General features: G+C 72.6%; 51 protein-coding genes (1 of these 51 running past the window's edge). 26 read left to right on the top strand and 25 right to left on the bottom strand.

Annotated features, from left to right (window positions below; all coding sequences use genetic code 11):
- Positions 1-113: 113 nt before the first annotated feature.
- Complete coding sequence (locus tag ACFVWY_RS22235; protein WP_376687403.1) at positions 114-554, bottom strand: MarR family winged helix-turn-helix transcriptional regulator; 441 nt, start codon at positions 552-554, stop codon at positions 114-116.
- Between the two features lie 145 nt (positions 555-699).
- Between ACFVWY_RS22235 and ACFVWY_RS22240 the strand changes: the two genes are divergently transcribed.
- A complete protein-coding gene (locus tag ACFVWY_RS22240; protein WP_389875085.1) occupies positions 700-909 on the top strand; it encodes a ribbon-helix-helix protein, CopG family in 210 nt (69 codons plus the stop codon).
- Here ACFVWY_RS22240 and ACFVWY_RS22245 read toward each other — a convergent pair.
- Positions 902-2,356, bottom strand: coding sequence for an NCS2 family permease (locus tag ACFVWY_RS22245; protein ID WP_389875088.1), 1,455 nt, complete (start codon positions 2,354-2,356; stop codon positions 902-904). The two genes, ACFVWY_RS22240 and ACFVWY_RS22245, sit on opposite strands and share 8 nt — an antisense overlap.
- Positions 2,357-2,638: 282 nt before the next feature.
- Here ACFVWY_RS22245 and ACFVWY_RS22250 point away from each other — a divergent pair, with 282 nt between their 5' ends.
- A complete protein-coding gene (locus ACFVWY_RS22250) occupies positions 2,639-2,914 on the top strand; it encodes a DUF2530 domain-containing protein (protein WP_389875091.1) in 276 nt (91 codons plus the stop codon).
- Positions 2,915-3,258: 344 nt separating this feature from the next.
- Positions 3,259-5,751: an HAD-IC family P-type ATPase gene (locus tag ACFVWY_RS22255; RefSeq protein ID WP_389875094.1), complete on the top strand. Its 2,493-nt coding sequence runs from the start codon at positions 3,259-3,261 to the stop codon at positions 5,749-5,751.
- Between the two features lie 58 nt (positions 5,752-5,809).
- Here the strand turns inward: ACFVWY_RS22255 and ACFVWY_RS22260 are convergent, their stop codons facing one another.
- The 4 genes from ACFVWY_RS22260 to ACFVWY_RS22275 form a co-directional block, all read right to left on the bottom strand.
- Positions 5,810-6,589, bottom strand: coding sequence for a DUF5707 domain-containing protein (locus ACFVWY_RS22260; RefSeq protein ID WP_389875096.1), 780 nt, complete (start codon positions 6,587-6,589; stop codon positions 5,810-5,812).
- A 150-nt stretch (positions 6,590-6,739) separates the two neighbouring features.
- A complete protein-coding gene (locus ACFVWY_RS22265) occupies positions 6,740-7,666 on the bottom strand; it encodes a hypothetical protein (RefSeq protein WP_389875099.1) in 927 nt (308 codons plus the stop codon).
- Positions 7,667-7,947: 281 nt separating this feature from the next.
- Complete coding sequence (locus ACFVWY_RS22270; RefSeq protein WP_389875102.1) at positions 7,948-11,193, bottom strand: sacsin N-terminal ATP-binding-like domain-containing protein; 3,246 nt, start codon at positions 11,191-11,193, stop codon at positions 7,948-7,950.
- Between the two features lie 294 nt (positions 11,194-11,487).
- On the bottom strand, positions 11,488-12,423 hold the full coding sequence (locus ACFVWY_RS22275; RefSeq protein ID WP_389875105.1) for a DUF3027 domain-containing protein: 936 nt from the start codon (positions 12,421-12,423) through the stop codon (positions 11,488-11,490).
- A 470-nt stretch (positions 12,424-12,893) separates the two neighbouring features.
- Here ACFVWY_RS22275 and ACFVWY_RS22280 point away from each other — a divergent pair, with 470 nt between their 5' ends.
- From ACFVWY_RS22280 to ACFVWY_RS22295, 4 genes are all read left to right on the top strand, one after another.
- Entirely contained in the window at positions 12,894-14,297 is a 1,404-nt protein-coding gene (locus tag ACFVWY_RS22280) for an MFS transporter (RefSeq protein WP_389875108.1), read from the top strand.
- Between the two features lie 27 nt (positions 14,298-14,324).
- On the top strand, positions 14,325-14,804 hold the full coding sequence (locus ACFVWY_RS22285) for a DUF2771 domain-containing protein (RefSeq protein ID WP_389875110.1): 480 nt from the start codon (positions 14,325-14,327) through the stop codon (positions 14,802-14,804).
- Between the two features lie 61 nt (positions 14,805-14,865).
- Positions 14,866-15,585, top strand: coding sequence for a futalosine hydrolase (locus ACFVWY_RS22290; protein WP_389875113.1), 720 nt, complete (start codon positions 14,866-14,868; stop codon positions 15,583-15,585).
- A complete protein-coding gene (locus tag ACFVWY_RS22295; RefSeq protein ID WP_389875115.1) occupies positions 15,566-16,444 on the top strand; it encodes a 1,4-dihydroxy-6-naphthoate synthase in 879 nt (292 codons plus the stop codon). Before ACFVWY_RS22290 ends, ACFVWY_RS22295 begins: the two co-directional genes overlap by 20 nt.
- A 48-nt stretch (positions 16,445-16,492) precedes the next feature.
- On the opposite strand, the gene ACFVWY_RS22300 is transcribed toward ACFVWY_RS22295, so the two are convergent.
- Positions 16,493-16,876: a cold-shock protein gene (locus ACFVWY_RS22300; protein WP_389875117.1), complete on the bottom strand. Its 384-nt coding sequence runs from the start codon at positions 16,874-16,876 to the stop codon at positions 16,493-16,495.
- A 211-nt stretch (positions 16,877-17,087) separates the two neighbouring features.
- Between ACFVWY_RS22300 and ACFVWY_RS22305 the strand changes: the two genes are divergently transcribed.
- Positions 17,088-17,324, top strand: coding sequence for a hypothetical protein (locus tag ACFVWY_RS22305; protein WP_389875120.1), 237 nt, complete (start codon positions 17,088-17,090; stop codon positions 17,322-17,324).
- Positions 17,325-17,386: 62 nt separating this feature from the next.
- Here ACFVWY_RS22305 and ACFVWY_RS22310 read toward each other — a convergent pair whose 3' ends face one another.
- Positions 17,387-17,722, bottom strand: a complete 336-nt coding sequence (locus ACFVWY_RS22310) for a hypothetical protein (protein WP_389875122.1) — start codon at positions 17,720-17,722, stop codon at positions 17,387-17,389.
- Positions 17,723-17,745: 23 nt separating this feature from the next.
- A complete protein-coding gene (locus ACFVWY_RS22315) occupies positions 17,746-18,369 on the bottom strand; it encodes a histidine phosphatase family protein (RefSeq protein WP_389875125.1) in 624 nt (207 codons plus the stop codon).
- Positions 18,370-18,666: 297 nt separating this feature from the next.
- Here ACFVWY_RS22315 and ACFVWY_RS22320 point away from each other — a divergent pair, with 297 nt between their 5' ends.
- The gene (locus ACFVWY_RS22320; protein ID WP_389875127.1) at positions 18,667-19,179 is read left to right on the top strand and encodes a hypothetical protein; all 513 of its coding nucleotides are present in this window, start codon (positions 18,667-18,669) and stop codon (positions 19,177-19,179) included.
- A gap of 543 nt (positions 19,180-19,722) precedes the next feature.
- On the opposite strand, the gene ACFVWY_RS22325 is transcribed toward ACFVWY_RS22320, so the two are convergent.
- Positions 19,723-20,046: a hypothetical protein gene (locus ACFVWY_RS22325; protein WP_389875130.1), complete on the bottom strand. Its 324-nt coding sequence runs from the start codon at positions 20,044-20,046 to the stop codon at positions 19,723-19,725.
- Between the two features lie 187 nt (positions 20,047-20,233).
- Here ACFVWY_RS22325 and sigJ point away from each other — a divergent pair, with 187 nt between their 5' ends.
- The 3 genes from sigJ to ACFVWY_RS22340 all read left to right on the top strand — a co-directional run bounded on the left by sigJ (position 20,234) and on the right by ACFVWY_RS22340 (position 23,152).
- A complete protein-coding gene (gene sigJ, locus ACFVWY_RS22330; protein ID WP_389875401.1) occupies positions 20,234-21,091 on the top strand; it encodes an RNA polymerase sigma factor SigJ in 858 nt (285 codons plus the stop codon).
- Positions 21,092-21,157: 66 nt separating this feature from the next.
- Entirely contained in the window at positions 21,158-22,312 is a 1,155-nt protein-coding gene (locus tag ACFVWY_RS22335; RefSeq protein WP_389875133.1) for an NAD(P)/FAD-dependent oxidoreductase, read from the top strand.
- Positions 22,313-22,582: 270 nt separating this feature from the next.
- Positions 22,583-23,152, top strand: coding sequence for a suppressor of fused domain protein (locus ACFVWY_RS22340; protein WP_389875135.1), 570 nt, complete (start codon positions 22,583-22,585; stop codon positions 23,150-23,152).
- Between the two features lie 208 nt (positions 23,153-23,360).
- Here the strand turns inward: ACFVWY_RS22340 and ACFVWY_RS22345 are convergent, their stop codons facing one another.
- The gene (locus ACFVWY_RS22345) at positions 23,361-24,092 is read right to left on the bottom strand and encodes a DUF4097 domain-containing protein (RefSeq protein ID WP_389875138.1); all 732 of its coding nucleotides are present in this window, start codon (positions 24,090-24,092) and stop codon (positions 23,361-23,363) included.
- A gap of 260 nt (positions 24,093-24,352) precedes the next feature.
- Here ACFVWY_RS22345 and ACFVWY_RS22350 point away from each other — a divergent pair, with 260 nt between their 5' ends.
- Positions 24,353-25,018, top strand: a complete 666-nt coding sequence (locus tag ACFVWY_RS22350; protein WP_389875140.1) for a DUF4232 domain-containing protein — start codon at positions 24,353-24,355, stop codon at positions 25,016-25,018.
- 127 nt (positions 25,019-25,145) lie between these two features.
- Positions 25,146-26,015, top strand: coding sequence for a S1 family peptidase (locus ACFVWY_RS22355; RefSeq protein WP_389875142.1), 870 nt, complete (start codon positions 25,146-25,148; stop codon positions 26,013-26,015).
- Between the two features lie 154 nt (positions 26,016-26,169).
- Here the strand turns inward: ACFVWY_RS22355 and ACFVWY_RS22360 are convergent, their stop codons facing one another.
- The 6 genes from ACFVWY_RS22360 to ACFVWY_RS22385 form a co-directional block, all read right to left on the bottom strand.
- Entirely contained in the window at positions 26,170-27,474 is a 1,305-nt protein-coding gene (locus tag ACFVWY_RS22360; RefSeq protein WP_389875144.1) for an MFS transporter, read from the bottom strand.
- Positions 27,471-28,700, bottom strand: a complete 1,230-nt coding sequence (locus tag ACFVWY_RS22365) for an acetyl-CoA carboxylase biotin carboxylase subunit family protein (protein ID WP_389875147.1) — start codon at positions 28,698-28,700, stop codon at positions 27,471-27,473. Before ACFVWY_RS22365 ends, ACFVWY_RS22360 begins: the two co-directional genes overlap by 4 nt.
- 61 nt (positions 28,701-28,761) lie before the next feature.
- Positions 28,762-29,844, bottom strand: a complete 1,083-nt coding sequence (locus ACFVWY_RS22370) for a peptidogalycan biosysnthesis protein (protein ID WP_389875150.1) — start codon at positions 29,842-29,844, stop codon at positions 28,762-28,764.
- A complete protein-coding gene (locus ACFVWY_RS22375; RefSeq protein ID WP_389875153.1) occupies positions 29,841-31,700 on the bottom strand; it encodes a B12-binding domain-containing radical SAM protein in 1,860 nt (619 codons plus the stop codon). Before ACFVWY_RS22375 ends, ACFVWY_RS22370 begins: the two co-directional genes overlap by 4 nt.
- Positions 31,697-32,593, bottom strand: coding sequence for a homocysteine S-methyltransferase family protein (locus ACFVWY_RS22380; protein ID WP_389875158.1), 897 nt, complete (start codon positions 32,591-32,593; stop codon positions 31,697-31,699). The genes ACFVWY_RS22375 and ACFVWY_RS22380 overlap by 4 nt, the downstream gene beginning before the upstream one ends.
- Positions 32,590-33,357 carry a hypothetical protein gene (locus tag ACFVWY_RS22385; protein WP_389875161.1) on the bottom strand — a complete coding sequence of 256 codons (768 nt, stop codon included), beginning with the start codon at positions 33,355-33,357 and terminating at the stop codon, positions 32,590-32,592. Before ACFVWY_RS22385 ends, ACFVWY_RS22380 begins: the two co-directional genes overlap by 4 nt.
- A 1,367-nt stretch (positions 33,358-34,724) precedes the next feature.
- Between ACFVWY_RS22385 and ACFVWY_RS22390 the strand changes: the two genes are divergently transcribed.
- Complete coding sequence (locus ACFVWY_RS22390; RefSeq protein WP_389875163.1) at positions 34,725-35,042, top strand: peptidase inhibitor family I36 protein; 318 nt, start codon at positions 34,725-34,727, stop codon at positions 35,040-35,042.
- A gap of 317 nt (positions 35,043-35,359) precedes the next feature.
- On the opposite strand, the gene ACFVWY_RS22395 is transcribed toward ACFVWY_RS22390, so the two are convergent.
- The gene (locus ACFVWY_RS22395) at positions 35,360-36,166 is read right to left on the bottom strand and encodes an alpha/beta fold hydrolase (RefSeq protein WP_389875165.1); all 807 of its coding nucleotides are present in this window, start codon (positions 36,164-36,166) and stop codon (positions 35,360-35,362) included.
- A gap of 139 nt (positions 36,167-36,305) precedes the next feature.
- Between ACFVWY_RS22395 and ACFVWY_RS22400 the strand changes: the two genes are divergently transcribed.
- Positions 36,306-36,914: a TetR/AcrR family transcriptional regulator gene (locus ACFVWY_RS22400; RefSeq protein WP_389875168.1), complete on the top strand. Its 609-nt coding sequence runs from the start codon at positions 36,306-36,308 to the stop codon at positions 36,912-36,914.
- Positions 36,915-37,019: 105 nt separating this feature from the next.
- Here the strand turns inward: ACFVWY_RS22400 and ACFVWY_RS22405 are convergent, their stop codons facing one another.
- Positions 37,020-37,652 (bottom strand): HAD family hydrolase, encoded by a 633-nt coding sequence (locus ACFVWY_RS22405; RefSeq protein WP_389875170.1) that lies wholly within the window; start codon positions 37,650-37,652, stop codon positions 37,020-37,022.
- A gap of 231 nt (positions 37,653-37,883) precedes the next feature.
- On the opposite strand from ACFVWY_RS22405, the gene ACFVWY_RS22410 reads away from it, so the two are divergent.
- The 4 genes from ACFVWY_RS22410 to ACFVWY_RS22425 are packed head-to-tail and all read left to right on the top strand — an operon-like array spanning position 37,884 to position 41,878.
- On the top strand, positions 37,884-38,894 hold the full coding sequence (locus ACFVWY_RS22410) for a FecCD family ABC transporter permease (RefSeq protein ID WP_389875172.1): 1,011 nt from the start codon (positions 37,884-37,886) through the stop codon (positions 38,892-38,894).
- On the top strand, positions 38,891-39,979 hold the full coding sequence (locus ACFVWY_RS22415) for a FecCD family ABC transporter permease (RefSeq protein WP_389875174.1): 1,089 nt from the start codon (positions 38,891-38,893) through the stop codon (positions 39,977-39,979). The genes ACFVWY_RS22410 and ACFVWY_RS22415 overlap by 4 nt, the downstream gene beginning before the upstream one ends.
- Entirely contained in the window at positions 39,976-40,842 is an 867-nt protein-coding gene (locus ACFVWY_RS22420; RefSeq protein ID WP_389875177.1) for an ABC transporter ATP-binding protein, read from the top strand. The genes ACFVWY_RS22415 and ACFVWY_RS22420 overlap by 4 nt, the downstream gene beginning before the upstream one ends.
- 40 nt (positions 40,843-40,882) lie before the next feature.
- Complete coding sequence (locus ACFVWY_RS22425) at positions 40,883-41,878, top strand: ABC transporter substrate-binding protein (protein ID WP_389875179.1); 996 nt, start codon at positions 40,883-40,885, stop codon at positions 41,876-41,878.
- 108 nt (positions 41,879-41,986) lie between these two features.
- Here the strand turns inward: ACFVWY_RS22425 and ACFVWY_RS22430 are convergent, their stop codons facing one another.
- Positions 41,987-43,033: a hypothetical protein gene (locus ACFVWY_RS22430; protein ID WP_389875181.1), complete on the bottom strand. Its 1,047-nt coding sequence runs from the start codon at positions 43,031-43,033 to the stop codon at positions 41,987-41,989.
- 75 nt (positions 43,034-43,108) lie between these two features.
- Between ACFVWY_RS22430 and ACFVWY_RS22435 the strand changes: the two genes are divergently transcribed.
- The gene (locus tag ACFVWY_RS22435; protein WP_389875184.1) at positions 43,109-45,565 is read left to right on the top strand and encodes a helicase-associated domain-containing protein; all 2,457 of its coding nucleotides are present in this window, start codon (positions 43,109-43,111) and stop codon (positions 45,563-45,565) included.
- Between the two features lie 125 nt (positions 45,566-45,690).
- Here ACFVWY_RS22435 and ACFVWY_RS22440 read toward each other — a convergent pair whose 3' ends face one another.
- Together ACFVWY_RS22440 and ACFVWY_RS22445 are read right to left on the bottom strand one after the other, a co-directional pair.
- Positions 45,691-46,836, bottom strand: a complete 1,146-nt coding sequence (locus tag ACFVWY_RS22440; protein ID WP_389875403.1) for an RNA polymerase sigma factor — start codon at positions 46,834-46,836, stop codon at positions 45,691-45,693.
- 8 nt (positions 46,837-46,844) lie between these two features.
- Positions 46,845-47,252 carry a YciI family protein gene (locus ACFVWY_RS22445; protein ID WP_389875186.1) on the bottom strand — a complete coding sequence of 136 codons (408 nt, stop codon included), beginning with the start codon at positions 47,250-47,252 and terminating at the stop codon, positions 46,845-46,847.
- 256 nt (positions 47,253-47,508) lie between these two features.
- On the opposite strand from ACFVWY_RS22445, the gene ACFVWY_RS22450 reads away from it, so the two are divergent.
- A complete protein-coding gene (locus ACFVWY_RS22450; protein ID WP_389875189.1) occupies positions 47,509-49,152 on the top strand; it encodes a DNA repair helicase XPB in 1,644 nt (547 codons plus the stop codon).
- Positions 49,153-49,165: 13 nt separating this feature from the next.
- On the opposite strand, the gene ACFVWY_RS22455 is transcribed toward ACFVWY_RS22450, so the two are convergent.
- Together ACFVWY_RS22455 and ACFVWY_RS22460 are read right to left on the bottom strand one after the other, a co-directional pair.
- Complete coding sequence (locus tag ACFVWY_RS22455; protein WP_389875192.1) at positions 49,166-49,387, bottom strand: hypothetical protein; 222 nt, start codon at positions 49,385-49,387, stop codon at positions 49,166-49,168.
- A 285-nt stretch (positions 49,388-49,672) separates the two neighbouring features.
- A complete protein-coding gene (locus tag ACFVWY_RS22460) occupies positions 49,673-50,632 on the bottom strand; it encodes a pyridoxal-phosphate dependent enzyme (RefSeq protein WP_389875406.1) in 960 nt (319 codons plus the stop codon).
- 96 nt (positions 50,633-50,728) lie between these two features.
- Here ACFVWY_RS22460 and ACFVWY_RS22465 point away from each other — a divergent pair, with 96 nt between their 5' ends.
- The 3 genes from ACFVWY_RS22465 to ACFVWY_RS22475 all read left to right on the top strand — a co-directional run bounded on the left by ACFVWY_RS22465 (position 50,729) and on the right by ACFVWY_RS22475 (position 54,025).
- Complete coding sequence (locus tag ACFVWY_RS22465; protein ID WP_389875194.1) at positions 50,729-51,337, top strand: DUF5753 domain-containing protein; 609 nt, start codon at positions 50,729-50,731, stop codon at positions 51,335-51,337.
- 5 nt (positions 51,338-51,342) lie between these two features.
- Positions 51,343-51,561: a DUF397 domain-containing protein gene (locus tag ACFVWY_RS22470; RefSeq protein ID WP_389875197.1), complete on the top strand. Its 219-nt coding sequence runs from the start codon at positions 51,343-51,345 to the stop codon at positions 51,559-51,561.
- Between the two features lie 373 nt (positions 51,562-51,934).
- Entirely contained in the window at positions 51,935-54,025 is a 2,091-nt protein-coding gene (locus ACFVWY_RS22475) for a HelD family protein (RefSeq protein ID WP_389875199.1), read from the top strand.
- 90 nt (positions 54,026-54,115) lie between these two features.
- On the opposite strand, the gene ACFVWY_RS22480 is transcribed toward ACFVWY_RS22475, so the two are convergent.
- A complete protein-coding gene (locus ACFVWY_RS22480; protein ID WP_389875202.1) occupies positions 54,116-54,805 on the bottom strand; it encodes a copper homeostasis protein CutC in 690 nt (229 codons plus the stop codon).
- A gap of 248 nt (positions 54,806-55,053) precedes the next feature.
- Here ACFVWY_RS22480 and ACFVWY_RS22485 point away from each other — a divergent pair, with 248 nt between their 5' ends.
- On the top strand, positions 55,054-55,973 hold the 5' portion of the coding sequence (locus ACFVWY_RS22485; RefSeq protein ID WP_389875204.1) for a heavy metal translocating P-type ATPase. Its footprint extends 1,366 nt past the window's final position; only the first 920 of its 2,286 coding nucleotides appear in the window; its start codon is at positions 55,054-55,056; its stop codon lies off the right edge, out of view.

Below are 55,973 nucleotides of genomic sequence, written 5' to 3' on the forward strand. Positions count from 1 at the left end.
TCGTGACCCGTTACCCATGGGGGTGCGCCGCCGGGGGGGGGGGGGCTTGTCGTACGGCGGGGGGGGGGGGGGGGGGGGGCGCGCGGGGGGGGGCCCGGCGCGCCGCCTCCCCGTCACAGGTGGGCGAGCTTCTCCAGCACGGGTGCGGCCTTGCGAAGCGTCTCCCACTCCTCCTCGTCCAGGCCTTCGGCGAGGGCGGTCAGCCAGGCGTTCCGCTTGGAGCGGCTCTCCTCGAGCATGGCCTCGGCCTGCTCGGTCTGGCTGACCACCTTCTGGCGACGGTCATCGGGGTGCGGTTCCAGTCTGACGAGGCCCTTCGCTTCCAGCAGCGCGACGATGCGGGTCATCGACGGAGGCTGTACGTGCTCCTTGCGGGCCAGCTCGCCCGGGGTGGCCGAGCCGCACCTGGCGAGCGTGCCGAGCACCGACATCTCGGTGGGGCTCAGCGACTCGTCGACGCGCTGGTGCTTGAGGCGCCGGCTGAGCAGCATCACGGCGGAGCGGAGGGAGCTCACGGCGGCGGCACTGTCGCCGTCGTGGATCAGGTCAGGCATGTTCATTAGCGTAACTCATTACTCAATCTAAAGACCATTCGTGGTACACGCGCGGTGGGCACTTCGCCCAATCCCTCACTCGAACGAGTGAGTCACCTCCGGAAAGTGACACGGGACGGCGCAGCGGAACGTAACTCTGCTGGCCATGGGATCGACTGTGCTCAGTCTGCGGGTGGACGGCGAGCTGCTCGACCGGCTCCGGCAGCATGCCGCAAAACGCGGAATGAGCGTCCAGGACTACGTGGTCCGGACGCTCATTCGCGATGACTTCGACGAGCGCTTCAAGGCGGCCGTCGACGAGACGGAGAAGTTCTACGGCCCCGAGGGCCGCAAGGGCTCCGGGGGGCTTACGTGAGGCCGAGGGCCGGCATCGCGTAGTAGAAGACGAAGACCGCGGAGACCACGTACATCGGGATCGGCACCTCGCGCCAGCGGCCCGCGACCACGCGCAGCACGGAGAAGGAGATGAAGCCGATGCCGATGCCGTTGGTGATCGAGTAGGTGAACGGCATCATGAGCATGGCGAGGAAGGCCGGGATGGAGAGCGTGTAGTCGCTCCAGTCGATGTCCCGCACCGAGCCCGAGATGATCAGGAAGCCCACCGCCAGCAGCGCGGGGGTGGCCGCCTGCGAGGGGACCATGGTCGCGAGCGGGGTGAAGAACAGCGCCGCGGTGAACAGCAGCCCCGTCACGATGCTGGCGAAGCCGGTACGGGCTCCCTCGCCGACGCCCGCCGTGGACTCCACGAAGCAGGTGGTGGCCGAGGAGGAGCTGCCGCCGCCCGCGGCGACCGCGATGCCGTCCACGAACAGCACCTTGTTGATGCCGGGGAAGTTGCCGTCGGCGTCCGTCAGCTTGGCCTCGTCGCCGACGCCGAGGATGGTGCCCATCGCGTCGAAGAAGCAGGACAGCAGCACGGTGAAGACGAACAGGATGCCGGTGAGCAGGCCCACCTTGCTGAAGCCGCCGAACAGGCTGGCCTCGCCGATCAGCCCGAAGTCCGGGGTGGCGACCGGGTTGCCCGGCCACTGCGGGACGGTCAGGCCCCACGAACCGGCCGGCAGGTCGGCGACGGCGTCGATGATCACCGCGACGACCGTCATCGCGACGATGGAGATCAGGATCGCGCCCGGCACCTTGCGGACGATCAGCCCGAGGGTGAGCAGCGCGCCCAGGACGAAGACCAGGACCGGCCAGCCGTTGAGGTGACCGTCGCCGCCGAGCTGGAGCGGCACGGTGGTGTGCGCGATGTCCGGGATGCGGGAGACGAAGCCCGAGTCGACCAGACCGATCAGCAGGATGAAGAGGCCGATGCCGATCGCGATGCCCTTGCGGAGCGAGGTCGGTACGGCGTGCATCACGCGTTCCCGGAGCCCGGTCGCGACCAGCAGCATGACCACGATGCCCGCGAGGACGACCATGCCCATCGCGTCCGGCCAGCTCATCCGGGGGGCGAGCTGGAGGGCCACGACGGTGTTGACGCCGAGACCGGCCGCCAGGGCGATCGGCACGTTGCCGATGACACCCATCAGGAGGGTCGAGAACGCGGCGGTCAGCACGGTGGCGGTGACCAGCTGGCCACTGTCCAGCTGATGGCCGTACATGTCCTTGGCGCTGCCGAGGATGATCGGGTTCAGCACGATGATGTACGCCATCGCGAAGAACGTCGCGAATCCGCCGCGGATCTCGCGGGCTACCGACGACCCCCGCTCGGAAATCTTGAAGAAACGGTCCAGACCGTTCTGCGGCTGAGGAGCCGCAGGCTGCTGGGCGTCGACCGGAGCGGTGGCCGAGGGGGACATGTATGACCTCAGTCGTACGTAGTTGGGGAGAAAAGAGAGAGATTTGGACGTTCTAACGAACAAATCAAGTCATTATTGAGCAGGTTCAGTATGAATACATGAGACGAAGATCGCTATCTCCGCGCGTAGAACATGTGTGACCTGCACAGGAAGAGCGTCGGCAGGTTCTCGGAACGGCCCCGAGAGGACTCCGGAGGACCCCGGGAGGCCTCCCGCGGGGTTCAAAGGGCCCCGCGGAAGCCTTCGGGGACGCCTCGGACAGGGGCCCCATACACTGAGCCCATGGCGAAGTGGACACCGAAGCACGAGGCACCCGAGCCCCTGGAGGGGCCCGTCGTCGCCACCATCACCGGCGGCACGATCCTCTGGTTCGTCCTCTTCCTGGTCCAGATCCCGTTCTACGGCTGGTTCGACGACCACGGGCACCTGTGGTGGGTGTGGACCTGCCTGGCCGGTGCGGGACTCGGCCTGATCGGCATCTGGTACGTGCGCAAGCGCGACGCGGCGATCAAGCGGGCGGCGTCCGCCGGGGGCGCCCCGGGCGCGACCGCCGCCTGAAGCACCTCCCAGCAGCGCGTACGCCTTCGCCGCCTCCTGGTCCCCTAGGGTCTTTCGTTTGGATCAGGCTGGATCAGGGAGCGGGGGCTGGTGCGTGCAGCTGCAAGGCGGAGGAAGGAGCCGACGCGGAGCGTCGGTGACTGACGACAACGCGGCAGATGTGCGTGCCGGCCCCCGCGAGCCCGGCATGATCCAAACGAGAGGCCCTAGGAGCGTTGTACTACCCGCACACCGGGTTCCGCGTACCCCCACAGGACCATTCGCCGTGGGATCAGTCCTCCGCCGGTCTGATCTTCGGACCGGCCGGTGGGTGATCCTGGCCATCTGCCCGTACCGTCGAAACCATGACGCAGCGGGCATCGAATCCCTCCGATGAGCAGACCCCGGACATAGCGGGCTCCACCGGCCTCCCCGGCATCCCCGGATCGGCGACGATCGACGCCGGGGCCGAACTGGACCCGGTCCACCCAGTGGGGCTGCCGGCCCCGGCGGTGAACCCCCGCGGGCTGAGCGCGGCGGAGGTCGCGGAGCGGATCGCCCGCGGTGAGGTGAACGACGTCCCCGTGCGCTCGTCCCGCTCGCTGCGCGAGATCGTGCGGGCCAACGTCTTCACCCGGTTCAACCTGATCATCGGCGTGCTCTGGCTGATCATGCTGTTCGTCGCGCCGTTCCAGGACAGCCTCTTCGGTTTCGTGATCATCGCGAACACCGGCATCGGCATCATCCAGGAGTGGCGGGCCAAGAAGACCCTGGACTCCCTCGCGGTCATCGGCGAGGCGAAGCCCACGGTGCGGCGGGACGGGGTCGCGGCCGAGATCTCCACCTCCGAGATCGTCCTCGGGGACCTCATCGAACTGGGCCCCGGCGACAAGGCCGTGGTGGACGGCACGGTCGCCGAGGCCGACGGGCTGGAGATCGACGAATCACTGCTCACCGGTGAGGCCGACCCGGTGCTGAAGCGGCCCGGCGACCCGGTCATGTCCGGCAGTTTCGTGGTCTCCGGCGGCGGCGCGTTCACCGCCACCAAGGTCGGCCGCGAGGCCTACGCCGCCCAGCTCGCCGAGGAGGCGTCCCGCTTCACGCTCGTCCAGTCCGAGCTGCGCACCGGCATCTCCACGATCCTCAAGTACGTCACCTGGATGATGGTGCCGACCGCGCTCGGCCTGGTCATCAGCCAGCTGGTCGTCAAGGACAACAACATCAAGGAGTCGATCGCCCGGACCGTCGGCGGCATCGTCCCGATGATCCCCGAGGGCCTGGTGCTGCTGACCTCCGTCGCCTTCGCGATCGGGGTGGTGCGGCTCGGCCGCAGGCAGTGCCTGGTGCAGGAGCTGCCCGCCATCGAGGGACTGGCCCGGGTCGACGTCGTCTGCCTGGACAAGACCGGCACCCTCACCGAGGGCGGCATGGACGTCACCGAGGTACGGACGCTGGGCGGCGCCGACGAGGCGTACGTCAGCGGTGTGCTCGGTGCCCTCGGCTCCTCCGACCCCCGCCCCAACGCCAGCCTCCAGGCCATCGTGGACGCCTACCCGGACACCGGGTCCTGGCGGTGCACCGGGACGCTGCCGTTCTCCTCGGCCCGCAAGTACAGCGGCGCGGCCTTCGACGAGGGGGCGGGCTCCGGCGAGTCCACCTGGCTGCTCGGCGCCCCGGACGTACTGCTGCCCGAGCAGGACCCGGCGCTCGACGAGATCGACCAGCTGAACCAGCAGGGCCTGCGGGTGCTGCTGCTGGCCCGCGCGCGGGGCCCGCTGGACGGCCCGGACGTGGCCGACAGGGCCGTACCGACCGCCCTGGTCGTCCTGGAGCAGCGGCTGCGGCCGGACGCCGAGAAGACCCTGGCGTACTTCGCGGACCAGCGGGTCGCCATCAAGGTGATCTCCGGCGACAACGCGGTCTCGGTCGGCGCGGTCGCCGCGAAACTGGGCCTGAAGGGCGCCGAGCACACCCTGGACGCGCGCCGCCTGCCCACCGACCCGGACGAGATGGCCACCGCCGTGGAGGAGAACGCGGTCTTCGGCCGGGTGACCCCGCAGCAGAAGCGCGACATGGTCGCCGCCCTCCAGTCCCGCGGCCACACCGTCGCGATGACCGGCGACGGCGTCAACGACGTACTGGCGCTGAAGGACTCCGACATCGGCGTGTCCATGGGCTCGGGCTCCGAGGCGACCCGGGCGGTCGCCCAGATCGTGCTGCTGAACAACAGCTTCGCGACGCTGCCGTCCGTGGTCGCCGAGGGCCGCCGGGTGATCGGCAACATCACCCGGGTCGCCACCCTGTTCCTGACCAAGACCGTCTACTCGGTGCTGCTGGCGATCCTGGTGGTCTGCTCCCAGGTCGACTACCCGTTCCTGCCCCGCCACCTGACCCTGCTGTCCACGCTGACGATCGGCGTACCGGCGTTCTTCCTGGCCCTCGCGCCCAACACGGAACGCGCCCACCCGCACTTCGTGCGCCGGGTCATGCGGTACGCGATCCCGTCCGGCGTCATCGCGGCCCTCGCGACCTTCGCGACGTATCTGATCGCCCGGCACCACTACACCGGCCCGAACGCCCTCGACGCCGAGACCAGCGCGGCCACGCTCACGCTGTTCCTGGTCTCGATGTGGGTGCTGGCGATCATCGCCCGCCCGTACACCTGGTGGCGGATCTGCCTGGTGCTGACGATGGGGCTGGCGTTCCTGGTGGTGCTGGTGGTGCCGTGGCTCCAGGAGTTCTTCGCGCTGAAGCTGGTGGGCACCACGATGCCGTGGGCCGCGGTGGGGATCGCGGTGGTGGCGTCGGCCGCGCTGGAGTACGCCTGGCGGCTGGTCGGACGGCGCTTCCCCTCCTGAGGACACGGCGACGGGCGGTCCCCCTGTGCGGGGGGCCGCCCGTCGTCGCTTCGCGTGACTACTTCACGTCGACGAAGTCACCGGCGGTGGTGACGGCCGGGGTGGTGGACGTACCGGCGAAGCTGTAGCGCCAGTAGCCGTCGGCCGCGGCCTTGACCGTGGTCTTCAGCGCACCGGTGCCGCTGGTCCTGATGGTCTTGACGGTGGTGTAGGTGGAGCTGTTCTTCTTGCGGAACTGGAGCTTCACCGACTGGGTCGCGTAACCGTGGTACGCGTGGTCCTCCCAGTTGGCCCGGGAGAGCTTGCCGGTGACGGTGAGGGTCCTGCCCTTCTTCACCGGCTCCGGCGAGGCGTTGACCGTCAGCTTCGAGAGACGCTGGACCCTCGCGGTCGAGGCGAAGTCGGAGGAGGTGTCGGAGCCGTCCACGGCGCGGGCGCCCGCCAGGACGTGCCAGGTGCCCGCCAGCGTGTTCTTCGGCAGGTCGCGCCGGGGATCGACGGTGAGGGTGAGCGAGCAGGTGCTGGTGGTGGCGCTCGCCGCCTTGCAGGTCGCCCCGTCCTCGTTCGGCAGCAGGACGGCCTCCAGACCCTCCTCCTGGTCCTTGCCGTGCCACAGGAGCAGCCAGCCGGTGGCGATGCCGGAGGCGTGCGAGGCGGTGACCGAGACGGTGACGGTGCGCGGGGCCGTCGTCCCCAGGACGATGTCCTTGCCGCCGTTGACGGTGATCCGGGAGACGACGGGGGCGGCCGGCGCGGCGTGCGCCGGGACGGTGAGCGCGGGCAGGGTGGACAGGGCCAGGGCGCCGAAGGCCGCGGTGGCGGCGGAACGCAGGCTCATGAATCTCTCCGTGGGGTGGGGCCGGGAAGGCGACGGACACGGAACGGCGGTGCATACACGTACGCAGCGGGGCCCTCGGCGAGGGATTCCGCTGCGTACGGGTGAGACAGGCGGGGCGGCCGGTGGACCGCCCCGGTACCGCGTGACGGACTACTTCACGTCGACGAAGTCACCGGCGGCGCTGACGGCCGGGGTGGTGGACGTGCCGGCGAAGCTGTAGCGCCAGTAGCCGTCGGCCGCGGCCTTGACCGTGGTCTTCAGCGCACCGGTGCTGCTGGTCTTGATGGTCTTGACGGTGGTGTAGGTGGAGCTGTTCTTCTTGCGGAACTGGAGCTTCACCGACTGGGTGGCGTAACCGTGGTACTTCAGGTCGTCCCAGTTGGCCCGGGAGAGCTTGCCGGTGACGGTGAGGGTCTTGCCCTTCTTCACCGGCTCCGGCGAGGCGTTGACCGTCAGCTTCGAGAAGCGCTGGAGCTTGTTGCTGCCCAGGCTGTCCTGGAGGGCCCAGCCGATCTGGGACGGGTCTGCGCTCTCCGGGTCCTGGCCGTTGAAGTCGACGGCCACTCCGCCGACCTTCCAGGTGGTGGCGTCGCTGTTGCTGTACAGGTCGTAGACCGGCGAGATCGCGATCCGGCCGGTGCAGTTGGCGACCGTGGCGGACACCTTCTTGCAGGTCGGCGCGGTGTCCCCGTACAGCTCGTTGACCGGCTCGTCGAACGAACCACGGTAGAGCGAGACGTCGAGCACGAAGCCCGGGGCGAAGATGTCGATGTCCGCGGCGTGCGTCACGGTGAACGAGGTCGCCACCTTCTTCGTGGCGGAGGTGCCCACGGCGATCGCCTTGCCGGCGTTGACCTTGACCTTCGAGAAGGTGAGGTCCAGCTCGCCCACGCTGTTGGTGGCGGCGAGGGAACGGGCACCGGCCTTGGCGGCGGAGCCGGTCTGGGCCGCACGGGCGACATCGGCGACGGAGCCGGTCGCGCGGTGCGCGTCGTCGGCCTGCGCGGCGGACGGAACGACGAGGGCGGAGAGGGCCAGGGCGCCGCTGACAGCGGCCACAGTGGCACGAATACGCATGTTCATTCCCCACGTTGGAGAAGGACCCGCGGGGCGTGTGCGCCTCCGCGGGGCCAAGATCGTCTGCGAGGTCTGGTGACCTCACAGATCAGACCCTCAACAAACGTGAAGGGTTGTGCGACGCTTGCGAATTTCTTGCGAAGATCGCATAATCGCGCGGCTCCGGTCCGCTCGAACCGGCGCCCCCGGCTCGGCCGGACCGACCGCCCCAGACCGACCGCCCCGAACCAGCGGTCGGGGGCCAGCGGTCGGGGCCAGAGGCCGGGGCCAGCGGTCCCGGCTCAGTCGAACCAGCGGTCCCGGGCCAGCTCCTCCGTACGGGACGGGTCCTCCAGCAGCGCCGCGACCTCGAAGCGCCGCGGCCACTGCCCCGCCGCCCAGGCCAGTCCCGCCGCGACGCCCTCCAGCGTCGCGGCGTGCACCGTGCCGTCGGGCGTACGCCGCCAGTCCAGCTCGACGCCGCCCGCGCGCAGTTCGCCGTGCTCCACGTACACCTCCGGCGTGCCCGCGCCGAGCAGCACCCGCACCGGCTCCGGTACGCGGTGCTCCTCGCCCTCCGTCGTCACCTCCGCCGCCACGCTCTCGCCGAGCCGTCGCACCTGGAGCAACTCGGCCAGCTCCGCCGCGCGGTCCGGGGCGACCGGAAGCAGCGGCATCCCGGCGGTGAGCGGCAGCAGGTCCGGGGCGTCCGCGATCACCGCGTCCGCCGCGTCCACCACCCGCACCTCGCCGTCGACCACGGCCCGCAGCTCGTCCGGCAGCGTGACCTGCTCCGGGTCCAGACCGGCCAGCGCCGTGTACAGCGCGTGCAGCTGTACGGGGCCGACCGGACGTTCCGGCTCCGCGAGCCGCCCCAGGAGTTCGGCGGCGCCGCCCGGCTCGTCGAGCAGCGCGGCCACGGACGTCCGTACGCCGAGGGCGCGCAGCACCTGCGCGTCGTCGAAGCCGGTCGCGTCCGCCGCGTCGTACAGCCCGGCCAGCAGCGGGTCGCCGCCCGCGGCGCGCAGCCCGGCGGGGCGGCGGCCGTCGAGCACCGGGTGGTCGCGCAGCCACCAGGCGGTGTAGGAGCGGACGGACTGCGTGGTGCCGTCCGGGAGCAGCACCCGCACCGGCTGGGTCAGCGCGTCGCGCAGCGGCGGGCGGGCGAGCAGGGCGAGCGCCTGCGGCCAGGCGTCGTCGGCGACCAGATCGAGGTCGCGGACGGCGACGATCTCGGTGGCGACCGGCGGTACCGGGCTGTCGGGAAGGCGGTCCAGGACGTCCTCGCACCACACGTCGACGGCGTCCAGCAGTCCGGCGTCGTCGGTCTCGGCGAAGTCGCCGTCACGGGGTTCGAGTTCGTCCGGGTCGAGGACCACGTCGGTGGCGCGGACGAGGGCGAAGGTGGCGAGCACCCCGCAGGCGGTGAGCGGCTGCTCGCCCCACTGGTCGGCCAGCTCCTGGTCGACCAGGGCCAGTTCGCCCTCGCGCATGACGGCGGCGAAGGGGCTGTCCGCGAGGACGAGTTCACCGGCGGGGGCCGGTTCGCCGTCCTCGTCGGGGAGGGCGAGCGCGCCCAGCCAGGGTTCGTCGCCGGGGGCCAGATCGGCGTCCCGCACCAGAGTGAGGACGGTCTCGGCGAGCTCGTCGGCATCCAGCCCGTCCTCGTCCCAGATCTCGCCCGCGTCCAGCGATCCGGCGACGGCGGCCCGCACCTGCGGAGTCGTCAGCACGGCGCGCGGGGTGGCGGGCAGGGCGCCCAGCTTCTCCAGCAGCGGATGCGCGGCGTCCGGGTGGGCGACCTTCAGCCCGAGCCGGGCGAGCCGGGCCAGGACCGGGCCGGAGAGGGCGTCGGGCAGCGGGAGGAGGACCTGGCGCGGGCCGAGGGCGGTGCGGGGCAGCACCGGGGCCCCGGACCCGGCGGCCTCCGGCCCCTCCGCCCCGGACCCGGCGGTCCCCGGCGTCCCGGCCAGCGGCACGGGCAGGCCGGAGAGGCGGTCCGGGTCGATGCCGGACAGGCTGTCGTAGAGCCGCCGCCACCAGCCGGGCTCGCGCTCCAGTCCGGCCAGCCGGTCGATCGCCTCGGTCAGCGGCACCCGGGCGATCCCCAGCGTGCGCAGTTCGCCGCGGCGCTCCAGACCGGCGGGCAGCAGGCACGGCAGCACCTCGGCGAGCACCCGTACGGTCTCGGCGCCGACGCCCTCCAGCAGCTCGGCCTCGACGGGGCGCAGCGCCCCGGTGTCCTCATCGGCGAGGGGCACGTCCGCCGGGGCGTCCTCCCCCCAGCCGTCCCAGCGCCCGTCCCCGGCGGCGGTGTCGCGCGCGACCGCGGGGGCCAGGAACGCGATGCGCGGCAGCCGCTCCAGGATCGCGGCGCGCAGCATCCCGTCCAGCTCGCCGGTGCCGAGCGGGCCGGGAACGAGGTCGACGGTGCCCACGGACACCGGCCGCCAGGCGGCGAGCAGTTCGCCGTACGCGTCGGCGGCGCGCCGCACCAGGAAGTCGGTGAGCGGTCCCGGGGCGAAGTGGCGGCGGGCGGTGTCCAGCGGCAGCGAGGCGATGAGCAGCGCGGGAATGCCGAGGGGTTCGTCGGTGGGGGTCGGCGCGTGGACGACGGGGAGGGTGCGGGGGCGGACCGGGGCGCCGTCCTCGTCCACCGGGACCGCCCAGGTGACCGACCAGTGCGGGCGCAGCCGTTCCTCGCGGGGGCGGTCGGCGAGCAGCGCGGGCTCGACGGGGCCGTGGTGGGTGACGGTGCGCCAGCGGTTCGTCCCGCGCGCGGAGTCCTCGACGTGGATGTACGGGCCGTGCTCGGTGCGGCGCAGGGTGCGTACGGTCCCGGGGGTCTCGATCACGATCTCTTCGAGGCCGCGCAGGGTGAGCAGCAGGGCGTCGTCGACCGCGGCGAGCAGCCGGTCCACCAGGTCCTCGGCGCCGCCGTCACGCAGCGGGAGGACGACGACGGTGTCGTAGCCGTCCGGCGCGGTGCCCTCGGCGGGGAGCGGGAGCCGGAGCAGCGGTACGTGGCCGTCGCGGCGGCGCAGTTCGTCGCCGAGCCCGGGGCTGGCGACGGCGGTCCGGGCGGCCAGGTCGCGGGCCTCGGCGAGGGACCAGCGGACGCCGCCGTGCCGTCCGATCACGGCGGGCTCGTCGCTGACCGCGAGGACCGCGGCGAAGCCGACGCCGAACCGGCCCACCGCGCCCTCGTGCCCCTCCCGCTTGGCGGAGGCACGGAGCGTGGACAGCGACTCGACTCCGGTGGCGTCCAGCGGTGCCCCGGTGTTGGCGGCGGCGAGGATCGCGGGCGCGTCCGGGGCTGCGGGACGCAGGGTGAGGCGGAGGCGGCCGGGGACACCGGCGCGGGCGGCGGCGTCGGCGGCGTTCTGGGCCAGCTCGACGACCAGGCGGTCGCGGTAGCCGCCGAGGGCCAGGTCCTCCTCCGCGTTGGCGTCCTCGCGGAAGCGGGCGGGGCCCGCACCCCAGGAGTCGAGCACTCCGCGGCGCAGCCGCGCGGTGCCGAACGGGTCGGCCCCCTCGGTCGCATTCATGCCCACGCTCTGCTCCGCTCTTTCCGGTCTCCGGTCACGCACGGCCCATGCGGCCCAGTGTGCGCCCGAAGGTACCGGGTCCTCGCGCCGTGCGTGGCCACGGGACAGCGCATCGACCGCTTCGCGCGGTCGCGGAGCGCGCGTCCGTACGGGCCGGTACGCGGGACCGGCGCGGAACGCCGTACGCGGGACCGGCGGGAAGCGGGGCGTGCCGCGTCCGCACCGCCCCGTACGCCGTACGCGGGGCCGACGGGGAGCGGGGGCCCCGTGGGGCGCCCCGCGCGGCCCCGGGGCCTACGAGTGCCCGAGGTCCTCCGTGGGGGCGTCGGCCTCCGCCGGGACCGAGCCGGAGTCGCGGGCCGGGCGCAGCGGGTACTCGTCCACCTGCATCGTGTCCAGCGCGTGCGGCGCCGGCTTCGGCGGCTTCGGCATCACCGCGGCCTCGGAGTGCCCGCCACAGCCGTACGAGAGCGAGACGACCCGCCCGTCGGCCGGACCGAACTCGTTGGCGCAGACCCCGAACGCCTGCCGGAGCGACCCGGCCAGCGGCACCAGGAAGGCGCAGGAGGCACAGGAGGCCGGGGCGGCCTGGGCCATCGGTGTCTTGGCGCCGAACTCCTCGTCCCAGCGGTCGGCGGCCGTGTGCAGCCCGTACCGGGACAGCACCCGGGCCCGCCGCATGCCGAGCTCGTCGGCGACCGCCGCGATCGAACCCCGGTCCGCCGTCGCGGGCCGCGTGGTCAGCTCCGCGTCCTCCGCGTCGACCCGGTCGGCCAGCTCGCGGGAGACCTCGGGAACCGCGGAGTTCGGCGGCGGCTCGTCGGCGCCGGTGTAGCCGGGCTCCAGGCGGAGGTCGTCCGCCTCGGTGGGCAGCAGGTCGCCGGGGCCCATGTCGCCGGGGCGCAGCCGCTCGCTCCACGGCACCCACTCGGGGGCGAGCAGGGCGTCGCTGCCGGGCAGCAACACCGTTTCGTCAATGGTCACGTACTTGGCGCGGGAGGCCCTGGCAACGGTCACCGCCCAGCGCCAGCCCCGGTAGCCGGGCTCCTTGCACTCGAAGAAGTGCGTGACGACCCGGTCCCCCTCGGGGACCACGGCGACATGCTCGCCCACGATCCCCGGGGCGGCAGCCTCCTCTGCGGCCGCGCGGGCCAGGTCTACCGCCTCGGCGCACAGGCGGTCGGGAACGGGGGTACGGGCCGTACGGCTTCGCGTCGTCGCAGCACTCACAGGTCTCGCTTCTCTCCTACGCCAGTCTCACGAGCGCCGCCAGCACTTCCATCGGTTTCGGCCGTGACGGACGCGGGCGGAGCGGACCTGGGGGCCGCGTCGACGTCCACACCCGTTGCTGCCTGCCTCGGGCACACCTTTCGCAACCCATTCTGCGGGATCGCCGAGAGGCGCGCGGCCGAGAACAATCGCCGGTGGCGCGCTACGCACGCTACCCTCTCCGCCGCGCCCCGCCCACCTGCCCGTCCCAAACAAGGCCGTATCCGGTGTCGTGTCCCGGACGCGCCCCGCGCGAACGCCCCGCCGTCCCGCACGCGAACGCCCTGGCGACCCGCGCGGGTGCGCCGGGCCGGGCAGGCGCCGCCCGGCCCGGCGCACCGGCCCGGAGACTGGCCCGACAGGGCGGAGCGTGCCGCGCGCCCCGTACCGAAGCCCGTATGCCCCCACCGCCTCTGGGGCACTATGACGACGTGGCTGCCGCCAGGTCGCACCAGGACCCCGGACCGCTCCGCAGGACGGGCCGGGCGGTCGGACGCGCCCTGGGCGCCCCGTTCACCGGCACCGCCCGGAGCATCCGCAGGGCGACGCACGCCCACGGCGCCGGGGAGTCCGGCCTCGGCAAGCTGATCGAGCTGCACGCCGTGAACGGCGCGGGCGACGTGATGATCACGGTCGCGCTCGCCTCGACGGTCTTCTTCTCCGTACCGACCGACGAGGCCCGCGGCCGGGTCGCCCTCTACCTCGCCGTGACGATGGCCCCGTTCACCCTCCTCGCCCCGGTGATCGGCCCGCTCCTGGACCGGCTGCCGCACGGCCGGCGGGCCGCGATGGCCGCGTCGATGCTGGCCCGCGCGGTGCTCGCGATCGCCCTCTCGGGCGCGGTCGCCACCGGCGGCCTGGAGCTGTACCCGGCCGCGCTGGGCGTCCTGGTCTGCTCGAAGGCGTACGGGGTGGTGCGCAGCGCCGTCGTGCCGCGTCTGCTGCCGCCGCGCTTCTCCCTGGTGAAGGCGAACTCCCGGGTGACCCTGGCCGGGCTCCTGGCGACCGGGATCGCCGCGCCGATCGGGGCCGGGCTCCAGACCGCCGGGACGGCCTGGCCGCTGTACGGGGCGTGCCTGATCTTCCTCTGCGGGACCGTGCTCGCCTTCACGCTGCCCGGCAAGGTCGACTCCGCGAAGGGCGAGCGCAAGGCCCTGCTGGTCCCGGCGCACGAGGGGGCGGTCCCCGGGCCGCGCACCCGGCGCACCCGGCGCAACGGGCGCAACGGCGAGAAGCGCCCCGGGCTGCGCTCCGTGGGCCCGTCCGTGCTGAACGGGCTCCAGGCCAACGCCGCGCACCGCGCGCTCTCCGGCTTCCTGATCTTCTTCCTCGCCTTTCTGCTGCGCGAGCACCCGTTCGCCGGGCAGAGCGCCGTCGTCTCGCTCGGCATCGTCGGTGTCGCCGCCGGGGCCGGGAACGCGATCGGTACAGCGGTCGGCTCCTGGCTCCGGGCCCGCGCCCCCGAGGCGATCGTCGTGGCGGTGCTGACCCTGGCGCTGGGGGCCGCCGTACTCTCCGCGCTCTTCTTCGGCACGGTGACGGTCGCCGCGCTCAGCGCCACCGCGGGCTTCACCCTGGCCCTGTCGAAGCTCTCGCTGGACGCGATGATCCAGCGCGACGTACCGGAGGAGGTGCGGGCCTCCGCGTTCGCCCGGTCCGAGACGGCGCTCCAGACGGCCTGGGTGGCCGGCGGCGGCATCGGCATCGCCCTGCCCCTCAACGGCGTACTGGGCATGTCGGTCGCGGCGGGCATCCTCGCCCTCGGCGCCGCAACGTCCGTAAGGGGTCTGGTGGGCGCCGCACGACGCGGATCGCCGCACCCCCGCGTGGCGTGAACCGGAGCGACCGATAGCCTTCGGCCCATGACCGTTGCGTTCTTCTCCGGTAAGGGCCGTCGAATCGGCGTCGCTCTTGGTGCCGTGTCCGCGGGACTCCTCGTCCTCTCCGCCTGCGACAAGCCGACGCCGCTCGCGACCGTAACGGTCGGCGGCAACTCGGTGAGCACCGAGGCCACCTGCTACAACGACGGCGAGGCCCTCAAGAAGTCCGAGTACCAGAGCTGCCTCAACAAGAAGGCGGAGAAGTCCGTCGAGGTCGCGATGGACGACAAGGTCCGCTTCGGCGTCGACCCCGAGATCGCGGACAACGGCTGGACCCTGTTCATCAACGGTCAGCAGGCCGAGCAGGAGCCGTACACCAAGACCTACCGGTCCATCTCGGGCAGCGCGTTCTTCTCCAGCCAGACCGGTGAGACCTCGGACAAGACGCAGATCTCCATCGTGGAGACCAAGGACAAGCAGCTGGTCGGCGTCTGGCACTTCGAGCTGAAGAAGTCCTCCTGACCTCTTCCCGGCCGCCTGCCGACCCTCTCCTGCCCTCCTCCTGACCCTGGAGAGTCCACCCGTGCGTGTGCTTGTCGTGACCGCCGTCCCCGCGGAACGGGACGCGGTCACGCGCACGTTCGGGGCCCCTTCCGGTGTGCCGGTCCGCCGGGTGCCCGGCGCGGAGATCCACCGCGCGGGGCCCTTCGACGTCCTGGCGGGCGGTGTGGGACCGGCCGCCGCGGCGGCCGCGACGGCCTTCGCCCTGGCGTCGGCAGATCTGGCGTCGGACCGCTACGGCCTGGTGGTCTCGGCCGGGATCGGCGGCGGTTTCGCCGGGGCCGCACCGGTCGGCTCCCTCGTGGTGGCCCGCCGCATCGTCGCCGCCGATCTGGGCGCCGAGACGCCCGGCGGCTTCGTGCCCGTCACCGGCCTGGGCTTCGGGCGTGACCAGCACCTCCCGCCCCGGTCGCTGGTACGGGCCGCGGCCGACGCCACCGGCGCGGCCACCGGCGACGTGCTCACCGTCTCCACCGTGACCGGCACCGCCGAACGCGCCGCCGCCCTGCTCGCCGCGCACCCGGCCGCCGCCGCCGAGGCCATGGAGGGCTTCGGGGTCGCGGAGGCCGCCGAGGGCATCGGCGCGCCCGTCCTGGAGATCAGGGCCGTGTCGAACGCCGTCGGCCCGCGCGACCGGGACGCCTGGCGCATCGGCGACGCCCTGACCGCGCTCGCCACCGCGTTCGGGAAGCTCGCCCCCGTACTGGAAGGTTGGACCCCCCATGACCACCACGACGCCTGACGCCACGCCCGCCGGGGCGGGCCCGCTCCGCATCGCCTACTCCCCGTGCCCGAACGACACCTTCGTCTTCGACGCCTGGGCGCACGGCCGGATTCCCGACGCGCCCGCCCTCGATGTCACCTTCGCGGACATCGACCTCACCAACGGCATGGCCGAGCGCGGCGAGCTGGACATCCTCAAGGTCTCGTACGCGGTGCTGCCCTGGGTGCTCGACGAGTACGCGCTGCTGCCCTGCGGCGGGGCGCTGGGCCGGGGCTGCGGCCCGCTCGTCCTCACGCGGGAGCCGGGTACGGACCTCACGGGCCGCACCGTCGCCGTACCGAGCGAGCGTTCCACCGCCTACCTGCTGTTCCGCCTCTGGGCGGCCGAGGTGGTGCCGGGCGGGGTCGGCGAGATCGTCGTCATGCCGTTCGACGAGATCATGCCCGCGGTGCGGGACGGGAAGGTGGACGCCGGTCTCGTCATCCACGAGGCCCGGTTCACGTACCAGAACTACGGGCTGCACAGCCTCGCCGACATGGGCCGCCACTGGGAGGACACGACCGGGCTGCCGATCCCGCTGGGCGCGATCATCGCCAAGCGGTCCCTGGGCCCGGAGGTCCTGAAGCTGCTCGCCGAGTCGGTACGCGCCTCGGTCCGGGCCGCCTGGGACGACCCGCAGGCATCCCGCCCCTACGTGCTGGAGCACGCCCAGGAGATGGACCCGGCCGTGGCGGACCAGCACATCGGGCTGTACGTCAACGAGTTCACCGCCGACCTCGGCGAGAGCGGCTACGCGGCGATCCGCGGCCTGCTGACCCGCGCCGCGGCCGAGGGACTCGTACCGCCCCTCGGCCCGGACGCACTGACGTTCGCCTGATCCCGGCCATCGCGCCGGGACCGGGACCGGCGGGCCGCGCGCGGCCGGTCAGACGTCGAGCTGATCGGCCACCGCGCGCAGCAGCCCGCCGATCTGCTTGCCGGCCGCCTTGTCGGGGTACCGGCCGCGCTCCAGCATCGGTGTGATGTTCTCCAGCAGCGTGGTCAGGTCCTGCACGATGGACGCGAGCTCGTCCGGCTTGCGGCGCTGTGCGGCCGCGACGGAGGGGGTCGGGTCCAAAACCGTCACCGAGAGGGCCTGGTCCCCGCGCTGACCTGCGACGACGCCGAATTCGACGCGCTGTCCCGGCTTGAGGGCGTCCACGCCGTCGGGCAGCACGGAGGAGTGCACGAAGACATCTCCGCCGTCGTCGCGGGAAAGGAAACCGAATCCCTTCTCGCTGTTGAACCACTTGACCTTGCCAGTCGGCAAAGCACGCACCCCATCTCAACCCGTATGCCGGAACAAAGCCTCAGCAGGTCAGGCTATCCAGTGGTGGTGCTGTGCCCTGCTGGCAGCAGCCTCCCCAGGGGGGATACCCCTCGTCAAGCCTGACCATCCGGACTCTGTCCGGAAACGGCGCCTCCTGCGTACGCCGGTGGCCGAACAACGGTTCGCCGCCGCCGGGACTTACCCTGACGGGGTGAGTACTACACCTCCTGGCGCGGGCGACCGTCTGGTCCGGATCGGCGCGATCGTCTTCTTCGTCGGCGCGCTGTCCACCCTGGCCACCATGGCCCCGCTGTTCCTCGGCACCCATCCGCTGCCGTCCATCGCCTGGTCCCTGTGCATGCTGATGGGCGTCGGCTTCCTGATCGCCGCGGCGGGTGTCGTCCGCTCGGTACGGGCGGGCTCGGCGAAGCGCCAGGGAGCTTCCTGACCCTCCTGCGGCGTCTTCGCCCCGGGACTCGCGGGGCAGGGGGGTCTGTTCCGGCCAGGACTTCAGGCGGCGTCCCACTCCGCTTGGACCCAGCTGAGCTGTGCCTCGCTGAGCCGGGGCTCGAAGCCCTCGGGGAACAGGAGCATCCGTGGTTGCGGCCACATGTTCTCGGGCCCGTGCTCCTCGCAGTGAAGCGCCAGGAGATGCGGGCCCTCCCCGCACGCCTCATGCCGGTACACCCGGTCGTGCGCCTGGCAGACGTACCAGAACCTCGTGCAGTCGTCCCCGTCGGGCGGGTCGTGGAACCCGGGGTCGCGGACGACGAGAGCCGTCGGTTCCTGGCGGTTGTGCCGGGGGATGGGCCGGGGATCACACCACAGCAGCCGGTGAGGAAGCATGCGGTGATGATGCCGGTCCGGCTTCAGATCCAGAACTCCGGCGGGCAGCCGGTCCAGCGGATCCCGGCGGGCAGATGGCCGGTGTCGTTGAAGAGGAGGACGGCCGGCGGGCGGTCGGGCGCGTAACGGATGACGGTCAGGGCCGCGTTGGCGTGGTTGATGCCCAGCCACCGCCACCTCGGCGCGCCCAGCGCGGCGCGGATGAGCCAGCCGGTGAGGAAGTTGTGGGTGACGAGCAGTTCGTGCCGGGGCTCGTCCCCGGCGACCGGCCCGGTGAAGCGCGCGAGCGCCGCCGCCGCGAGCCGGGGCCCCTCCGCACGTTCCTCGGCCGTGAACTGCTCCAGGAACGCCGTCCAGTCGTCGGCCGCCTCGGGCGGCAGCTCCTCGCGTGCCGGAAGGTACGGGACGTAGTCACCGGCCTCCTCGGAGCACCGCAGGGGCACCCCGTCGAACCGCTCACCGACCAGCCGCGCGGTCTGCCCGGCCCGTGCGAGCGGCCCGTGGTGGATCACCGCCAGCGGAACCCCGCCGAGCCGCTCCCCCAGGAGCCCGGCCTGCCGGCGTCCCGCGTCGGTCAGCTCGCTCTCGTCCGGCGACGCCTCGCCGTGCCGGGTCAGATAGAGGTACCGGGCTGCTGTGCCGGTCATGGGCGGCTCCCCTTCAGAAGGACGCGACGGTTGCGCGGGACTCCTGGAGGGACGCGGCCTCGCGTGCTGACGGTTCGGGCGGACGGCGGGGCGGGCTGATCCGGTGTCGCCGAGCTGCCGCGGACCGGACACCGCTGCGGAACTCGGCCCCTCAGATGGCGTGGTGTCTCGAATGCCCGGCATACGCGGCTTCGGCCGTGGTGGAGTCGGCCATCCGGCGACCTCCCCGATTCACCTCGCCGACCCCGGGAATTTCCCCGGCCACCGGCGTATTTCGCTCCGTGCCACAATGCCCGCATGGAGACCACCATCACGTCCGCGCTCGTAGGGACGCTTGAGCTCGACACCGGCAAGGGATTCGCCGCCCAGGTCACGATCCAGGACACCGGCCGGCAGTCTTTCTGGCTGAACATCTTCGAAGATGTGAGTTCCGAGCCGGGGCTCCTCGCCGGTGTCGCACCGGTCATCGACGATTTCCGCACCATATCCGACCAGGCGAAATCAGCGCTCGGGAAGCATCTCGCCGCACAGGACGAGAAGGTCATCGAATTCGTCCGCTTCCATACCGAGGAGATCGACGACCTGGACGAGAATATCCAGGAAAATCTCAGTATGCTGCTGGCCGGCGACGCCCTCCCGGACCCTCTCGCGGATTCATTCCAGATCCGCGGCCTGGTGTTTCACAAGGGCGCCGAGGGAGATCTCGAATTCTGGGTCGATCTCGCCCTCGCACCTGAATACTCGGACGAAGTCCTGTGCGTGAGGTTCGACGGTTCCCGGACGGTCGGCACGGTCTCCTGGGAAAGCTAAGGGCTGTCCCGTCATCCCTGGTGGATCAGCGTGCGGCGTCAGACGCGGCGCATCGCACGGCGGAGGGGCGCCCGAATACGGGATGTATCCCGGCGTCCCGACAACGCGGCGAGATGCCCTGGCTGTCGTCGCACGCCCGCCGGGGATCACGGGACAGCCCTGAGAGCGCGTGCCGAAGTGCTCGTACCGCCACTCGCCGGTGACGGCACATGAGCGTGGTGGCCCGGTACGGCCTGTGGTCCGGCCGCGTCATCTGGAGACCGGAGGCGGGAGCGCGAGGGCCCGGCCTGCCTGACTCCGGCGGCCGACCGCCCCGGGAGCCGGGCTTCCGGCGCTCGCGCACCCGGTCGTCCCGGTCCGGGGCCGTCCGGTCCAGTCCGGGGCCGTCCGGTCCGGTCCGGGGCGGCGCGGCGCGGGGCAGCGTGGCGGATGACGCGGCTACGGGCGGACAAGGCGTAACGCTCCCGCGAGCACCGCGCCCGCCCGCGCCGCGGAAGAGGCCGCCCCGCGTCACGGAGGAGGCCGTCCCGCGCCGCCGCCCGGCTACCGCGCCGCTCGCACGGCAGCGCCGAGGGAGGCCACGTCGAGGTCCACGACGACCTCGTCGTTCTCCCAGCGGCCGCGTTCGGAGATCACGAGGCCGATCAGGGCCAGCTCCCCGGCGCTGTCCCTCACGGCGTACTGCTCAAGGGTCTCCTCGCCGATGTCCTCCAGCTCGTCACGGTCCCACGCTGCCACCGCCGCCCGGCCCAGGGCCTTCGGCAGGCGCACCGTGAGCCGGGCGACCTGGGCGTCGACGCACGCCCCGACCGCTGCCAGCACCTTCGCGTCTTCCTGATACCTGGCGTACTGCCCCTGCTCGTTCACAGGACGAGAGTACGTACGGTTTCCCGCACCGCCGCCACGTTTGGCAGCACGCTCCAGGGCGGGCGCCACGCGGAGAGACGCGAGCGCGCGGCGCCGGAATCCGTCCGGAGCGGGAGGCGCTCTGTCTACGATCGGCGGTCGAGCGGCGATCCGAGAGGGCAGGAGGCTGGGAGTGGAGCTGACCGGCATGGTGGAGGAGGCCGCATGGGCGGCGCATCGCCCCGCGGTCTTCGGGGCGGCCTACCGGATCCTGGGCACCGTGGCCGAAGCCGAGGACGTGACGCAGGAAGTCTGGCTGCGCGCGGCTGCCGCCGACCTGTCTCAGGTGCGGGATCTGCGGGCCTGGCTGGTGACCGTGGCCGCCCGGACGTCCTACAACGTGCTGAAGTCGGCCCGCGTCCGGCGCGAGACCTATGTGGGGCCCTGGCTGCCCGAACCGCTGCTGACCGGGCCCGATGCCTCCGCCCAGGTGCTCGTGGACGATTCGGTGGGCACCGCGATGCTGCTGGTCATGGAGACGCTCACTCCCGCCGAGCGTGTCGCGCTCGTGCTGCATGACGTCTTCGGCTTCCCGTTCGACCGGATCGCCGGGATGCTCTGCGGTACGCCCTCGGCCGCCCGCAAGCTCGCGTCCCGCGCGCGGGCGCGGGTCGCCGCCGTCAAGGAGCTGCCGCGGGCACCGCGGGCCGAGACCGAACGCGTCCTCAAGGCGTTCAAGGCGGCTGCCGACGCGGGCGGCATCGCCGAGCTCGTCGAGCTGTTGCACCCCGAGGCCGTCTACCTCGCTGATGGCGGCGGCAGGGCGACCGCGGCGCGCAGGCCGGTCCGGGGCGCCGGGACGATCGCCCTGCTGGCGGTCAGGCAGACCGAGATCAGGCGTCCCGACGCGTTCCGGCTCATCGAGGTGAACGGGCAGCCGGCCCTGGCGACCTACCGTGGCGGCACGCTGGTCTGGCTCGACACGGTCGAGATCGCCGACGGGCGGATCACGGTGTTCAGGAGACTGGTCAATCCCGAGAAGCTGGCCCGCCTCGGTCACATCTGACCGCGCTGTCCTGTCTCCCTGGCGAACCTCCTGATCCCTCGGGGGGAACGAGAGAGGACAAGGACGATGGCACACGTGGTGATCATCGGGGGCGGTTTCGCGGGCGTGTGGAGCGCGGCGGGAGCGGCGCTGGCGCGCGGGGACGCCAGCCTGCGCATCACGCTCATCGCGCCGAACGAGCACATGGTGCTGCGGCCGCGTCTGTACGAGCCCGATCCGGACCTGGCCAAGGTGGAGCTCAGCAGGATCCTGGGACCGATCGGCGTCGCGCACCTGCGGGCTCACGTGCAGACGATCGACACCGACCGCCGCGTGGTGGTGGCCGACGGCCAGGAGACCGGCTACGACCGCCTCGTGCTGGCGGCGGGCAGCGCACTCGTCCGGCCCCGGGACCTGCCCGGCGCTGAACGGCTCTTCGACATCGACACCCTGGACGGGGCCGTGCGGCTCGCCCGCCATGTGCGTGACCGGCCGGACTGCCCGGTCGTGGTCGTCGGCGCCGGGTTCGTCGGCCTGGAGGCCGCGACCGCGCTGGCCGCCCGGGGCCGGGTGCTGCTGGTGGACCGGTCGCAAGCCGTCGGTGACCAGCTCGGCCCGGGGCCGCGCCGGGAGATCGAGGCGGCGCTGGACGAGCTGGGTATCGAGTGCCGCCTCGGGACGACCGTGACGGAGGTCGGCGACGGCTGCGCCGTCCTGTCCGATGGCACCACGGTCGAGACGGACACGGTCGTCTGGTCCGCGGGCATCAGGGCCAGCGCGCTCACCCGGCAGATCCGCGACGATCTCGACCACCTCGGCCGGGTACCGGTGGACCAGTGGCTGCGTACCCTTCCCGACGTGTTCGCCGCCGGGGACACCGCCGCCGCGGCGTTCGACGCGGAGCACACCGTCATGCAGGCCTGCCAGCACGCCACCCCGCTCGGCAAGGTCGCCGGCTACAACGCGGCAGCCGACCTGCTCCGCCTGCCGCTGCGCCCGTTCGCCCCCGGCCCGTACGTCACCTGCCTGGACCTGGGCGCCGCCGGTGCCCTCTTCACCCGGGGCTGGGACCGCAAGGTCATGGCGTCGGGCGCCGGGGGCGCGGACATCAAGCAGCGGATCAACCGGGCGATCCACCCGCCGGTCGACGACGCTGAGCGCATCCTCGCCGCCGCCGACCGCGTCCGCGTCGAACTCCCCTTCTTCCCCCGCGACGAGGAGAGCGCCGCCCCCGGCGTGTGAATCCCCGGAGACGCGGCTCCCCGCCGGACCGCCACGGCCCCGGCTCCCCGGCTCCCCTGCCGGGCCTGATCACCGTCAGGCCCGGCCGGGTTCGTGTACGTCTGCGCCTGCGCCTGCGCCTGCGTGCGCCGACACGGCCGGAGGGGGTGAACAGCCGCTGTCCGGTCCCGGGTTCCGGCTCGGCCTCTCCTTCTGTGGACCTGCTGCGGAGCGCCGCTGGGGACGGCACCCGGTGGGGTGCGCGGGTGAGCGATCGTGCAGGCTCAGCACATGGCCAGTCGCGCAGAGAAGTACCTCGCCCATCTTGATCGGCTTTCCGGGGGACGGGAGCCCCGGTTCTTCCCCGTCGAGTCGACCAGGCAGGGGCTGCCGGGCGTGACGGAGATCGTGTACGACGACCTGCCGGACGGGTTCCTCACGGCGCTCACCTACGGCTTGTCGCTGGCAGAGCACCCGGACTGGCAGCACGGCTCGCCGGAACTCTGCCTCAGCGTGAACACGGCCGACGTGATCTGGGCCCACGCGGTGGGCTACCTCGCCGAGCAGCTCCGGGGCACCTGCCCCTTCACCTACGGCAGCACCATCGACTTCGGAGAGCGCATCACGCCCGAGTCGGAGCTGACGGCATTCTGCGTGTTCGCGCCGATGGTCCTCGCCAGCGACGACTACCTGGGCATCGACGTCTCCGTTCCTGGACACGAAGGCCATGACGTGATCAACGTCCAGGGGATGTACCCCATCCACGAGGTCGAGCGGCAGTTCATCAACGAGCACGGGCTCGAAGCCTTCTGGAAGAGGGACTGGGAGCCCGCCGACGTGCTGCGCCGCCCCGCGGTCTGATCCAGGAACGCCCGCGCCCCCGGCAGCGGCGGCTCATGGGGAACGGCGGCTGCTGCCCGGTCACCGCTCGGTCCGGGGCGGCTTCCCGCGTCGCCCCGGCACCCTCGGCCGTCACTCGGCGCGCATCCACTCCAGAACCTGAACCAGGACCTGCGCCCGAACCCGAACCCGAACCCGATCCCGTGACCGGGGCCGGGGCCGGGGCCGGTCAGGGGTTCCTGACGGTGACGTCCCCGTTGGTGCTGCGCAGCCCGAGCCGGTGCGCGGCCGACGGGGAGTGGGCGACGTCGATGGTCCGGTCGCCGTTCACCGTGCTCGCCGTCACGTCGTAGTCGGCCTTCGGCACGGTCAGGGTGACATCCCCGTTGGTCGTCGTGGCCTGCACGTCCGCCGCCGTCACCGACGTCAGGGTGATCGCGCCGTTGGTGGACCGGGCCCGGATGCGCGCGCCCCTGATGTTCTCCCCGGTGATCTTGCCGTTGGTGTTCTCGGCCTCCACCGTCCCGGTGACGCCGTTCATCTCGATGCGCCCGGATCCGGTGGTCACCTTCACCGCACCCACCCCGGACAGGTGGATGCTGCCGTTCGACACCTTCCCGCTCACCGGGGTGCCCGCGGGTACGTCGACGGTGTAGCGGACCGAGCAGCCGCTGCCACAGCCACCGAGGACCAGCACGCCGTTCTCGATCCGGTGGGTGGCACCCGTGGGCCGCTCGCCCCGGTAGGTGATCTCCCGCCGCAGGGACGGCTTCCCGCCGCCCTCGGTGCCGTTGACCGTGACACCGCCCGACTTGTTGTCCAGCCGTACGGCGGTGATCCTCCCGGACAAGGTGCTGGCGTCCTCGGTGGTCTCGCCCATGACCAGACCGCACGCGGAGAGTCCGCCGACCGCGAGCGTGGCCGCCGTTAACGTCCCGAGGCCGCGGAGTCCCTGACGCATCACATGTCCCCCAGTTCTTCGAACCCAACGGTCCACGACGCTATAGCGGCCGCAAGCGGGCAGCCATGGGGTAAACCCCCGGGCCCGGCCGCGGGCTGTCCTCACCGTGATCATGTAACTGGTCCGTGACAGCGGCGTCCTGGTACGAAGACTCCCGTATCCCCGCGCCGCGTGACCCCCTCATAGTGATCAGGCAAGCAGCACCGCACGCAGCCGATGCCGCGTCGGCCTCACGTCACCGATCACCAAGGGGTTCCCTCATGTCCGGCAACCGTCGCAAGGCCTTCCTCCTCTCCGCGGTCCTCGTGGGCGGCGCCATGCTGATGACGGCATGCCAGGACACGGAGGCGGACGGGGCCACGGACAACGGTGCCGCGCGGAGCTCCGCGTCCGCCACCCCGTCCACCCCGTCCGGCTCGTCCGACGCGAGCAGCGGAAAGGGCACGGACAAGGCCGCCGACCAGGGCTCCGGCGGGGCGGACAAGGGCTCCGGCGTGGACACCGGCAACGGGAAGCGCGAGCAGGTCGGCCAGGTCTGCGGCGCCAACGACCTCTCCTGGAGCACCAGGTCCGAGACCCAGGCGGGCGGATACATCCTGGTCATGGCCAAGGCCAAGTCCGGCATCACCTGCACCCTCCCGGCCGCCCTCCCGACCGTGGCGTTCGGCTCCGACGGCACCGAGGCGGGCCCGGCCGAGCAGTCCGTCGGCGAGGCGATCACGCTGCGCGGGAACACCACCGCGTACGCCGGGGTGAACCCGAAGACCACCAACACGGACGGCGGCAAGGAGCTGGACAGCATCATCGTCGCCGTCGGCAGCGCCGACCCGAACCCGGAGTCCCTGAAGGTCGGCGCCTTCACGGTCGACTCCCCCGTCGTCACCAACTGGCACACCTCCCCCGCCGACGCCGTCCCCTTCGACTGAGCTCCCGGCCGGGAGCGGGGCGGGGGTTAACCTCACCCCCGGTCGGCCGGTTGTCCGGATGGGCGGACAAGCCCCGGGCGGCGAGGCTGGACACGTAAGGATCCACCAAGCAGGTAAGGGCCCCTCCGTGTTCAGTTCCTCCCCGTCCCGCCCCCGCCGTCGTCGTACCGTCCGGACCGCCGCCGTCGGCGCGCTCGCCGCCGCGCTCTGCGCCACCGCCATGGCCGGCAGCGCCTCCGCCATCGTCAACGGCGCGGATTCCAGCGAGAGTTACCCGTTCATGGCGGTCATCCCGATGTCGGCCCCCACGCAGGGCCTGGAGGAGGGCAACTGCGGGGCGTCGCTCATCGACCGGCAGTGGGTGCTGACGGCGGCCCACTGCGTGCAGGGCGAGGGGCTCGAACTGGACGGCATCGTGCGCGTCGGCAGTGAGCACCGCACGTCCGGCGGCACCGTCCGCACCATCGACCGGGCCTTCGTCCACCCCGGTTATGTGAACGGCGACAACAAGTTCGCCAACAAGAACGACATCGCGCTGGTCCGCCTGGACCGCCCCGTCTCCCAGCAGCCCGTCAGGATCGCCGGGCAGCCCGGAAAGCCCGGCGCCCCGACCCGGCTGCTCGGCTTCGGCACCACCGTCGACACCGAGTTCGCGTTCCCCGACCGGCTCCAGGAGCTGGACACGCGCCGGGGCGCCGCGTCCGAGTGCGCGCCCGGCTACGCCGACCGCACCCGCCTGTGCACCATCACCACCAAAGCCGATGCCATGGCCTGCTTCGGCGACTCCGGCGGACCGCAGATCATCAAGGGCCGAAACGGCCGCTGGGAACTGATCGGCGTCACCTCGGGCCCCGGCGCCCCCGGCGTACCGTGCTCGCAGGGCCCCGGCCTCTACAGCAGCGCCCCCGCGTACGCGGGCTGGATCAACAAGACCATGAAGACCCACCGTGCCGTCCACGCCGGCCACACGGCACCGCGAAGCCCGCAGCGAGGGTGACTCCCCCGATGCCGTGACGCGGCGCTGAGCCTTCGCCCGGCGCGGCCCGGGAGCCCGCCGCGGCCGTCCGACGGGGCGGGGCGCGTAGGCCGACTCCTCTGCCGGGACGCCGCGTTCCCCCTTCCGTACCCGGCTGACGGCCCGGCGGGTCGGCTCAGGCCGGCACCCGCTGCCGCGCGCGCCCCCCTTCCAGGGCCGCGCTGAGCAGCGCCCCCACGAGGGCCACCGCGGCGAAGACGACCCAGAGGACGGGGCCCGGGGCCAGCAGCAGCCAGGCTCCGGCCGCGGGCACGACGACGGAGGCGATGGACCAGGACGCCTGGTACACCGCCATGCAGGGTGCTTCGTTGCCGGGCTCGGCGAGGTCGGCGGCGAAGCCGTCGCTGGCGGGGGCGATGACGATCTCGCCGAGGGTGTAGACGGTCATCGCGACCAGCGCGGCGATCACGGGCAGCTGCGCGTCGCCCAACGACGCCACGAGAGCGAATCCCCCGCCCGCCACGGCGTACAGGACGCCTCCCAGCGCCATCATGCGGGGCGCCGGGCTGTCCGCGGTCCGCTTGACCAGCGGCTGCTGGAACAGCACGACCAGCGCGCCGTTCAGGGCCAGGACGGTGCCGACGGCCCATCCGGGCAGCTGAGCCTCGTCCAGCAAGTAGATGCCGGTGAACATCGACACGACCGTCGCGCACACCGTGAAGCAGGTCTTGGCGGCGCTGAGCAGGGCGAATCCCGGAAGTCTCAGCACCCGAAGGCTCTGGGCCCCCTTCTTCGCCCCCGCATCCCCCAAGCCGCCCCGCGCCCCGGACTCCGCCTCAGGACCGGTGGTGTCCCCGGGCCGGGCCGCGGTCGTCGGCCGTGACGCAGCCGGCTGCTCGCCCGCCCCGGCCTCCGGCGGTGTCCGCAGACGCAGCAGCAGCACCGCGGTGGCCGCGAAGCTCACCGCGTTGACCAGGGCGATCGCCCGCAGCCCGGTGGAGCTGCTGGACGATGCCAGCAGGCCGCCCACCAGGGATCCCAGGCACAAGCCGATGTTCCGCGCCCAGCTCACCAGGCTGAACGCGCGCCGCGCCGCCGCCCCGCGCGCCAGGCGGGCGATGGTCGCCCCGAGCGAGACCCAGGCCGCCTTGTCCAGGACCGCGGACAGCACGAGCGCGCCCATGGCCACCGCCGGGGGCAGCGCCACCACGTAGAACGCGAACAGCGGGGCGCGCACGGCGTTGCCGAGCAGCAGCGAGCGCAGCGTGCCCACCCGCTGCACCAGGCTTCCCAGCGCCGCGCTCGTCACGATCAGCGCCACGTTCGTGGCGGTGAGGGTGGCACCGACGGAGCCGACGGTGAGGTCCTGGACGCGCACGAAGTACAGCAGCGCGAAGGGCATGAACATGCCCGAGCCCAGGGCGTCGACGATCATCGCGGCCACGAAGAGGCGGGGCAGCGGCCCGCCCGTCCGGCTCATGCGTCGGGGATCCGGTTCAGCCCCAGCACGTCCAGCAGCCGCTGGTTCGCCTCCCCGAGCTGGGCGAGCAGCGCCCCGCGGCCGGGGCCGCTCCCCAGCACGTACCCGGCCCGCCACCAGTTGGCGGCCACGCTCTCCAGCGTCGTCCCGGGCGTGAGCAGCCGCTCCGCGTGGGAGACGAGCGACAGCCCGTGGCGCACGTCCCGCACCGTGGGGGCGTCCGCGACGGTGCCCGTCCCGGCCACGAACTCCACGGCGGACACCTGGGACGCGTGTCCCGCCCGGGGGCGTACGGGCTCCGCGTCCCCGAGGGCGACGGAGAGGGCGGCGTCGTACAGGTCGACGCCCAGGGCGCGGAGCAGGACATCGCTGATGAGCCCGCCCGCGGGCCGGAAGGCCACCTCGATGAGCTGCCAGCGGTCGCCGTCGCGCTTGGCCTCCAGATGGAGAACAGCGCTGTCGAGCCCAAGGGCGCCGACCACCGTCTCGACGAACCGCCGCGCAGAGGGCTCCAGGGCCTGCTGGACGGCGGGGTCGACGACGTGGCGGGTCTCGACGAACGAGGGCGGGGCGGTGCAGGTCTTCTCGGTCACGCCGACGAACACGGTGCGGCCCCCCGTGACCACGGCCTCCAGGGACAGCTCGGGCCCCGGGACGAAGTGCTCCACGAGGGCCATCGGCTGCCCCGTCGTACCGAGCACCGCGGTCAGCGCGTCGGGGAGGTCCTGGGCGTCGGACACCCGCCGGATGCCGAGACTGGCGGCGCCGTCGACCGGCTTGACGATGACCTCGCCCGACGGCGAGCCGCGCAGCAGCCCGGCGGCCTCGGAGGGGTCCGCGGTGAGCACGAACGGCAGCTCCGCCCCCGAGCCGGCGAGCCGGCTGCGCACTTCGGCCTTGTCCGCCAGGCCCTTGGCCACGGAGGCGCCCGCACCGGGCAGCCCCCACTCCAGCGCGAGGCGGGCGGCTATGCGCGTACCCCAGTCGTTGAAGGCGAGGACCCCGTCGACCCGGCCCGCGTACTGGTCGAGCAACTGCGCGTCGGCGCCGGGGTTCTGGTGGTCCGTCAGCTGCCAGGCGTGGTTCTCCGTGGCGAGGCGGTCGTAACGGGAGTAGGCCGTCTCGTCCACGAGGATGGTGTCGACTCCGCGCCGCTCGGCCACCGCGAAGAAGCGCTCGCGCAGCGGTCCGATGCCGATGACCAGGACGGTGGGACGTGTGTTCAAGGCGACCTGTTTCCTTTGCTGGAGATGTCGAAGGGGGTTTTCTCCGCCGCGCCCGGCGCGCTCAGAGCGCGAGGGCGGCGTCCGTGCGGCGCAGTAGTGACGTGTGGGCCGGGGCGCGACCCGGTACGGCGCTCAGCAAGGGCCGGGCCGTGGCGCCCCTGCGCAGCTTGGGGGTGGCCGTTCCGGTGCTGAGGAGCACGTTCGACGCGCCGTTCATCCGGGCCAGCTCCATCAGCAGGTAGTACGCGACGTGGAAATAGGCGCCGTCGTCCTCGCTGCCGGGGCCGAGACCGACCATGCGCAGCAGGACGTCGCGGCGGCCGACCGCACCGGTCGAGCTGGCGACGGCCCGCCCCTGGTCATCGCGCACCAGCGTGACGAAGTACCGCTCGCCGAACGCGCGTTGCATCCGCTCGTTGACCCGCAGCAGCCGGGCCGGGTCGCCGACGATGCCGTGCTTCTCGTCGGCGTACGCCTCCAGCTCGGCGACCTCCCGCTGGATCTCCGGCCCCACGTCGCCCTGCCGGATCTCCGCGGTCGCCCCCGAGCGTTCCAGGGCCTCCAGCTCACGGCGGATCCGTCGGCGGCGGTCGCCGGAGAAGCGTGCGAGGAAGGCGTCCTCGTCGGCCCCGACATCCTCGATCCGGTAGTAGCGGTCCGTGACCCCCGTGCTCCAGCCGCGCTCCCGCAGGCAGGGCAGTACCGGGCTCTCCTCGTCCAGGTGGAGGAAGGCCAGGAGCCGCCCCTGTCCGGCCGCGTACTCCTCCAGGGCGTCCACCAGGGCAGGCGCGTCGATCTCGCCGTCCCGCAGGGCGAAGACGGAGGGCCCGTACCCGAGGGCGCACACGTTGAGCTGGGCGGTCCCTTCCGCGCGCGCCGCCGCGAGGTCGCGGTCGGGCTGTTCCACGTCGCGCCCCGCACCGGCGGCGACGAGCGTGGAGTTCAGCCGGGCGAAGCCCGCGTGGTCGTCCTGGACGCGGACCGCGCAGACGGCGCCCGCCTCGGGCACCTCCAGGAAGCGCACACCGTCACCGGGCCAGCGGTTCGCCGTGAGCCAGGCACGCGTGGCCCGCGGGTCGGACGGGTCCGCGCTCCAGTAGTCCCGGGACAGCTCCTCGGCCGTCCCGTACTCCTTGACCGTCACATCGCCACCTGTTCCCCTCCGTTGCGCACCCGCCCCCACCTCTGCTGCGTCTCCCGGTGAATGCGCCAGATGTTCTCCTCGGTCAGCAGCCGGGAGACCACACCGGGGTACGCCTCCTCGAAGTAGGAGTAGGGCGGCTCCACTTCGACACCCTGGGAAGCGTAGTCGAGCCGGTCCTCCATCTCGTGTCGCCGTGTGATCTCCGTACCCGGGTGGTAGGTCAGGATGTTCGGGCTGGCCAGCATGAGGTAGCCCTCGTCGATCAGCCGGCCGACTTCCTCGATGGTCTCGCCGATGCTGCTCTCGTCCTCACCGTCGAGCCCGAACAGCACCGAACTGCCGACGCGGATGCCGGCCTCGCCCAGCATGCCCAGCGCGGTGCGGACGCGCTCCTTCCACGGCGTGCCGCGGCGGACGTTCTTGTGGACGTGCCGCATCACCTGCTCGGACATGCTCTCGATGCCGACGTAGATGTAGGTGCACCCCGCCTCACGCATCTCCGCCAGCCCCGCGCGCACGATCTCCGCCTTGGGACCGGTGAGCACGTCGACGGTGAGCTGGGCACCCCACTGCAGCGTGGCCAGGTCCCGGGAGGTCCCCCGCGCCTCACCGAGGCGGGCGCAGAACTCCCGTATGCGGGGCCAGGAGCCGGACCAGAAGATGGAGTCGTCGAAGAACGCGGCCCCGGCGCCGTACCCGGCGTACTCGGTCAGCCGCTCCACCATGCGTTCCGCGTCTCCCGCCACGGGGCGTCGGACCTGGCTCAGCAGGGCGGACTCGGAGCAGAACGTACATCGCATGGGGCAGGTGCCCGAGACCAGGACGTGGGCACAGCGGGCGACGGACCCGTCAGCGGTCGTGAAGATCGGGAACTGGGAACGGATGAGGAAGGGCGCGTACGGGGACGGCTCGTCGTCCACCGGGACCGGCTGCCCCTCGACCTGGAACGCCGCCCAGTGCCCCGGGGTACGGACCAGGATGCGGCCCCGGCCGAACTCCTGCCCTCCCTCGGCGGACATCGTCTCCAGTTCGGCGGCGACCGCGTCAGGCGCGGCGACCCGGTCGGACAGGTCCATGCAACGGGCCACCGCGCGAAGCAGCAGGTCGAGCAGAGGGCCGCCGTCTCCGCTGACCACGATGTCGACCGGCGGGGGCACGGTCTCCTCGCCGGACGCCGAAGGCCCGGGGACCGTGGCACTGGGCGCGAGGCGGACACCCTCCTGCTCCTGGCGAACGGTCTCGTCCGCGTGCCTGCCGCCGAGCACCACCAGTGCCGTGGGGCAGACCTCCTTGACCAGCGAGGCCATTTCCAGGGCATAGCGGTGCGCCGGTGAGACGGCGCTGATCAGGACCACCGACGGGGCGCGGCGGCGCAGCAGCGAGACGAACGCGTCGCGGACTCCCGGCGTCCAGGTCCGGGGGTCGAAGACGGTGTCGTCCGTGGTGCGCACCTCGCTCTCGGCCCGCCGGCTCAGGTCGGGGCGCTCGGACTTGTCGGGGAGGCGCGGCCACAGCGGGCAGAGGTCGTTGTAGACGTCACCGGGGCCGAACGGGTCGGTGAAGGAGGCGGTGGCCCTGACCATGGGGTAGCTCAGGGCCGAGTAGAGCGCCATCGGGTCACCGGGGTAGGCGACGTCGTTGATCTCGTCGGTGATGACGGGAGCGAGCACGGACAGGACGCCGAACCCGCGCACGGCGGGGGCGTTCTCGTATCCGCTGGTCCTCATCTCGTCCTGGAGCCTCTGGCGCCGGGCCCGCAGGGAGGCTTCGTCCGCCGGGCCGGTCACGGTAACGGTGCCGGGGGCACCGAGGCTGAAGCGCCCGCCGAAGCTCGCGCGTATCGGGAGTACCGTCATGCCGCGTCCTCCTCTTGCCACGTGGCCGCAAGGGCCCTGATGTGTTCGGGGGCCGTTCCGCAGCAGCCGCCGATGAAGTCCAGGTCGTAGGTACGGGCCCAGGCGTCCGCCAGGTCCGCGAAGGCCGGGGGGGAGAGGGCGGGCGGGAGCGTGTGCGTGCTGTGCTCCCACTCGTCGAGCGCCTCCCGGTCCTCCAGATTGGGATAGACGCCGACGGGGACGCCGAGGCCGCAGAGGCGTTCCAGCGCGGGTGCCACAGCCGCCAGCGGGAGGCAGTTCGCGGACACGGCACGCGCCCCGGCCTCCACACAGGCCCGTGCCGCCGCACGCAGCGGGACACCGTCGGGGAGCGCCCCGTCCTCGGCCACCACGAAGCTCACCCACGGGACGAGCCCGCGCGCGACCGCCGCCTCGACGGCGATCACCGCCTCGCGCCGCGTGCACTGCGTCTCGACGAGGACCAGATCGGCACCCGAGTCCGCCAGGGCCGCCGCCATCCAGCGGTGCTCCGCCAGCAGGGCCCCGCTGTCCGGGGTGAGGGCGGGGGTGTAGCAGTCCTCCACGGGGGCGACCGAGGCCGCGACCAGGACGTCCGGCCGGCCGGCCTCGTCCCGGGCCCGCAGGGTGCAGGCGACGGCCCTTCGTACGTACGCGGCGCGCTGCTCCTGGGGGACTCCCATCCGCTCAAGGGCGCGGGTGTTGGCGCGGAAGGTGTTGGCGGTGACGACGGAGCTGCCGCTCTCCAGGAAGGAAGCGTGGATCCGCACCAGCGCGTCCAGCCCCGCCGCGTCACGCAGGGCAGCGCTGGTCAGCCAGGGCTCGACCATCGGGAACCCGGCGGCCTGGAGCCCGGTGGCGGTGCCACCGTCCAGAATGCGAGGTCGGGCGCTCATGCCATCACGCTCGGCTCTCCGGCACCCCAGGCCAGGAATTCGTCCACCCACGCAGCGGGCATCAGGTTGATTTTCTGATCCGCGAAGGGGCGCTCGGCGGGCGCGATCCAGTCAGCCTCGCCCCGGCGCGGAACCGACCCGTCGGGTCGCCGCACATGAGGTCCGTAATAGAACCACGATATCTGGCCGACGAATTCATTCAGCACGGCCCGGTGTATCTCGGGTGAGAAAATTCCGAGGTGCGAGTACCCCACGCGCAGCTCCCCGCGGAGGTTGAAGGGGGCCCGCACAAGATAGTGCCCGAAGTAGTCGTGCGTGGCCCGCAGAATATCGTTGTGAAGCGCGGGCTCACCGTCGATATCGATTCCGGCCGGGAGCAGCAGAGGGTTGTCCGGGTCTTCGGACCCCTCGGGCCCGTGCCCGTTCTCCGTGGGGTATATATACAGGTCCTCGCCCGCGTCCATGGCGGCAAAGAGCTGCTCGGACGTTTCGTAGGGCTGCCCCTCGCCGCGGAAGAAACGGACTCGGACCCCGGCCTCGACCATGCAGAGGAACTGGGCCTGCGCCTCGTGCGCCATACGAAGATACTGGCTTCGGGCCTGGGGTTCATTGGGCTGATGCTGCTGACGTGCAAACCGGTCCGCTATATCGCGCACCAGCCGGTCCGGAACACCTGCCTTACGCACCTCCGGAAGACCTGTAGCGGAACCCAGTCCCGCATCACGCGCATATCTTTCCGCAACTTGTCGGACATCGACACTCATCAAAGCCCTCCCTGATCTCGTGCCCGAGAACCGCCTCGATGGCGTGACCGGCACACGGGACAGCACCCCTTCCCGCGCCCCGCTCCGCGACCGTCGACCCACCTCAGCGGCGGGATCCGGCGCGAGCGGCTGCCAGCCCGCCGTCACATCAACGCCGGGGCAACGCCCCGGCGCCCACGAACAGGCTCATACGAATTCCACGGATCACGCCGCGGCGCGATCCGCATACGAAAGCCCCCAACACATCGGTTTCCGATGGGAAAAATGCCCGTTCACCACCGGGCACAGAAAAACGAAAAGGCCGACGTGCGGCGCAGGCTATATGCGCCGCCATTGACCTGGAACATGACCGGCACTCCGCCCCGGAGCACTGCCGACTCCGCCGATGCGGAGTACGGGTGGCAGAGCAGCCCGAGGTCGGATCGAAATCCCGGAAATCAGAAGCTGGAAGAGTTGGTCACGACAACAAGAAGGAATGAGTCGACCCGATCGAACAGGGACTCACAGGCCGGTACTGAGCCGCTTGGAACCCATGAGCACAAGCATCCCCTGTCGGCTCCTTTTGCCGGAGGAGCCCGGAGCCCATCACTGCCGCACGGAGGTTCCCCTGCGAGATCCTCCGAGAACTCCTTGCAGGAACTGGGCCGCATCAGAGGAGCCTTGGGCCCCCGGGCCGCTTCTCGGCCCCTTCCGCCTACGCGGAGGCTGGCTGCGTGGCTACTACCAGAGTCATTGGAGCATCTCCTTGACTTGATCGAGGAATGGCGAGGCGCCGGTGATCACTTCGGCTGAGATTACGTGTGCCCTGAAGCCAGAGCAACATCTTTTAAGCCATTCCTGGCTTCAGGATCACCCCGATAAGCGGAGGAAGGTCTACTAATTCCGTGCACGTGCACGGAATAGACGGTAATAAATTGAGAGAACTCGCCGCGTATTGCCCGTCGCACCAGGAGGCCCTCATTCGGGGCATACCGTGATGAGGATTCCTTTCGGTACGGGCAGTCGGCCGGACACCGGAAGGGCGATTCCGGAGAGATTTCCCCGCCCCTCCCGCCTCCCGCACCCCCTCACGCGCCCCCGGTGACGCTCCCGCGCCACCGCCTCACCCTCCTGCCGCCGCCCCCTCCGACGCCGGTGGGACGCATCGGCCCCTCCCGGACCACGGCCTGCGCGAGCGCGCCTGCCGCGGCCCCGGGCCCGACGTTTTGGCCCGGTCCACAACGTCGCGCGGATGCCGCCCGTACCGCCGCATGCTGATTCCGGAAGCACCACGGGAGTAAGCGGGAAAGGGGAAGGCCATCAAGAAGAACCTGCGGAGGATCGCGGCCACTGCCGCGGCATCTCTGAGCCTGGCCACGGCGGGACTCATGCTCGCGCCGTCCGCGTCAGCGGCGGCGGGCGACTGCCCGCGCGGGTACGTCTGCGTCTGGGACAACTCGAACTACTCGGGCGCCCCGAAGTGGAAGTCGACGGGCAACCTGGCGAACCTGGCGTCGTCCAACGGCCTGTCCATCATCAACAACGGGGTGTCCTATCCCGGCGCGGACCACATCCGCTACAAGGTCACGTGGGCGGGCGGACAGTACTCGACGGGCTGTCTCCACTACCCGCCGGACTCCAACGGGCACTCCTTCCGCAGCGGCAAGATGACCATGAACTACGCCACGTGGGGCGGGGAGTGCTGACCGGCTGAGTCACCGCACGGCAGGTGAACGCTCCCGCGGGGACGGTGACCGTCCCGCGGGAGCGTTCGCCCTGTCCGGCACGGACGCCTTCGGCGTTCGGTCCGGGCGAGATGCGCGACGTGGCGGCGCCGGGGCGGTGAGCGGTTCGCCCCCGTCGCGGTGGAGGGCGGCCCCGGGCCACGGATGCCTTCCGGTCCGGCTCCTCTTCGCCCCCGGACCCGGCGCCGTCGCCGTCGCGGAGCGGGGCACGGCGTGCGGCGTGCGGACCGCGCGGGCTCCGCGGCCCGCACGCCGCCGCAGCCCGCCCGGCCCGCGTCTCACGCCTCGGGCCGCCCGGCGAAGAAGGCGGTGAGGGCCGGGGCCAGGGTCTTCGGGGCGATGGTGTGCTCCTCGCCCGGGAAGACCCGGAGCGTGAAGCTGGCGCCCGCCGCCGCGAGTTCCCGGGCGCCGGTCAGCATGTGCGGGGCGCCCGCGTCTCCGCTGCCGACGAGGACGGGCACGGTCACGGACGCCCAGCGGCCGAGCGGCAGGGGGCGGCCGGACATGGTGGCGCCCATGACCTGGCCGTCGTAGGGGAGGGTGCGGGCGACCGCTTCCATGCCCGCCCAGAACGGGGCCTGCCGCATGCCCGCGACAGCCTCGTCCGGCAGGCCGATCGCCGCCGTCATGAAGTAGGCCGCGGCGTCCCCGTACGCCTCGCGGCCCACGAGCTCCGTCAGGTGCTCCACGTAGTCGGCGGGCAGCGGCGGGCGGCTGCCGTCGGTGATGAACGGCGGCTCGTACAGCGCGAGCCGGGACACGGCGCTGCCGGAGGCGGTGGCCTCCAGCGCGAGGACCGCGCCCGAGGACATGCCGAAGACCATGGCCGACCCGCCGCCCGGACCCCCGATCAGCGCGTCGAGGTCCTCGATCTCCCGCCGCACGTCGTACGTCGGAGCGTCGCCGCTGTCACCGCGGCCCCGGCGGTCGTACGTGAGCACCGTGAAGTGCCCGGCCAGCAGCCCGGCGAGCTCGGCGGAATCGCCGCGGGTCATGAAGGCGCCGCCGACGAGCACCACCACGGGGCCCGAACCCTGCCGCTCGAAGGCGATCGCCGTGCCGTCGGCCGAGAAAACCTGGTTCATGTACAACCCCCATCGACGTGCGGCGCGGGGCGGAGTCCTCGCAGCCACGGAACTGGACGGTACAGTACTCACATCGGTACTGGTCGGTCCAGTACCCTTCTGCGGGGGCGGTGGACTGGACCGAGAGAGGGAGCCGACGATGGACAGCCGGTCAGAGCGCAAGCACCAGGCGATCCTGGACGCCGCGACCACCGTGTTCCTCGACAAGGGGTACGCGGGGACGAGCATGGACGACATCGCGAAGCGCGCCGCGGTGTCCAAGCAGACCGTCTACAAGCACTTCGCCGACAAGGAGCGGCTGTTCGCGGAGATCGTGCTGGCCACCACCCATCGCGTCGACGCCATGGTCGACCTGGTGGCCGACATCCCCGTCGAGGCCGACGCGCTGGACGAGAACCTGACCCGTCTCGCCCGCCAGTTCCTGACGGCCCTCACCCAGCCCCAGGTGATCCAGCTGCGCCGCCTGATCATCGCCAACGCCGACACCTTCCCCGAGCTGGGCGCGAACTGGTACGAACAGGGCTTCGAGCGGGTCCTGGCCACCCTGGCGGCCACCTTCCGGCGCCTCACCGAACAGGGGCTGCTCAAGGCCGACGATCCGGAGCTGGCCGCCCACCACTTCGCCGGGCTGCTGCTGTGGATCCCGGTGAACCAGGCCATGTTCCACGGCGCCGCCCGGCACAGCGAGGCCGACCTCGACCGCTGGGCGGTCGGCGGCGTCCGCGCCTTCCTCGCCGCCTACGCCTGAGCCGCCCGCGTCTGAGCCGCCCGCGTCTGAGCCTCGCACGCCTGAGCCTCGCGCGGCTCGGGCCTGAGCCTCGTACGTACGGCACCGCCGTGCGCCCCGTACGTGCTACCGCGCCTGAGCCTCGTACGTCTTCAGCCAGGCCGGGAAGTCCGTCAGGGACGGGAGGATGACGTCCGCGCCCTCCTCGCGGAGTTCCCGTGCGTCGCAGGGGCCCGTGGTGACGCCGACCGAGAGCGCGCCCGCGGTACGGGCGCCGCGTACGTCGCCGGTGTGGTCACCGACGTAGACGTGCGCGCCGTGCTCGCGCAGGGCGCGGGCCTTGGCCTCGGCCCACAGGCCGCCGATGACCGCGTCGGGTTCGATCCCGAGGTGGGCCAGGTGGAGTTCGGCGCTCGGGCCGTACTTGGCGGTGACGACCACGGTCCGGCCGCCCCGGGCGCGGATCGCCTCGACCGACTCGCGGGCGCCCGGGAGCGCCGGGGTCGGGGCTATGGCGTACGCGGGGTAGAGCGCGCGGTAGCGGTCGGCGACGGCGGGAACGGACTCGGCCGGGAACCAGTTCCCGAGCTCGTCCTCGACCGGCGGCCCCAGTCTGCTCACCACCAGATCGGCGTCGATCGGCGTGCCGGTCTCGGCGGAGAGCGCCAGGTAGGTGGCCTTGATGCCGGGGCGGGAGTCGATGAGGGTCATGTCGAGGTCGAATCCGACCGTCAGGGGGCGCGGGGGGCGTGAGGGCATGGTGCCCATTGTCGCCTCTCACCGGGCGCGGAAGCCGGGTGCGGAAGCCCGGCGCGGGAACCAGGCGCCGGAGCCCCGGATGAGGAAGCCGGATACGGAAGCCGGGTGCGGGCCTCGGGCCCCGGAACGGCGGTGCTTAGACTTAGCCAAGGCTTACCTTTGCGATGTTCTCAGCCGTTTGTTCCGCGCCACCGTTCTTCGCCACTGCTCTTCGCCACGTGATTGGGTCCGATGCCAGCCGCCGCTCCACGCCGCTCCAGACGCGCTCTCGCGACGGCGGCGGCCGTCGTGGCGCTGCTGGTGGCGGTCCTCCTCAGCCTGGCCGTGGGGGCCCGTTCCATACCCCCGGCCGAAGTCTTCGACGCCCTGCTGCACGGCGGGCACTCCGACAACGCCGAAGTCATACGGAACATGCGCGTGCCGCGCACCCTGATCGGTCTGATGGTCGGCGTCGCGCTGGCCCTCGCCGGGACGGTGCTCCAGGGCATCACCCGCAACCCCATCGCCGACCCCGGCATCCTCGGGGTCAGCCAGGGCGCCTCGGTGGGGGTGGTGCTGGCCATCGCGTTCGCCGGGGTCCACACCCTGACCGGGTACGTGTGGTTCGCCTTCGCGGGGGCGGCGATCGCCTCCGTCGCGGTGTACGCGATCGCGTCGAGCGGGCGCGGCGGAGCCACCCCGGTGAAGCTCGCGCTCGGCGGGGCCGCCATCAACGCGCTGCTGGTCTCGGTGACCTCGGCGGTGCTGACGACGAAGGCGTCCGCGCTCGACGAGTTCCGCTTCTGGCAGGTCGGCTCGCTCGGCGGGCGCGAGGCCGTGGTCGCGGGCCAGGTCTGGCCGTTCCTGCTGATCGGCACGGTGCTCGTGCTGTCGGTGGCCCGCGGCCTCGACGCGCTGGCACTCGGCGAGGACGTCGCGAAGGGGCTCGGGCAGAACGTCGCGACGGTACGGATCGTCGGCGGTATCGGCGCCACCGTGCTGACCGGGGTCGGAGTCGCGGCGGCCGGGCCGATCGCGTTCATCGGGCTCGCCGTCCCGCACATCGCCCGCGCCGTCGTCGGCACCGACCACCGCTGGGTGCTGCCGATGGCCGCGCTGATCGGGCCCGTGATGCTGCTGGTCTCCGATGTGATCGGCCGTGTCGTCTTCCCGCCGAGCGAGGTCCCGGCGGGTGTGATGACGGCACTGATCGGCGTCCCGTTCCTGGTCACCCTCGTACGCCGGAAGGCGGTGCCCGCATGAGCGCCAAGGCCGCGGTGCCGGTACGGGTGCGTCCCGCCGGGTACCACGTCGTACGGATCGGGGCGCGGGGCCGGTTCCTGCTGCACCGGCGGGCCGCGCTGGTCGCCGCCGCGCTCGTGGTGGCGCTCGCCCTCGTCTGCGTCGCCTACCTGTGCGTCGGCGAGAGCTTCGTGGCTCCCGGCGAGGTCGTGAAGGTGCTGCTGGGGCAGCCGTCCCCCGACGAGCTGGTCGTCGGCACGCTGCGACTGCCCCGGATGACGACCGGGCTGCTGGTCGGCGTCGCCTTCGGGATCGCCGGGGCGCTGATCCAGACCGTCGCCCGCAACCCCCTCGCCAGCCCCGACATCATCGGGATCAGCCAGGGCGCGAGCGCGCTCACGGTCGGCGCGATGACCTTCGGCATCACCTCGTACACCGTGCTGCCGTACCTCTCCGTGATCGGCGGGGTGCTGGCGGCGGCCCTGGTGTACGTCTTCGCCTGGCGCGGGGGGCTGCACGCCACCCGCTTCGTCCTCATCGGCATCGGCTTCGCGATCGCGCTGCGCTCGGTCACCACCCTGTTCCTGACGAAGGGCGACTACCTGGTCGCCCAGCAGGCCAAGATCTGGATGACCGGCTCACTCAACGGCCGCGGCTGGGCCGAGGCCGCCCCGCTGCTCTGGACGCTGCTGATCCTGCTGCCCGCCGTGCTGTGGGCGGCCCGCGCCCAGCGCACCGTCTCGATGGACGACGACACCGCGACCGCGCTCGGGGTGCGGCTCGGCCGGGTGCGGCTGGGGCTGGTCGCGCTCGGCGTCGTCCTGGCGTCGGTGGCGACCGGGACGGCCGGGCCGGTGGACTTCGTGGCGCTGCTCGCGCCGCAGATCGCCCGCCGGATGACGCGCACCGCACAGATCCCGCTGCTCTGCTCGGCGCTGCTCGGCGCGGTCATCGTGGTGTGCGCGGACCTGCTGGCGCGCAGGCTCTTCTCACCCACCGAACTTCCGGTGGGCGTACTGACGGCGGCGGTCGGCGCCCCGTATCTGATCTGGCTGATCATCCGCGGTCAGGGTGGCGGTCGCGGCCGCAGTGGAGGCACAGCATGACTTCGACCCGTACGTCCGAGGCCCCGGCCCACGCCCCGCTCCCGGCGACCGGCCGGCTCACCGCCCGGGAGCTGACGCTCTCGTACGAGGACCGCACCGTCGTCCACGAACTGGACCTCACCGTGCCGGACGGGCGGGTCACCGTCATCGTCGGCCCGAACGCCTGCGGCAAGTCGACCACCCTGCGCGCGCTCGGCCGCCTCCTCAAGCCGCGCGGCGGCGCGGTCCTCCTCGACGGCACCGAGCTGTCGAAGATCCCCACCCGGAAGATCGCCCAGTCCATCGGGCTGCTGCCGCAGACCCCGGTGGCCCCGGAGGCGATCACCGTCAGCGACCTCGTCGCGCGCGGGCGCCAGCCGCACCAGCACTGGTGGCAGCAGTGGTCGGACGAGGACGAGCGGGCGGTGACGGACGCGATGGAGCGCACGGACATCACCGCGCTCGGCGCACGGTCCGTGGACGAGCTGTCCGGCGGGCAGCGCCAGCGGGTGTGGATCGCGATGGCGCTCGCCCAGGAGACGGATCTGCTGCTGCTCGACGAGCCGACCACCTACCTCGACATCGCGCACCAGGTGGAGGTCCTGGACCTGGTGCGCCGCCTCACCGCCCCGGCGGCGGACGGCGCCCGGGGCCGGACCGTGATCACCGTGCTCCACGACCTCAACCAGGCCGCCCGGTACGCCGACCACCTGGTCGCCATGAAGGCGGGCCGGATCGTCGCCGAGGGCCGCCCGGAGGACGTCGTCACGGCCGGACTCGTACGCGAGGTCTTCGGCCTGGAGGCGGTGATCGTCCCGGATCCGGTGACCGGTTCGCCGCTGGTGGTGCCCGGGGCGCCCTGGCAGCCCGGTCCGGCGGCCTGAAGCCCGTACCCCCTTCCCGCTCCCCCACGAAAGGCAGCCCATGACCGCCATCCCCCTTTCCCGCCGCCGCGGCCTCGCGCTCGGCGTGCTCTCCCTGGCCGGTGCGCTGACGCTCTCCGCCTGCGGTTTCTCGGAGTCCGGCGGGAGCGCCAGCGGCTCCGGCTCCGACGGTTCCGGCGCCGCGAAGACCCACACCGTGAAGACGGCCATGGGCGATGTCGACGTCCCCGTGCACCCGCGGCGCGTCGTGGTCCTGGACACCGGCGAGCTGGACTCCGCGCTCACCCTCGGGGTGCGGCCGGTGGGCGCGACGCACTCGGCGTCGGAGGACAGCTTCCCGTCCTACCTGCCCGCGAGCCGGACGAAGGGCATCAAGGAGGTCGGCGAGATCGCCAACCCCAACCTGGAGACCGTCGCCTCGCTGAAGCCGGACCTGATCCTCACCAGCAAGGTCCGCGACGGCGACCGGTACGAGCAGCTGCGGGCGATCGCCCCGACCGTGATGACGGAGTCCACCGGTACGGCCTGGAAGGAGAACTTCCAGCTGCACGCGGAGGCGCTCGGCAAGCAGGCCGAGGCGAAGAAGGCCGTGGCCGCGTACGACGCCCATGTCGCGAAGGTGACCGAGGCGATCGGCGGCACGAAGAAGGCCGCCGCCACCCAGGTGAACTTCGTCCGCTTCGTCGAGGGCGCCGACATCCGGATCTACGGCAAGCAGAACTACATCGGCTCGATCCTCGCCGACCTCGGCGTGGGCCGCCCCGCGATCACCGACAAGGCCAAGGACGGATTCTCGTACGACGTGTCGCCCGAGAAGATCGACCTGGCGGACGCGGACGTCGTCTTCACGTCGACGTACGGCGACCCGGCGAAGGCGGGCACGGACAAGACGATGAACAGCGGGCTGTGGAAGAACCTGCGGGCGTCGAAGAACGGCAAGGTCTTCAAGGTCGACGACCGGCTGTGGATCGCGGGCATCGGCTACACCGCGGCCGACCAGATCCTCGACGAGTTCCAGGCGAAGATGACCGGCTGAGCACAGCCGCAGGCCCTCAGGCCCGTGGTTTTCGCGCGCGCCACACCACGCGCCGCAGAACCTTACGCCCGTGGTCTTCGCGCGCGCCACACCACGCGCCACAGGCCCTCACGCCCGTGGTCTTCGCGCGCGCCACACCAGATAGAGCGCGGTGGCGACGGCCGCCCCGCGCAGCGCCCACGGCCACGTCTCGTCGATCGCGGCGTTCAGCTGCCCGGCCGCGACGGGCTCGCCCCAGCGGCCGTCGCTCCGGCCCCACAGCCAGAGCAGCGCGCCCGCCGCGACCGTGCCCGGCAGCCCCATCACGGCCCACTTCGCCTCCGTGCGGGAGAGGGTGCGCGAGCTGTACGTGAGGAGCCAGCCGCCCGCCAGGGCCAGCCAGGAACCGGTCGCGGCTCCCGCCACCAGGAGCAGCGCCGCGAGCAGCAGCAACGGGTGGGTGAAGCCTCCTCCGCCGCCGCCCTGCCGGTCCGCGCGCGGGGTACGGCGGACGAGCCGCGGGAGGCGGCGGCGCGGCTTGGCGGGGGCGTCCTCTTCCCCGGTCCCCTCGGCCTCCTCCGCCGCTCCCTCCGCTTCTTCCCCTTCCGCTCCGTCCTCCGCCGTTCCGGCGCCGGGTCCGGCGGGCAGAAGCGGCTGCCGCAGCATGGCCGCGATCTCCACCCCTCCGGTGAACCCCGGCACATCGACGCCCCGGCCGAACGGCACCTGCTCGACGCGCCACCAGTCGGGCTCGCCCCGGGAGGGGCCCAGCTCGTCCGTACCGGCCCGGTGCGGCGGCAGGGGGCCCGGGTCGCCCGCGGGCTCCGGCGGTGCTTCGGCGGCTGCCGCCGGGCCGGGGGCGTCCTTGCGGAGCAGCGACCGGCGCGGGCGGGGAACGGCCGGGCGCGGCACCTCGCGCGGCACCGGGGACTCCGCCGCGCCGTCGCCCGGAGTGGCCGCGGCGGCCACCAGTTCGTCCGGGGAGCCGAGGCGGCCGATGATGCGCCGGACCGCCGCCGGACTGTCCCCGGGCGCCTTCCCGCGCTGCCGGTCGATCTCGCCCCGGAGCGTCGCCACCAGCCGCATCCGGTCCGCCGAGGACAACTGCTGCTGCTGAGCCAGGTCACCTACCCGGCTCAGATAGTCGTAGACCAGCTGGTCGCTCTCGATCCCCACGTGATCGTCCCCTCCTGCCGCCCTGCACCGACGGTAGCGCCCTCGGGCCTGTCCGGAGCGACTACCGTGGGACGGATGGGGATGACCACACCACCGCGGACGCTCGCCGAAGCACTGCGTGCCCGCACCGACGCGTCGCTGTCCGCGCTGCTGCGGGCCCGCCCCGACCTGCTCAGTCCGGTGCCGGGCGACATCACCCAGCTCGCGACCCGGGCCGGTACCCGCGCCTCCGTCGTCCGCGCGCTGGAACGGCTGGACCGGTTCGCCCTCCAGACCGCCGAGGCGCTCGCGGTGGCCGCCGAGCCCGTCCCGTACGCGACCCTGCTGGCGCTGCTCACCGGCGACGAGCCGGGCGACGGGCGGAGCGGGAACACCCGCAGGGCCATCACCGACGCCCTCCCCCGCGCCCTGGCCACCCTGCGCGAGCAGGCCCTGGTCTGGGGCGACGACGACCGGATGCGGCTGGTCCGGACGGCGCGCGAGCTCCTCGCCCCGTCCCCGCAGCACCCCTCCCCCACCGGTCTCGGGCCGACCGTCGCCGAGGCGACCTCCGGCATGTCCCCGGGCCGCCTCCAGACGATCCTGACCGCGGCCGGACTGCCCGCCACCCACGACCCGGTCTCCGCCGTGCACGCCCTGACCGCGCTCTTCACCGACCGGGCCAGGATGGGCGCGCTGCTGGACACCGCCCCGGCCGAGTCCCTGACCGTGCTGGACCGGCTGGTGTGGGGGCCTCCGTACGGGGAGGTCACCCCGAACCCCGCCCCGCCGGTGACCTGGCTGCGCGACCGCGGGCTGCTGCTGCCCGTGTCGGCCCGCACGGTGGTGCTGCCCCGCGAGGCCGCCCTGCACCTGCGGGCCGGACGCGCCCACCGCGTGCCGGAGCCGGAGCCGCCCGTCGTGACGGCCGTCGCCCAGCGCGATCCACAGGCTGTGGACAGTGCCGCGGCCGCCCAGGCGTTCCTCGCGGTGAGCACCGTGGAAGAGCTGGTGAAGGGCTGGAACGGCGGAGGGCCGCCGATACTGCGGGCCGGCGGGCTCAGCGTCCGCGAGCTGAAACGGGCCGCCACCGCCCTGGAGGTCCCCGAGCAGGTCGCCGCGTTCTGGGCCGAACTGGCTTACAGTGCCGGGCTGCTGGCCTCCGACGGCGAGGCCGACGAACGGTACGCGCCGACTCCGGCGTACGACGACTGGGCGGCCCTCCCCGCGCCGGAGCGCTGGTCGGCCCTGGTCACCGCCTGGCTGCCCGCCACCCGTGTCCCCGGGCTCATCGGCGGCCAGGACGCCAAGGGCCGTACGGTGGCCGCGCTGGGGTCCGGGCTCGACCGTTCCGCCGCCCCCGAGGTGCGCCGCCGGGTCCTCGCCCTGCTCGCCGCGCTGGAACCGGGTGCCGCCCCCGACCCGGAGACCGTCCTGGCCCGGCTCCGCTGGGAACACCCGCTGCGCGGCGGCGCCGCCCCCGAGGACGGCACCGCCGACCTGCGGTCCCGGATCGCCCTGTGGACGCTCGACGAGTCCGAGCTGCTCGGCGTCACCGGCCGGGGCGCACTCGCCGCCCAGACCCGGGCCCTGCTGAACGAGGGGCCCGGCAAGGCGGCCACGCTGCTCGCCCCGCTCCTGCCCGAACCGCTCGACCACGTACTGCTCCAGGCCGACCTGACGGCCGTCGCCCCCGGCCCGCTGGAACGCCCGCTGGCGGAGGCGCTCTCCGTCCTCGCGGACATCGAGTCAAAGGGCGGCGCGACGGTCTACCGCTTCACCCCCGGCTCGGTGCGCCGCGCCCTGGACGCCGGGCAGTCGGCGGCCGACCTGCACGCCTTCCTCGCCGCCCACAGCCGTACGCCCGTGCCGCAGCCGCTCAGCTATCTCGTGGACGACATCGCCCGCCGCCACGGCCATCTGCGGATCGGCGCCGCTTCCTCGTACGTGCGGTGCGACGACGAAGCCGTGCTGAACGAGATCCTCGCCGACAAGCGCTCGGCCACGCTGCGCCTGCGCCGCCTCGCCCCGACGGTCCTGGCCGCGCAGGCCGATCCGGCCTCCCTGCTCGAAGGGCTGCGCGAGATGGGCTACGCCCCGGCCGCGGAGTCCGCCGACGGCGATGTCCTGATCACCCGCGCGGGCACCCGGCGCACCCCGCACCGCACCCCACCGGCCCCGGTACCCGAGGGCCCCCCAGTGCCGGACACCCTCCTGCTCGACGCGGCGGTGCGGGCGATCCGCGCCGGGGACACGGCCGCCACGGTGGCCCGCAAGGACGCCCCGGAGTCCGCCACCGCCACGCCCGGCTCCCTGCCCCGCACCGGCGCCGCCGAGACCCTCGCCACCATGCAGGCCGCCGTGCTGACCGGCTCGGCACTCTGGATCGGCTACGTGAACGCGGACGGTGCCGCCAGCCAGCGGGTCATCGCCCCGGTCCGTGTCGAGGGCGGCTTCGTCACCGCGTACGACCACACCGCCGACGAGATCCGTACCTACCCCCTCCACCGCATCACCGGCGTCGCCGAACTCGCGGACGACGCCACGGCCTGACGGCCCCGGCACGGACCCGGACAGCACGGACCCGGACGGCACGGGCCGGGCCCGGTCGACGGGGCTCTCCGAGGGGTCCGGCCGTGACCGGCCCGTGCCGGCCGGCCCGTTCGTGCCGCGCCGCCTCAGCGGGGCCGCGGGGCGTTGAGACGGGCGGCGCTGCGGGTCAGGTGCTCGCGTTCGGCGAGGTTGGGAGCCTGGTGGGCGGCCTCGGCGTAGAGCCGGGCGGCCGTCTCCCGGTCTCCGGCGCGCTCGTGGAGGTAGGCCTCCGCGGCGGTGCGGCGGGGCAGCGCGGCGTCGAGTTCCGCGAGGGCGGCCAGTCCGGCGCGCGGTCCGTCCGCCTCGCCGACGGCCACCGCGCGGTTGAGCCGGACGACCGGGCTGCCGGTCAGGCGGACGAGCTCGTCGTACCACTCGACGATCTGCGGCCAGTCGGTCTCCTCGGCGCTCGGCGCGTCGGCGTGCAGGGCCGCGACGGCGGCCTGGGCCTGGTACTCGCCCAGCCGGTCGCGGACGAGCGCCCCCTGGAGGATCGCGACGCCCTCCGCGATCATCCCGGTGTCCCATCGCCCCCGGTCCTGCTCGGCGAGCGGCACGAGGCCGCCGTCGGGCGCGGTCCGGGCGGGCCGCCGGGCGTGGTGGAGCAGCATCAGGGCGAGCAGCCCCGCCGCCTCGGGGTGGTCGACCCGGGCCGCGAGCTGCCGGGTGAGCCGGACGGCCTCGGCGGCGAGGTCGAGGTCGCCGGAGTAGCCCTCGTTGAAGACCAGGTAGAGGACGCGCAGCACGGTGGCGACGTCGCCGGGCCGGTCGAGGCGCACCCCGGACACGGCGCGCTTGGCCCGGCTGATGCGCTGCGCCATGGTCGCCTCGGGCACCAGGTAGGCGCGTGCGATCTCGCGGGTGGTGAGCCCTCCGACGGCGCGCAGGGTGAGCGCGACCGCGGAGGACGGCGTCAGCGACGGGTGGGCGCACAGGAAGTAGAGCTGGAGGGTGTCGTCGGCCGCGGGCACGGCCCCCGCCGCCGGTTCCTCGTCGACGAGGTCCTCGCGCCTGCGGCGGGCCGCGTCCGCCCGTACCGCGTCGAGGAAGCGCCGCCAGGCCACGGTGACCAGCCAGCCCTTCGGGTCGCGCGGCGGTTCGGCGGGCCAGACGCGGACCGCCTCGACGAGGGCGTCCTGCACGGCGTCCTCGGCCGCCGCGAAGTCGGCGCCGCGGCGGACGAGGATCGCGAGCACGCCGGGGGTGAGGCTGCGGAGCAGGGCCTCGTCCATGGCGCGGATCACTCCGTGATGGTCGGCGGCTCGGCCAGGAAGGGGCGCAGTTCCAGCCATTCGTGGATCGGCTTCCCGCCCGCGCCCGGGGCGGCCGAGAGCTCCCCGGCCAGCTTGACGGCGCGCTCGTAGCTGTCGACGTCGATCACCATCCACCCGGCGATCAGGTCCTTGGTCTCGGCGAACGGACCGTCGGTGACGGGCGGGCGGCCCTCGCCGTCGTACCGGACCCACGTCCCCCCGGGGGCGAGCGCCTGGCCGTCGACGAACTCTCCGGACTTCTCCAGCCGCGACGCGAAGTCGTTCATGTACTGGATGTGTGCCGTGACCTCCTGCGGGGTCCACCGGTCCATCGGCACGTCGTTGACCGAGGCCGGGGCGCCGCGGTAGTGCTTCAGCAGCAGGTACTTCGCCATGGTGTCTCTCCTCGCTGGGGCGACCCGTCGGGGTCGCGTTCATCCCTGGGACGGAGCCGGGACCGGGTTCTCGACATCCCCGTGGCCCTCCGTCCGAAATTTCCCGAAGACCGGTTCCGGGCGGGCCGCCAGTCTCCTCGAAGTCCGCTCCCGGCCGGGCCGCCGAACCGGGTGGCGGGCCCGTTTCCGCTCCGATGCGGCACACTGGACGTTTGGCCTCATCCCTGGCCGCACCCCGTAGAAAGGGCCGACGCGCGTGACCGGACCTCTCATCGTCCAGAGCGACAAGACGCTGCTCCTCGAAGTCGACCACGAGCAGGCCGACGCCTGCCGCCGGGCCATCGCGCCCTTCGCCGAGCTGGAGCGTGCGCCGGAGCACATCCACACCTACCGGCTGACCCCGCTCGGGCTGTGGAACGCGCGGGCCGCCGGGCACGACGCCGAGCAGGTCGTCGACGCCCTCGTGCAGTACTCGCGCTACCCGGTGCCGCACGCGCTGCTCGTCGACATCGCCGAGACGATGGCCAGGTACGGCCGCCTCACCCTCTCCAAGCACCCGGTGCACGGGCTGGTGCTGACCTCGACCGACCGGCCGGTCCTGGAGGAGGTGCTGCGCTCGAAGAAGGTGCAGCCGCTGGTCGGGGCGCGGATCGACCCGGACTCCGTGGCGGTGCACCCCTCCGAGCGCGGTCAGATCAAGCAGACGCTGCTGAAGCTGGGCTGGCCCGCCGAGGACCTCGCCGGATACGTGGACGGCGAGGCGCACCCGATCGAGCTGGCCGAGGACGGCTGGTCGCTGCGGCCCTACCAGCAGCAGGCCGTCGAGGGCTTCTGGCACGGCGGCTCGGGCGTGGTCGTCCTGCCCTGCGGGGCGGGGAAGACGCTGGTCGGGGCGGGTGCCATGGCGCAGGCCAAGGCGACCACGCTGATCCTGGTGACGAACACGGTCTCGGCCCGGCAGTGGAAGCACGAGCTGGTGAAGCGGACCTCTCTGACCGAGGACGAGATCGGCGAGTACAGCGGAACCCGCAAGGAGATCCGGCCGGTCACGATCGCCACGTACCAGGTGCTGACGACCCGCAGGAAGGGCGTCTATCCGCACCTGGAGCTGTTCGACTCCCGGGACTGGGGGCTGGTGATCTACGACGAGGTGCATCTGCTGCCCGCGCCGGTCTTCAAGTTCACCGCCGACCTCCAGGCGCGGCGGCGGCTCGGCCTGACCGCGACGCTGGTGCGCGAGGACGGCCGCGAGTCGGACGTGTTCTCGCTGATCGGGCCGAAGCGGTTCGACGCCCCGTGGAAGGAGATCGAGGCGCAGGGGTACATCGCGCCGGCCGACTGCGTCGAGGTGCGGGTCAACCTGACGGACTCGGAGCGGCTGGCGTACGCGACCGCCGAGGCCGAGGAGAAGTACCGGTTCTGCGCCACGACGGCGACGAAGCGGAAGGTGACGGAGGCGCTGGTGCGGCGGCACCGCGGCGAGCAGACCCTGGTCATCGGGCAGTACATCGACCAGCTCGACGAGCTCGGTGAGCATCTGGACGCCCCGGTGATCAAGGGCGAGACGAGCAACGCCCAGCGCGAGAAGCTCTTCGACGCGTTCCGGTCGGGCGAGATCGGTGTGCTGGTGGTCTCGAAGGTCGCGAACTTCTCCATCGACCTGCCGGAGGCGACCGTCGCCATCCAGGTCTCGGGGACGTTCGGCTCCCGCCAGGAGGAGGCGCAGCGGCTGGGCCGGGTGCTGCGGCCGAAGGCGGACGGGCACGAGGCGCGGTTCTACTCGGTGGTCGCGCGCGACACGATCGACCAGGACTTCGCGGCACACCGGCAGCGCTTCCTGGCCGAGCAGGGGTACGCGTACCGGATCGTGGACGCGGACGAACTGCTGGCGGACAGCTGAGGCGGCGGGCTGCTCAGCGGGCGTGATGGTGGTGGGCGCCGGTTCTCGCGTCGTGGTTACGGGGACTGGTCTCCTCCGCGTACTCGCCGAGCACGGCCACGTCGAAGGCGGCGCGGACGAAGACCCTGACGGCGCGTACCGCGTCGCCGACGCGGTGGGTACGGAGGTGACCGGTGGCCGCGGTCGCGCCGTGCGCGGGGCCGGTCCTGCGGGGGTTCAGGGTGAGGGTGCTCATGTGTTCCATGGTGCTGCGCCAGGGCCGGTACCGGTATCGGTCCGGGGGTGGAATCCGGGTGGACCCCGGACGGACCCCGCGTCACCCCAGGGGTGTACGCGCCTCCACCCGGTCCCCTACGGGGGGGTGGAGACACGTACGGCGTACGGCCCCGGCATGTTTTCTCCGCGGCCCTGCGAGGGGCGCGGTTCCCCGGGCCCGGGGCGGTGCGCCGTCGGCCGGGGCGGTGCCGGGCGCGGGCGGTGCGCCGCCGGTCCGGACGCGCATCGCGCCGGGCCCGTGCGGTCAGCGCAGTCCGAAGCGTCCGGCCCAGGCGGCCACGTCGGCGGTCGTCGCGTTGCCGCCGCAGACCACCAGGCCGATTCCGGCCCCCTCACCGACGCGCTCCAGTACCCGGCGTGCCGCGGGCAGCAGGCACCCGGCGGCGGGCTCGGCCCAGACCTTGCCGTGGTCGGCCAGATCGAAGGTGCCCTGGACGGCCTCCGCGTCGGTCACCGTGAGCACGTCCGTGACCAGCGCCGAGACGTGCTCGTAGGTGAGCTGCGAGGCGCTGGGGGCGCTCAGGGTCGAGACGATCGAGGACAGTTCGACCGGCACCGGCCCGCCGGAGGCCAGGGCCTGCGACATCGCTCGCGCGCCCTCGGTCTCCACGCCCCAGATCCGTACCCCGGGGCGGCGCGCGTGCAGCGCGGCGGCGACCCCGGAGATCAGTCCCCCGCCGCCGATGCTGACGAGTACGTCGGTGAGTTCCCCGGCGTCCTCCGCGAGCTCCAGGCCGACCGTGCCCTGGGCGGCTATGACGACGGGGTCGTCGAAGGGGTGGACCGGGGTGAGTCCCTTGGCCCGGAAATCGTCCACGAGGGCGAACGCCTCGTCCATGGTGTCGGCAAGGACGACACTCGCCCCGGCGCCCTCCGCGACGGCCACGGCGCGGCCCGGGGCGGACCGCGGCATGACGACGGTCGCCTCGATGCCCAGCGCGCCGGACATGACCGCGGTCGCGATGCCGTGGTTGCCGCCACTGACCGCCACGACACCGGCGGCGCGTTCGTCCTCACCGAGCGCGAGCAGCTTCGCGGTCGCCCCACGCGCCTTGAACGAGCCGGTGCGCTGCAGGAGTTCCAGCTTCGCGGTGACCGGCGCGCCCAGGAACTCGGAGAGCCCGGGGCTCGGCACGGTCGGGGTCCGTACGACGTGTCCGGTGATCCGCTCGGCGGCGGCTTCCACGTCCGCGACAGTAACCAGCACATTCGCCTCCGTCACACGATCCGGGCCGCGGTGACCGGGCCCCGTCGCGCGCCGTGCGGAAGCCGCGGCCACGCGGCGCCGCTCCCGCGCACGATGGGACCGACCAGGCAGCAGTTCGATCACCCTACGCCGCCCACGAACCCCGCCGGCCCCGTCCGCGGCTTCCTGCCCCACGGTCGCGGTCGCGATGACAAGCGCGCGATCGACACGCTCCACGTTCCCGGGCTGCTCCAGACCCAGGCGTACGCGAAAGAGCTGGTCCTCAGCAGGGTGTCAGACCTTCCGGAAGGGGAAACAAGGGTCGAGCACAGGATGCGGCGGCGCGAGGTCTTCGAGCGTCCGCAGCCGACCGGATTTCAGGCACTCATCCACGAAGCCGCCCTGCGGATGCGCTGCTGCCGACCGGAGACCCTGCGCGAACAGCTCGATTTCCTCATCGAGGCGTCGTCGTGGCCGAGCGCATCCATTCAGGTAGTGCCGTTCAGCAAACAGATCACCGGGTCCGTGCACTCCATGCTTTGTGCGGGCGCAACCATCCCGCAGCTGGACACGGTGCAGATCGACAGCGCATTCGACGGCGGATTCCTGGACGCCGAGCCTCACCTGATCAAGTATCGCGCCCTGTGGGATCCGGTCGAAGAAATCGCGCTCGACACCGACGAATCACGCAAGTTCATCCACCGAGTCGCACAGGAAACGTGAGAGAGATGACCGCCCCCACTGCTTGGCAGAAGTCCTCGTTCTCAGGACCGGAGGACCATCAGAACTGCGTTCACGTCCGCCTCGCCGCGACCGGCGACATCGAACTCGTCGAGAGCGACAGACCCGGGACGATCATGGCCACGGCCCCCGCGAACTTCGCCGCCTTCGTCAAGGGCATCAAGGCGGGCGAGTTCGATCACCTGGTCGAGGGCCATCAGGACTGACCACTCCCCCTCCAGAACCGCGCATCAAGCGCCCCCGGGCCGACGGCGCTCGGCATTCGTCGCCCTCACCCGGGGAAGCGGCGAGCCGAACGGCCACGGGCGGCGGCACCGCCTCCGATCGATATGTGTTGGCCCCAACCGGGCCCGGTGGATACAATCGCCGGTCTGCCCGCCTCCCGCACCGTGGTACCGGCGGCCCCCGCGAGGGTCCGTGCCGGCAGCCGGGGGAGCGCCGCCGACCGGACGGAAACCGGTCGACACCCCGACGCGCACCCGTTGCGCGTACCCGTGATCGATCCCGCAGCGGACCGCATCTCCCCTCGGCGGGATGACGCGGTCCGCCGTCCTGCGTTGAAAAGCCGGAGGCAACACCGTGCCCGCGCACGAACTCGAGAACGACAGCACCACCGATCCGCTGGCCCGTGAACGCGCCCACCTCGCCGCGTCCCGCGCCGCGCTGCGGGCCATGCGCGAGGACGCCCAGGCCCTGGACATCCGCGATGTGACCGCGAACTGGGTCAACGCGGCCGTCCTCCAGGCCCAGATCGACGAGCGGATCAAATCGCTCGCCGACCTCGCCCACACCCCGCTCTTCTTCGGGCGGCTGGACTATCTGCACCGGGTCGGTGCCGAGCAGGCGGAAGGGGCGGAGGGGGAGCAGTTCTACATCGGCCGCCGCCATGTGCACGACGCGGGCGGCGACCCGATGGTCATCGACTGGCGCGCCCCCGTCTCGCAGCCCTTCTACCGGGCGTCCCGCAAGGACCCGCAGGACGTCGGGCAGCGCCGCCGCTTCGGCTACACCGGCGGTGAGCTGACCGCGTACGAGGACGAGCACCTGAGCGACCCGGCCGAGACCGAGCAGACCAGCAAGCTGCTCCAGGCGGAGATCGAGCGCCCGCGCGTCGGCCCGATGCGGGACATCGTGGCGACGATCCAGCCCGAGCAGGACGAGATCGTCCGCAGCGAGCTGGGCGGGACGGTGTGCGTGCAGGGCGGACCGGGCACCGGGAAGACGGCCGTGGGCCTGCACCGGGTGGCCTATCTGCTGTACGCGCACCGGGAGCGCCTCGCCCGTACCGGGACGCTGGTGATCGGGCCGAACCGGTCCTTCCTCCAGTACATCGAGCAGGTGCTGCCCGCCCTCGGCGAGCTGGCGGTGGAGCAGTCCACGGTGGACGACCTGGTGGCGCCCGCCGGTATCGAGGTGCGGGGTACGGACACGGCGGAGGCGGCCGTCGTGAAGGGCGACGCCCGCATGGCGGAGGTGCTGCGGCGGGCGATCCGTTCGCACGTGACGCCGCCGGAGGAACCGGTCGTGGTGGTGCGCGGCTCGCGGCGCTGGCGGGTGCCCGCGTACGAGGTGGCCGGGATGGTCGAGGAACTACTGGCCCGGGACATGCGCTACGGGGCGGCCCACGAGGCGTTGCCGCAGCGCATCGCGCACGCGGTGCTGGTCCGGATGGAGGAGGCGGGCGAGGCTCCGGACGACCGGGTCCAGAACGCGGTGGCCCGCAATCCCGCGGTGAAGGCGGCGGTGAAGGCGATCTGGCCCGCCGTGGACCCGGCGAAGCTGGTCCTGCGGCTGCTCGGCGACCCGGAGTTCCTGGCCGCCCACGCGGAGGGGCTGCTCGACGCGGACGAGCAGAAGGCCGTCGTGTGGGTGAAGCCCGCGCGGAGCGTGAGGTCGGCGAAGTGGTCGGCGGCGGACGCGGTGCTGATCGACGAGGCGAACGACCTGGTGACGCGTACGCATTCGCTGGGCCATGTGGTGCTCGACGAGGCGCAGGACCTGTCCCCCATGCAGTACCGGGCGGTGGGCCGCCGCTGTACGACCGGCTCGGCGACGGTGCTGGGCGATCTGGCGCAGGGCACGACGCCGTGGTCGACGGCGAGCTGGGCGCAGGCGCTGCACCATCTGGGGAAGTCGGACGCGGTGGTGGAGGAGCTGACGGCGGGGTTCCGCGTGCCGCGCGAGGTGATCGCGTACGCCTCCCGGCTGCTGCCGGTGATCTCGCCCGGTCTGGCGGCGGTGGAATCGGTGCGTGAGTCGCCGGGTTCGCTGGAGGTGCGGGCGGTGGACGGCGCACCGGAGCTGGACGCGGCGGTGGTCACCGCGTGCGAGGAGGCGCTGACCCAGGAGGGGTCGATCGGCCTGATCGCGGCGGACGCCCGGATTCCGGCGCTGGCGGAGGCGCTGGGCGCGGCGGGGCACGCGTATCTCTCGCCGGGCGAGGAGACGACCGCCCGGTCCCGGCTGACGCTGGTGCCCGCGTCGCTGGCGAAGGGACTGGAGTACGACTACGTGGTGCTGGACGAGCCGGCCGCGGTGGTGGACGGCGAGGCGGACATCCGGACGGGGCTGCGCCGGTTGTACGTGGCGCTGACGCGTGCGGTGTCGGGGCTGACGGTGGTGCACGCGGGGGATCTGCCGGAGGAGCTGTCGATGCCGGTGACCGCCTGAACGCGGGAACGCGGGAACGCGGGAACGCGGGAACGGCGCGGATGGGGGAGGTCCGGGGCGGCGCCCCGGGCCTCCCCGTCCTTGTCCCCGTTACGCGTCGAGCACCGTGCGCCATTCGCGTACCGCCGCCGCGTCCACCGGGCCCGACCAGCCGTGCGGGCGGGCGGCGCCGCCGATGTGCACGGCGTCGATCCCGGCGGCCAGCAGCTCGGGCAGGTGCTCCAGGCGCAGGCCGCCGCCCACCAGGATCCGCGGTTCGTAACCGGGCTCACCCTTGCGCGCCGCCTCGGCCAGCAGCGTCGGGATGCCCTCGTCGACGCCCTTCGCCGAACCCGCCGTGAGGTACGTGTCCAGTCCCGGCATGTCCGCCAGCCGCCTGCGCAGCGCGTCCCGGTCGGCGGCCCGGTCGATCGCGCGGTGGAAGGTCCACGGGCAGCCGTCCAGCTCGGCGATGAGCCGCTCGACGGCGACCAGGTCCGGCCGCCCCTGCGCGTCGAGGAAGCCGAAGACGAATTCCTCGGCGCCCGCCGCACGCAGCTCGTGGGCCCTGGCCACGAGCACCTCGATGTCCCCGGCCTCGAAGCCGTCCGCCACCCTGAGCATCACCCGCAGCGGGATGTCCACCGCTGCCCGAATCTCCGCGAAGGTCGCACAGGACGGGGTCAGGCCGTCCGCCGCCATGTCGGTGACCAGCTCAAGCCGGTCCGCACCACCCGCCTGGGCCGCGACCGCGTCCTCCGCGTCGAGAGCGATCACCTCCAGGACTGCACGGTTGCTCATGGGATCCCAATCCTCCAGAGACAGCAATAGGTCTAGTCCAATGACCACCCTACGGGTCAGTACACCGAGGATGCAGCCTCAATGCCAGGCGAAGATACGTGAGCTCAGCCGCACATCCGGTGACCGAACGCACACGTTCCGGGCTCGCGCGGCATATCCACCCTTGCGTTTTATAGGGGAGGGGGGTATACATGAGTCAGCAATGCATACCCCCTAGGGGTATCAACGTCACGGTCAGGGAGGACAACGTGTCCGCGCACATCGCCACACCAGGCACCGACACCGGCACCGCCGCAGAGGTCGAGCTCGCGATCGGCGGCATGACCTGCGCCTCCTGCGCGGCCCGTATCGAGAAGAAGCTCAACCGGATGGACGGCGTCACCGCCACCGTCAACTACGCCACCGAGAAGGCCAAGGTCAGCTACCGGGGCGAGGACCTCTCCGTACAGGACCTGATCGCCACCGTCGAGAAGACCGGCTACACCGCGCACGAGCCCGCTCCCCCGGCCCGTACCGACTCGGCGGTGACGCCCGGGGACGGGTCCGAGGAGGCCGACGAGCTGCGCCCGCTGCGCCAGCGTCTGCTGACGGCCGTCGCGCTCGCGGTGCCGGTGATCGCGATGTCGATGATCCCGGCGCTCCAGTTCGACTACTGGCAGTGGCTCTCCCTGACGCTGACCGCCCCGGTCGTCACGTACGCCGCCTGGCCGTTCCACAGGGCCGCGTTCACCAACGCCCGGCACGGCGCCGCCACGATGGACACGCTGATCTCGGTCGGCACCTCGGCCGCGTTCCTGTGGTCGCTGTGGGCGCTGTTCTTCGGGACGGCGGGCATGGTCGGCATGACGCACCCGTTCGAGCTCACGATCGGCCGGACCGACGGCTCCGGGAACATCTACCTGGAGGCCGCCGCCGGAGTCACCGCGTTCATCCTGGCCGGGCGCTACTTCGAGGCCCGCTCCAAGCGGAAGGCGGGCGCGGCCCTCAAGGCGCTGCTCGAACTCGGCGCCAAGGAGGTCACCGTGGTGCGCGGCGGCCGTGAGGTGACCGTGCCGACGGCCGAACTCCAGGTCGGTGACCGCTTCCTGGTCCGCCCCGGCGAGAAGATCGCCACGGACGGCACCGTCGTCGAGGGCGCCTCGGCCGTGGACGCCTCGATGCTGACCGG

The sequence above is a fragment of the Streptomyces sp. NPDC058195 genome (genome assembly GCF_042883525.1).
In the GTDB taxonomy this organism is placed as follows: Bacteria; Actinomycetota; Actinomycetes; order Streptomycetales; family Streptomycetaceae; genus Streptomyces.

Excerpts from the sequence above, each read along its gene's own strand:
- ACFVWY_RS22455 (WP_389875192.1), bottom strand. The coding sequence starts at position 49,387 with ATGAGCACCCTCACCCTGAACCCCCGCAGGACCGGCCCCGCGCACGGC.
- ACFVWY_RS22240 (WP_389875085.1), top strand. The coding sequence starts at position 700 with ATGGGATCGACTGTGCTCAGTCTGCGGGTGGACGGCGAGCTGCTCGAC.
- ACFVWY_RS22435 (WP_389875184.1), top strand. The coding sequence starts at position 43,109 with ATGGGGATGACCACACCACCGCGGACGCTCGCCGAAGCACTGCGTGCC.
- ACFVWY_RS22265 (WP_389875099.1), bottom strand. The coding sequence starts at position 7,666 with ATGCGTATTCGTGCCACTGTGGCCGCTGTCAGCGGCGCCCTGGCCCTC.
- ACFVWY_RS22320 (WP_389875127.1), top strand. The coding sequence starts at position 18,667 with ATGGAGACCACCATCACGTCCGCGCTCGTAGGGACGCTTGAGCTCGAC.
- ACFVWY_RS22295 (WP_389875115.1), top strand. The coding sequence starts at position 15,566 with ATGACCACCACGACGCCTGACGCCACGCCCGCCGGGGCGGGCCCGCTC.
- ACFVWY_RS22420 (WP_389875177.1), top strand. The coding sequence starts at position 39,976 with ATGACTTCGACCCGTACGTCCGAGGCCCCGGCCCACGCCCCGCTCCCG.
- ACFVWY_RS22385 (WP_389875161.1), bottom strand. The coding sequence starts at position 33,357 with ATGAGTGTCGATGTCCGACAAGTTGCGGAAAGATATGCGCGTGATGCG.
- ACFVWY_RS22235 (WP_376687403.1), bottom strand. The coding sequence starts at position 554 with ATGCCTGACCTGATCCACGACGGCGACAGTGCCGCCGCCGTGAGCTCC.
- ACFVWY_RS22480 (WP_389875202.1), bottom strand. The coding sequence starts at position 54,805 with ATGAGCAACCGTGCAGTCCTGGAGGTGATCGCTCTCGACGCGGAGGAC.
- ACFVWY_RS22315 (WP_389875125.1), bottom strand. The coding sequence starts at position 18,369 with ATGACCGGCACAGCAGCCCGGTACCTCTATCTGACCCGGCACGGCGAG.
- ACFVWY_RS22425 (WP_389875179.1), top strand. The coding sequence starts at position 40,883 with ATGACCGCCATCCCCCTTTCCCGCCGCCGCGGCCTCGCGCTCGGCGTG.
- ACFVWY_RS22255 (WP_389875094.1), top strand. The coding sequence starts at position 3,259 with ATGACGCAGCGGGCATCGAATCCCTCCGATGAGCAGACCCCGGACATA.
- ACFVWY_RS22380 (WP_389875158.1), bottom strand. The coding sequence starts at position 32,593 with ATGAGCGCCCGACCTCGCATTCTGGACGGTGGCACCGCCACCGGGCTC.
- ACFVWY_RS22410 (WP_389875172.1), top strand. The coding sequence starts at position 37,884 with ATGCCAGCCGCCGCTCCACGCCGCTCCAGACGCGCTCTCGCGACGGCG.
- ACFVWY_RS22395 (WP_389875165.1), bottom strand. The coding sequence starts at position 36,166 with ATGAACCAGGTTTTCTCGGCCGACGGCACGGCGATCGCCTTCGAGCGG.
- ACFVWY_RS22260 (WP_389875096.1), bottom strand. The coding sequence starts at position 6,589 with ATGAGCCTGCGTTCCGCCGCCACCGCGGCCTTCGGCGCCCTGGCCCTG.
- ACFVWY_RS22440 (WP_389875403.1), bottom strand. The coding sequence starts at position 46,836 with ATGGACGAGGCCCTGCTCCGCAGCCTCACCCCCGGCGTGCTCGCGATC.
- ACFVWY_RS22270 (WP_389875102.1), bottom strand. The coding sequence starts at position 11,193 with ATGAATGCGACCGAGGGGGCCGACCCGTTCGGCACCGCGCGGCTGCGC.
- ACFVWY_RS22405 (WP_389875170.1), bottom strand. The coding sequence starts at position 37,652 with ATGCCCTCACGCCCCCCGCGCCCCCTGACGGTCGGATTCGACCTCGAC.
- ACFVWY_RS22470 (WP_389875197.1), top strand. The coding sequence starts at position 51,343 with ATGACCGCCCCCACTGCTTGGCAGAAGTCCTCGTTCTCAGGACCGGAG.
- ACFVWY_RS22345 (WP_389875138.1), bottom strand. The coding sequence starts at position 24,092 with ATGCGTCAGGGACTCCGCGGCCTCGGGACGTTAACGGCGGCCACGCTC.
- ACFVWY_RS22445 (WP_389875186.1), bottom strand. The coding sequence starts at position 47,252 with ATGGCGAAGTACCTGCTGCTGAAGCACTACCGCGGCGCCCCGGCCTCG.
- ACFVWY_RS22250 (WP_389875091.1), top strand. The coding sequence starts at position 2,639 with ATGGCGAAGTGGACACCGAAGCACGAGGCACCCGAGCCCCTGGAGGGG.
- ACFVWY_RS22400 (WP_389875168.1), top strand. The coding sequence starts at position 36,306 with ATGGACAGCCGGTCAGAGCGCAAGCACCAGGCGATCCTGGACGCCGCG.
- ACFVWY_RS22360 (WP_389875144.1), bottom strand. The coding sequence starts at position 27,474 with ATGAGCCGGACGGGCGGGCCGCTGCCCCGCCTCTTCGTGGCCGCGATG.
- ACFVWY_RS22285 (WP_389875110.1), top strand. The coding sequence starts at position 14,325 with ATGACCGTTGCGTTCTTCTCCGGTAAGGGCCGTCGAATCGGCGTCGCT.
- ACFVWY_RS22390 (WP_389875163.1), top strand. The coding sequence starts at position 34,725 with ATGCTCGCGCCGTCCGCGTCAGCGGCGGCGGGCGACTGCCCGCGCGGG.
- ACFVWY_RS22340 (WP_389875135.1), top strand. The coding sequence starts at position 22,583 with ATGGCCAGTCGCGCAGAGAAGTACCTCGCCCATCTTGATCGGCTTTCC.
- ACFVWY_RS22375 (WP_389875153.1), bottom strand. The coding sequence starts at position 31,700 with ATGACGGTACTCCCGATACGCGCGAGCTTCGGCGGGCGCTTCAGCCTC.
- ACFVWY_RS22465 (WP_389875194.1), top strand. The coding sequence starts at position 50,729 with ATGGGACCGACCAGGCAGCAGTTCGATCACCCTACGCCGCCCACGAAC.
- ACFVWY_RS22245 (WP_389875088.1), bottom strand. The coding sequence starts at position 2,356 with ATGTCCCCCTCGGCCACCGCTCCGGTCGACGCCCAGCAGCCTGCGGCT.
- ACFVWY_RS22335 (WP_389875133.1), top strand. The coding sequence starts at position 21,158 with ATGGCACACGTGGTGATCATCGGGGGCGGTTTCGCGGGCGTGTGGAGC.
- sigJ (WP_389875401.1), top strand. The coding sequence starts at position 20,234 with ATGGTGGAGGAGGCCGCATGGGCGGCGCATCGCCCCGCGGTCTTCGGG.
- ACFVWY_RS22415 (WP_389875174.1), top strand. The coding sequence starts at position 38,891 with ATGAGCGCCAAGGCCGCGGTGCCGGTACGGGTGCGTCCCGCCGGGTAC.
- ACFVWY_RS22350 (WP_389875140.1), top strand. The coding sequence starts at position 24,353 with ATGTCCGGCAACCGTCGCAAGGCCTTCCTCCTCTCCGCGGTCCTCGTG.
- ACFVWY_RS22310 (WP_389875122.1), bottom strand. The coding sequence starts at position 17,722 with ATGCTTCCTCACCGGCTGCTGTGGTGTGATCCCCGGCCCATCCCCCGG.